This is a genomic window from Halomonas sp., assembly GCF_052095695.1.
Classification (GTDB): domain Bacteria; phylum Pseudomonadota; class Gammaproteobacteria; order Pseudomonadales; family Halomonadaceae; genus Vreelandella.
Genome location: NZ_JBQDLQ010000014.1, coordinates 1 through 56,473, shown reverse-complemented (window position 1 = coordinate 56,473; position 56,473 = coordinate 1). Strand labels below are relative to the sequence as shown.

Genomic DNA, 56,473 nt, shown 5'->3' with positions numbered 1-56,473 from the left:
ACGGTAACTATTTGCGCGCCAGTATTGAACTGGCAGGCCTTGATCCCGATACGCTGCCAGAGGGTGATAAAGCGGCAATGCGCTACGGCTCTGACGGTAGCAGTAAGGCAAAGGCATGGCGGGATATTTGGGGCGCAGGGCAGGGTGTGGGCGCGATTACGTCGCTTCGCAGCGTAGCCGAAGAAGTGGCCACGCTACGCCATGATTACCAGAAAGCGTTAGATCATTTGCGGCGGCTTTGACGAAACGCTGCCAGCCGGGCCTGAAAATCGTCAGAAGCTTTGCATTGATCCTGAAGTTCACCTTCAAGGGCCATGGTGTCATTAAGCGAGAACTGCGCCGCTTCACGGAGTGCGCGCTTAGTGGCGCTCAAGGCATTGGGGGATTGCGCCACTAGCATCTGCGCTAAGCGGCGAGCTTCTTCGAGTACCTGGTCATCGTCGCTTATCCGGTTAGCCAGACCCAGCGCCAGACAGCGCTCAGCAGAAATGGGCGTAGCAAGGGCGGCCATTTCAAACGCCTGGGCATGGCCAAGCTTGCGCACTAAATGCCAGCAGGCACCGCCGTCAGGAATCAGGCCAATATTGATAAAGGCAAGTTTCAGATAGGCGGAACGTCCCATAACAACCATGTCGCTGGCGAGAACATAGGAAACGCCAATGCCCGCCGCGGCGCCCGTGGCTGCTGCAATCACTGGTTTATCCATCGCCATCAGGCAGCGTAGGGCGGGCAGAAAGAGTGTTTCAAGCCGTTCGCTGGCTGGCTGCGAGGCTGCCTTTTCAAACTCTGCCAGGTCTGCACCGGCGCAAAATGAACTTCCTTCGCCGCGTAAAATCACGCACCGAATTTGATCATCCTTTGCTACCTCTGCCAGCGCGTTATTAAGGGCCAGAGCGGTGGGTTCATTTAACGCATTGCGCACCTCTGGGCGCGCAATGGTGACTTCTACAACGCCATTTTCGATAGCGCTGATATGAATTAAGTCGTCAGTTTGATTTGGCATCTATGCTCCTTAAGCGACCTCTAAACGTTCGCTGATCGTTTCTAGATGATAGTCGCTGTCACCCAGGTAGTGATCGAACATGACCAGATGCTTGGCGTAGTTGGAGACATAGCACTCATCCGTCATGCCCATGGCACCGTGAAGCTGAATGGCCTGCTCGGCAATAAAACGAGCTGACTCGCCGCAGTATGCCTTGGCCGCCGCGATTTTATAATCGCGCTCGTGGGGAGTTAACGTCAGGCTAGTCGCCGCCAAAATAGCCATCGAACGAGACTGCTCTAAGTGTAGGTGCATATCGACCATACGATGTTGTAATGCTTGGAAGGCTGCTAGCGGCAAGCCAAACTGCTTACGTTCTTTAATGTAGGCCAGCGTTTGATCGCAGGCTGTTTCCATAGCGCCTATGGCCTCGGCACACAGCGCCGCTCGGCCAAGCGACAGCACCTCGGAAAGCGCGTCCCTGACGTCCTCACTAAGGCAGTTATCTAGCGCTAGCGTAACGTTTTCCAGCGTTAAATCACCGGCGGGCTGATCATCCATGGTGCGATAATGGCGCATTGTCGTGCCGGCGATGTCTGCGGGGACTATGAATAGCCCTAGTTTTCCGCTCTCGACACGTGCCGTAACCAGCGTCGCCGCCGCTGCTTTAAGGTTCATGACGATATCTTTTCGGCCCGTTAGCTGCCATTGGCCGTCACGCTGGATCGCCTGAGTAGAAACGGCAAAGGCATCATAACGAGCATGATGCTCGTGCCAAGCAAGCGCCAACTGATGTTCACCTTCTAGCAGCGGTGTTAACCAGCGCTGCTGCTGCGCGCTGTTCGCGGTCAGCGCTAAGAGCTTGCCGGGGAGCAGCAGGCCAGCGAGATAAGGCTCGGGTACCAGCCCGCGACCCAGCGCCTGCATGATAATCATCAGGTCGGTGCCATCGCCGCCTAGTCCGCCAGCGTCTTCGCTAAAGGGCATGTGAAGAATGCCCAGATCAGCAAACGTACGCCATAGCGCGGATGTCTCTGTACCGGCTGCATTAAGCCGCGTGCGGCGCTGCTCGGGTGAAACCTGGTCGGCGACTAGGCGCGTGAGCGTCTCTTCCAGCATGCGCTGTTCATCGGTTAAAGCAAAATCCATGCTGCGCTCCTCACATGCCTAAAATAGTTTTAGCGACGATCGTTTTTTGTATTTCGTTGGCGCCGCCATAAATCGATAGCTTGCGGCGATTAAAATACTGAGCGCTGCCAGCTGCACGTTGAGCTAAACCTTCATCCAGGCTGGCTTCGCCATGTAGAAACTCAGGGAAAAATGGCAGGGCGGCAGGGCCAAGTGCGCGGCGGGTAAGTTCGCTTAGCTCTTGGCGAAGCTCAGACCCGCGTACTTTTAACAGCGAGCTTTCCGCCCCGGGTGCGCCACCATTGCGGGCAGCGGCAATCACGCGCAGGTTAGTAACTTCAAGCGCCATGAGTTCAAGCTCGGCTTTTACGACTCGCTGACGAAAGCTGGGTAGCGTCAGTAGCGGTTTCCCACGGTGCTCAATATGATAAGCAAGTGATTTTAAGTGGCGTAAGGCCTGCTTAGCGTGGCCAAGCCCTGCGATACCGGTGCGCTCATGAGTCAGTAGAAACTTGGCACAGGTCCACCCTTGGCCTTCTTCACCCACGCGGTTTTTAACCGGTACGCGGACATTGTCTAAAAACACTTCATTGACTTCGTGGGCACCATCGAGCGTTATAATCGGGCGTACGGATATGCCTGAGGTTTGCATATCAATCAGCAGAAAGCTGATGCCCACCTGCTTTTTAGCCGCCGAGTCAGTACGCACTAAGCAGAACAGCATGTTGGCGTGCTGGCCCAGGGTGGTCCACGTTTTTTGGCCATTAACGATGTAGTGCTCGCCGTCGCGCACTGCACGGGTCGTTAAACTCGCCAAATCAGAACCGGCGCCCGGCTCGGAATATCCTTGGCACCACCAGTCTTGATTGTTAAGAATGCGCGGCAAATAGTGCTGTTGCTGTTCGGCGGTGCCGAATTTCATGATGACTGGCGCCACCATGTTAACCCCAAAGGGCACGACGGTAGGTGCATGAGCAGCGGCGCACTCTTCATCAAAAATATGCCGCTGAACCGGACCCCAGCCGGGGCCGCCGTGTTCTGTTGGCCAGTTAGATGCCAGCCAGCCCTGTTCGCTGAGAATGTTTTGCCAGCGAAGATGATCGTCCGCACGCAGATAGCGCCCTGAGCGAACGCGTTCGCGGATATCGCCGGGTAATGAATCGCTAAGAAAGCGGCGCACCTCAGTACGAAAGACCTGTTCTGCAGGACTAAAGGTCAGATTCATTTTTGTGCGTCCTTGGCCGTGGCTGCGAGCGTTGCTTGGCGGTGTGGCCCGCCTAAGTGGCGTGGATAGCCTAGCGCTTCTACGGCCAGTAAATCGATATCGCTTTCGCGATAGCAGTAGCCCTGTTCAGCAATACTGATGCTGACTTTTTCAAGCGCTGACTGTTGGTCATTGGCTGAAACCTGCTGCATGGCATCGTGCATTGCATTAAGCAAGCTACGCTGCTGGCTTACCACCACGTTGATACGCAGTGCTTTCAAGGTAAGCGCTGCCTGCTGCTGGATCAGTGGCTCAGCGCTAATATTGGCCAGCTCAACTATGTCGCTATTTTCAACGATGATCAGACTTAGCGTTGACTCACTGCACCCTGGAGTATTGATCTCTTGCAGTGCAATAACGGGGATGTCGCCAGGTAAAGTGCTGCCGTCGCCTATATGCGCACCCGGCGCTAATAAGCACAGCTCCGTTGCATCGGTGGGTTTGCTTGTCAGGGTAATGCCGGCTCGCTGAGCGGCTTTTTTGAGTCTCTCAAACAGCGGATGCTCACCAATGAGCGCCACGTTGTTATATTTGGTTAAGCTAGCGGCGCTGTTTTTTTCAGCATCAGGCACCACGTGCGGGCTACGCGCGGCAAAAAAGAGATGGATAAGCCCCGCGCGCTGGGGGGAGTCCATGCAGGCTAAAAATAGCTCTCGCTCACGGCGAAGCCCGACTTGAAGCGACGGTGCCGTTACGCAGGCTTCAATCGCTTCAACAATGCGAAATGGCGAAAAAAGCGCTGGCGATGACTGAGTTAGGTGCTCAAGCGTGGCGGCTATGGCTTGGGCATTAGCCGCAGGCGGGGGGAGCTCGCCGGTGATACGGCATGCCTGCTCCGCGTTTAACACTTTTTTCGCCGCGGCTAATCCTGCTTCAAGTGGCGTTGGAGCATCGCTAATGGCATCAATAATACCCGCTTCAAGCGCTTCTTCAGCACCTACAAAACGCCCGCTGGTAATCATTTCTAGTGCACGCTCGACACCCACCAAGCGAGGCAAACGCTGCGTGCCACCTGCACCCGGAAGTAGGCCAAGCTTTACCTCAGGGAGCCCCACGCGGGTATCGGCTAGCGCGATCCGGTAATGGCACCCAAGCGCAACTTCCAGGCCGCCGCCAAGCGCCGTACCGTGCAGAGAGGCAATCAACGGTTTGGGGCAGGCTTCCAGCTGGGAAACAACCTCGGGCAGTAGCGGTGCCTGAGGCGGTTTACCAAACTCGCGAATGTCCGCACCGGCGATAAACGTACGGCCGTTAGCTAACAGTACCAGCGCGCTCGCGTGTGAATCGGCAATACCTTCTTCAAGCGCATTGATTAAGCCACTGCGCACCGCATGACCTAGGGCATTAACCGGAGGGCTGTCGATTTGGATAACGCCAATATCGCCGTGGCGCTGATAATGAACAGACATGGCTGGCTCCCGTACTGTATTTGATGGCATGGATAATGATCTATCTAAAAGGGGCATTTAACGAATATTGTCGATGCCAACACTATATGACTGACGCGCTATGTGACCGCTGATGGTGACGCTGGCTCAGGCGTGCCAGCAATACGCCAGGCACCAGGGCCGCTGCTGCCAGAGCGATTAGCTCCCACTGGCTAAGTGGCACCATTCCACCGCCGGGTAGCGCTAGTAGCAGGCCTGCGATTAATACCAGGCTGCGTATTATGATCTCCTGGAATGCGCCATAGCCCAGCCGACCAACGCCCATCAAATAGCCCTGCATCGCAGAGGCAAATAAAATGATGCCAATCACCGCCTGCACAAATACCACCACAATCCTGAGCGGCGCGCCCTGCATAATCAGCGCCGGGTTCAGCACGAACAAGAACGGGATAAAGTAAATCACGCTCCCCAAACGCATTGCTTGTAGGCCAGTAGCCATCGGCCGCGCGCCGGCAACGGTGGCTGCAGCAAACGCGCCCAGCGCTACCGGCGGGGTGATGAAACTCAGCATGCCCCAGTAAAGGATGAACATGTGGACGGCCATCGGATCCAGACCGCCGCCTTGGATCAAGGCAGGTGCCAGCGCTACAGCGAGGAAGATGTACGCAGCGGTCACCGTCATGCCAATACCGAGCACGAAGCTGGTCACTGCGCCCATGATTAACAGTAGTGGGACGCTGCCACCGGCAATGTTGATAAAGTCGTTAGCAATCGTGCCTGAAAGGCCAGTCATCGAAAGCGCGCCGACCAGCATGCCCACACCCGCTAAAATGGCGATTAGTTCGGCAAACAGCTTAGCGGCGGATGTCAGCGTGTCTGCTACGTCTTTCCAGCCCCAACGGTTGTGCTTAGAAAGCTGGTTGAGTGCTAATAAAAGGGCAGTAGCGTAAAACGGTGCGACGGCTTCGCGCTGCATAATCAGCAGCATCCATACCAGCAAGGCGAAGACGAAAATAAAGTACCAGCCTTCTTTCAGCGTTTGCTTAAGTGAGGGCAATTCTATGGCAGGCAGACCTTTAATATCGTGGCGTGCGGCGTAGGCGTCGATTTGAATAAACAGGCCTAAAAAATAAAGCACCGAGGGTATTACCGCGGCTAGCGCAACAGCCGAATAGGGAATATCGAGAAACATCGCCATTACAAACGCGGTGGCGCCCATCACCGGGGGCATTAATACACCGCCCGTGGAGGCACAGGCTTCGACGCCGCCTGCAAATGAGCGGCTCATACCAATGCGACGCATGGCGGGAATTGATAAAACCCCGGTGGTAAGCACGTTGCTAATAACGCTACCGCTCATAGAGCCCATCAGGCCGCTTGAGAAAATGGCGACTTTGGCAGGGCCGCCGCGCACGTGGCCGAGCAGGGCAAAGGCAAGGTTGATGAAAAACTTGCCGCCGCCGCTTTTTTGTAACACTACGCCAAACACTAAAAAGCCAATCACCAAGCCCGCAAAGGCTTGAAGCGGCACACCCATGATGCTTTCGGTGCTCATGGTGTGATACATAGCCGTTTGTTCTAGCGTCGAGGGAAAGGCTTGAATGGGGCCGGGGACGATATCGGCTACTAGGGGATAAAGCGAGAACACGCCGGCGATAATCGCGATCGGTAAACCACCCGCCCGGCGAGATGCTTCAACGATTAATAGCCAGTAAGCGTAGCTTGCATAGATGGCCATATCAGGCGCGGCGAATGCCCAGCCACGTTCCAAAATAGGCACCGCGTTATACACAAAGTAGCCGCCTACGATCAGCGTGCTTGCGCTTAAAAGATAGTCGTACCAGGGGATTGGCTGCTCTTGCTGGCTGCTGCGCAGCGGCCAAAGTAAAAAGACCAGTGGAAGTAGTAGTGCAACAACAGCGTAATAAAATTGAGTTTCAAGACCGGTGACAAAGGTAAATAAGCCTAAGTTAAAAAGATAATCCAACGTCATCAGCATTAAAATGACGGTAACAGAGGCGGGAACCCACTGCAGCGCGGTGGGGAGCTGGCGAATTTGGCTGATCTTTTCTTTAACCTGCTGAGTATTCGCAGGTGCGGTATCTGTAGTCATAGCGAGGCATCTATGGTTATGGAAAGATCCGTCGGTCAGCAAAGGGCGGCCAGTGCCGCCCCGTGGCGTTTTACTCGAAGACAGGTTCGAAGCCCGCATCAGTTAATGCACTGGCGCGAGCCTGCATCCAATCCGCCGTAAACATCTCAGCATCATCGCTGGGCGCATTTTCCATAAAATTTTCCCAGGCCTTTAATAGAACGTTTTGGCGCTCTACCAATTCGTCTTGATGGGCCTGCATTTCATCCGTCCATACATCGATTTCTTTGTAATACTCCACCACGGCATCGTGGAACGGCATTACCCATTGAAGATCTTGCGACTCTAAGGCATAGCCTAAAGCGCCAGGCGCATTGTCTTTATAGTCATCAAAATTTTCCTGCAGAGCCTTAATCAATCCATAGGCGACCTTGTCATCCAAGTCTTGCTTGGCAACCACGATTGGATAAGGGTAGCTTGCGCTGGGTAGCGGATTGTCGACGCTAATCTCTCCAGCGCCAGAGGTCACTTCATGAGGGCGAAAATAGGGTGCGACTTCTGCCATACGCTCCCAGCCTGCTGAATCGTTGGGATCTAGCACCGGCCAACTGATACCGCGGGGGCTGCTGGCAAGCTGCTGTGCTGGTGGCGTCACCGTGGTGGTAAATGAGACGTCCACATCGCCGGCGATAATGCCGTCAAATGATCGGCCGTAGCCTGGGTAGTCAACACGCTCGACGTCATCCCAAGTAAGACCACCGAAGGCCAAATAAGCTTCTGTGCCTTTATTTAAGGCGTCATCACCACGGATATAAGCGATGCGTTTGCCTGCTAAATCAGCCGGCGTTTCGACGTCTAAATCACCGGCGACTGCAAGGGAAAGCCCAAAAGACGCTGTTGAGGTAGTGATGATGCGCAGCGGCTGAGGACCCCAATCGCGATCGGCAAACATCATCACGCCTTCAGCGCCGTAATAGCTGGCGATGCCACAGGCGCAAAGGTCAACGCGCCCCTGTTTAAGAGGTGCCATGCGTGATACGTCGTTGTCACCAGGCAGGATACGTACCGAAGAGTCATATTTATTCTGCAGCATGTTGCCGATTGCGACGGCTTGCGCGTAGCCGCTGGAATTGGTGCCATAGGCGGTCCAAGCCATGGTGCTGGGAAGCTCAACTTCACTGGCATGGCTAACCGCGACACCCAGTAGTGATAAAGGCAATGCAGCGAGGAGTAGGCGATGAGCAAATGGATGCATTGGAATGCTCCTTTATTGTGTTGTGATGGCGGCAGTGGTTACGCTCTGTTACTTTTTGTTTTGCTGTGCGGTATTGTGTTTTGCTAAATGGTCGGCTGATAGTAGATAAGCCGCTAGGCCGCTGTCAATGACGTTCTCGTGAACTGATCTGGCGGCTAACAGACAGATATAAAAAAACCAGGCGATGGCCTGGTTTCTCAATGACATAGCTTTCAATGAAATAGCTTTCAGAGACGTGTTTTGAATAACGCTTTTGTTGTGAGCAAATTAGGAGAATTCACGCCAGGCAGCGTAGGTACTTAAAAAAACGCGGCCTGTAAGCGCCTCTAAAAAGTCACTTTTTTTGAGCTGGTCCATGACAGGCCCTTTCACTTCAGATAAATGCAGTTTTACGTCAGAGTCTTTTAAGCGCGCGTTAATAGCGTCCAGGCTTTCTAGCGCCGACGCATCGATCAAATTAACCGCTGAACAGATCAATACCACGTGTTCAAGCTCAGGATGGCTAGCCACTAAGTTATAAACGGTATCTTCCAAATAGCGGGCATTGGCAAAATAAAGACTCTCATCTATTCGCAGCAGGGCTGCATTGCTAGCCGTTTCTACATCATGGCGTGCGGTGTTTCTAAAGTGCTCGGTCCCTGGTACTCGCCCCACCAAAGCGCTGTGCGGGCGACTAGTACGATATAAAAACAGCGCAATTGAAAGCGTGACGCCGCTAATGATGCCTGCTTCGACGCCCTCACCCAGCGTGAGCACAATGGTGACTGCCATGGCGGCAAAGTCGCTACGTGAGTAGCGCCAAGTCTGGCGCAGCATGGGAATATCGACGAGGGTTAAAATCGAGACGGTAATCGTCGCCGCCAGGGTCGCGATAGGTAAATGATAGAGCCAGCCGGTAAACGACATCGTTACTAATGCAATGCCTAGGGCGGCAAAGGCGCCCGCTGCGGGTGTCTGCGCGCCTGCATCGTAGCTAATTACTGTCCGTGATAGGCCGCCGGTAACCGGCATGCCGCTTGTAAAACCCGCGGCAAGATTGCAGGCACCTAAGCCGACTAACTCTTGATTAGGTGAAATACGCTGGCGCCGTTTAGCCGCCAACATTTGACCCATCGACACCGATTCAACAAAGCCCACTAAGCTAATCAGCAGCGCCGGAATTAACAGCGACCGCCAAAGTGAATAGTCGCCCCAGGGGAAGCTCAGTGCGGGCAGCCCGCTGGGAATATCGCCCACCACCGCCACGCCCGCATCGGCTAATTGCCAGTGCCAGGTTATTAAGGTAGTGATCACCACTGCAAATACCGGCCCAGCTTTGGCGCAAAGATCCGCCAGGAAAAGGGGGAAACCTACTTTATGTAGCGTGGCTTTACCGCGCAGGCGCATCGTAATCAAAAAAATTAAGGTGCCACTACCAATCAGTAAGGTAGATAAATCGTAGGTGGCTAGGTTGGGTACTAACGTAACTAGGCGCTCAACCAGCGTGAAGCCGCTACTTTCAACACCTAATAAGCTACCCAGTTGGCTCACCGCAATCAAAATGCCGGAAGCGGTTAAAAAACCCGAAATGACCGGATGACTAAGAAAGTTACTGAAAAAACCCATTTTCAGCAGACCCATCACCATCAACATGCCGCCTGAGAGCAATGACAGTAGCAGCGCTGCCTGTAAATACGTTTCCGTGCCCGTTGCCGCTATTGAGGAGAGTGCCGCGCCGGTCATTAGCGCGATGATAGCAACCGGCCCAACCGCAAGCGTTTTACTAGTACCAAATAGGGTATAAATGAGTTGCGGCAGAATACTGGCGTAAAGACCAACGACGGCAGGTAGCCCTGCTAATAGCGCATAGGCGAGCGATTGAGGAATGACCATCACGGTGACGATCAACCCCGCTAACACGTCGGCCCCCAATAGTCGCTTATGATAGTGAGGGAGCCACGTCAGAATGGGCAAATAGCGCTTTAGCATGGATTCCAGGCGTTGTAGATGGGCCAGAAGATTAAGGGTAAGTGATATTTCATTTTGTTGCAGCGCTTATATTCAATGGTTTTAACTAGCCGCCATGTTGCCCGGGCGTGATTGCCATGCAGACCATGAATAAATCGCGAGCCCTATCCAGATAAGCACAAAGGTCACAAGTTGGATAACGCCTAGGGGCTCACCGAATATGGTTAAGGCAATCAGAAATTGGATGCTGGGATTGATATACATTAGAAAGCCCAGCGTCGCCAAACGAAGCCGGCGTGCGGCGCCAGCAAAGGCCATTAAGGGAAGGGCGGTCAAGGCCCCGCTGGCAATGAGTAAGCTGGTAGATGAGGCATTTTGTAAAAAATGTGAGCTGTCGTTCCAGCTAAGCCACGTTAATGCGATAAGCGCCAGAGGGAAGAGCAGCAACGTCTCGACAAACAGCCCCGATAAACCGTCCAGCGGCACTTGTTTGCGAAACAGCCCGTAGCTACCGAAACTGAGTGCCAGCATCAGGCTAATCCAAGGCAATTCGCCCAGCATCATAAACTGTGTGGCAATCGCTGCACTGGCCAAGCCCAGCGCGACCAGCTGCAGTTTAGCCATCACTTCTCGCAGCACTAAAACACCTAGCGCAACGTTAACCAGCGGTGTCAGAAAGTAGCCCAAACTTGCCTGCAGTACCTGCTTGGATTCCACTGCATAGATATAAATTCCCCAGTTAAAGGCAATCAATAGCGCGCAGGCCAACACGCGTCCCAAGCGTTTAGGCTCGCTAAGCGCGGCGACAACAGGGGACCAGCGACGTAAAACGGTGATGAGGCCGACTAAAAACAAGCACGCCCAAATGATGCGGTGAATTAATATTTCAAAGGCGGGAACACCCTCAAACAAGGCAAAAAATAATGGGAAACATCCCCACATGACGTAGGCGGAGAGCCCAAACATAACGCCTTTGACTGCTTCAGGATCGCGTGTTGATGTAGGAAGCATAGCAGCCTCATTATTTAAAGATGCTAATCTAACATAAACGTTGAAATAACACTGGCAATGGAGGTGTTGAATGAGCGAACTAAGAACCAGTTTGGTGCAGTGCGATTTGCGTTGGGAGGATCCTCAGTCAAATCATTCACATCTTGAACAGTTACTGGGTGAGTTGGACAGCCGCGATACGGATTTAATTGTCTTGCCGGAAATGTTTGCCACCGGTTTCACCATGAACTCGCGTGATATGGCCCAGCCAATGGCGGAAAGCATCAGCATTGCCTGGCTTCAAGCGCAAGCGAAAGCTCGCCAATGTGTGATGACTGGCAGCGTAGCGATTGAAGAGCAGGGGGCATTTTTTAACCGTTTAGTTTGGGCCACACCTAGCGGTGAAATCACTTACTACGATAAGCGTCATCTATTTCGTATGGCCGGTGAGCACGAGCGCTATGGCATGGGGGCCGAGCGCAATATCGTTAAGCTAAAGGGTTTTAAACTGCTGCTAAGTGTCTGCTACGATTTGCGCTTTCCGGTTTGGATGCGCCAGCAGCCAGCAGAAGGGGAGCATTTCGAGTATGATGCACTTCTCTGTGTCGCTAACTGGCCAGCACCGCGTCGCCACCCTTGGCGTACGCTGCTGCAAGCCCGGGCGGTAGAAAACTTAAGCTATGTCATTGGTGTTAATCGCGTTGGAGAAGATGCTAGGGGGCTTGCCTACAGCGGCGATTCCTTATTGGTCGACTTTAAAGGCGAACCGCTAATTGATCACCCCGCCCATACCCCGTTTATAGAAACGGGCACGTTGGATAAAACTGCCCTTGATGCTTTTCGTGAAAAATTTCCTGCTTGGCAAGATGCCGATCGTTTTGAGCTGCTGCCAGGAGTGGGTCAATGATGCGCCTTGATCGATTTTTAAGTGAAACCTCTCCGTTAACCCGTAGCCAAGCTAAGCGGGCGCTGAAAAACGGTGAAGTCACCTTAAACGGCGAGCCCATTAAACAGTCGGCGACTCAGATTGATACGGATAACGATGTCGTCGTACTCAATGGCGAACGGCTGGCGCTCGTTGGCATTCGCTATATTATGCTGCATAAGCCAGTGGACGTTGAATGTAACGCTCGCCGCGGGCTCTATCCAAGGGTGATCGACTTAATCGATCTACCCAAAGCCGAGCGCTTGCAGCCAGTAGGGCGCTTGGATGTCGATACTACCGGTTTGTTGCTGTTAACCGATGACGGTCACTGGTCGCACCGCGTTACGTCGCCACGCCACCGCTGTGGCAAAGTGTATATCGCAGAGCTAGCTGAGCCGATGGAAGGCTCAGCCGCAGATTGGGCGATTAATCAAGTTGCTGATGGCTTAATGCTTGATGGTGAGGAAACGCTGACCCAGCCTGCTGTGTTGCGACTCCTTTCGCCCACTCAGGCAGAACTTACCATTACCGAAGGGCGCTACCACCAGGTAAAGCGTATGTTTGCTGCATTAGGCAACCACGTGAAGTCGCTGCATCGTAGTTCAATCGGCGATGTGGCATTGGATGCGAATTTGGCCCCAGGCGAGTGGCGCGAATTAACCGAAGCCGAAATTGCCAGCTTCTAAGTAGGGCTTTTAACTTGCTGGTGTGACGTTTAAATTTTAAATGCCGAAATAGTTTAAGCCGCGCTCCTTGCTAGCTAGGCGCGCGGCTTTTTTATGCTTACGGCTAATACAGTGATGCTTGAGTAGTTAATTTTATACCGTTATCTCGCATAACAGAAAAATTAATACACTAACTATCAGCGTGACATTGCAGACATTACCTTCTAGCGTTAGCGCTGCCCGCTTTTCGTCGTGCGGTTGCGGATAATAAATTACTTAGCTTGTTAAGTGAGCCGCTGAAATCAGTGCCTGTGTATACGAATGCTGTGGGGATGCAAGCACATCAAGGCAATCACCTTGCTCAACCACTTCACCATCTTTAAGTACCATGATGCGATGAGCCATGGCGCGAATAACGGCTAAATCGTGACTAATAAATAGATAGCTTAACTGGCGGCGAGCCTGAAGGTCGCGCAGCAGCGTCACTAGCTGCTTTTGAACGGTTCGATCTAACGCTGAGGTTGGCTCATCAAGCACTAGAAGCTCTGGCTCTAAAATAATCGCTCTGGCCACTGCAATACGCTGGCGCTGGCCGCCGGAAAATTCATGTGGATAACGAGCAGCACAGCTTTCCGGCAAGCCCACCTCGAGCAGGGTCTGATTAACCCGCTGATTGACCTCTGCATCAGTTAGGTGAGGATAGTGAAAGCGCAGCCCCTCACTTACGATGTCAAACACCGGCATCCTCGGGGAGAGCGCGCCATAAGGATCTTGGAACACCATCTGCAGACGATGGCGATGACGCCGCAAAGCGTTGCCGGTTAGGCTGCTTAATTTATCGTTGCCAAGGATGACCTCGCCTTGGCTCGCGACCAGACGCATGACCGCTGATGCCAGGGTGGTTTTACCTGACCCCGACTCACCCACAATACCTAACGTTTCTCCTGGTGCGATATGAAAGTCAGCCGGATGAACGGCTACAAAATCAGGGCGCTGCGGTTTAAATAAGCCAGTTTTAGCGCGCTTAAAACTGACGCTTAGCTTACGGGCAGTAAGTACTGGGGCTGCGTGTTTAATGGCCTGCGGCCTACCTTCTGGCTCGGCGGCCAGTAGCGCTTTGGTGTAATCGCTTTGTGGGTGCTGAAAGACTTGCTCAACTGACCCTATTTCTTGTATACGCCCCTGATACATCACGCAGATGCGATCAGCATGGCGGCGTACCAGGTTTAGGTCATGGCTGATAAACAGCATGCCCATTCCGTGGTGATCGCGCAGTTCGCGCAGCAAAGCAAGGATCTCTTGCTGCACCGTCACATCCAGGGCGGTGGTGGGCTCGTCGGCTATCAGCAGTAATGGATTGTTAGCAATCGCCATGGCAATCATCACGCGCTGACGCTGTCCGCCTGAAAGCTGATGGGGCCAAGCATCAAGCAACTCGTCCGGGCGCGGTAGTTTGACTTGCTCAAGTAGCACTTTGCTACGCTGACGTGCCGCTTGGCCGCTGAGACCTTGATGTAGGCGCAAAGCTTCTCCGATCTGCTTGCCAACGCGATGAAGAGGGTTAAGCGAGGTCATGGGCTCTTGAAAGATAAAACCGATCTGGTTGCCGCGAATTCCGTTCCACTGCCTAGGCGTTGAGTTGGCAAGATTCGTCTCTCCCAGCCAGCGCTCGCCGTGAATAGTCGCATTGTTGGGCAGTAAATTGGCGATGCCTAGCGCAGAGACCGATTTACCCGAGCCAGATTCGCCAACGATAGCGAGGGTTTCCCCCGCGTTGAGCGTGAGCGACAGCGAGCGGACGACGTGTTGACCATCAAAGGCTATATCTACGTTTTCAAGGCGCAGGAGCGGGTTATTAGGCATGTTGATTCTCTTCGCTATGACTTGCTGCGCGTTGGGACTGCTGCACGTGACGAGGATCAAACGCATCACGCAGGCCTTCGCCAATAAATACCAACAGCGAAAGCATTATTGCTAGTGTCATAAACGCGGTAATGCCCAACCAAGGCGCATGCAGGTTATTTTTACCCTGTGCCGCCAGCTCGCCGAGTGAAGGGGCACCTGGGGGTAGGCCAAACCCAAGGAAATCCAGCGCTGTCAGGGTGCCAATGGCACCGGTGAATAAAAAGGGAATAAAGGTAAGCGTCGCGACCATCGCGTTAGGCAACACGTGGCGCCACATAATTAAGCGTGATGGGAGCCCCATTGCTTTCGCTGCGCGCACGTACTCCAGATTGCGCGCACGCAGGAATTCGGCGCGGACAATATCCACTAAGCCTAGCCATGAAAACAGCAGCATAATCCCTAGCAGCCACCAGAATCCTGGCTGAACAAAGCTGGCCAAAATAATCAGTAAGAATAATACCGGTAAGCCTGACCAAATTTCAGTTACGCGCTGGCCGATTAGATCTACTTTACCGCCAAAGTAGCCCTGCACACCGCCCGCGAAAACGCCAATAATAAGTGACCCAGCGGTGAGCACTAGCGCAAACGCAACGGAAAGTCGAAACCCATAGATCACGCGTGCTAACACATCGCGGCCTTGATCGTCGGTTCCCAGCAGATGGCGGCGATCCGGCGGTGCAGGCGAGGGCTGCGTCATGTACATATCAAGCGTTTGGTAAGAGAAGGGGTTCGCTGGCCACAGCGCCCAGCCGTTGTCATCAATTTGTTGCTGAATGAAGGGATCTAGATAGTCGGTGCGTGTAGGCAGAAAACCACCAAATTCGGTTTCTGGATAGTCCACCAGCAGGGGAAGGTACCACTGGCCTTCGTATTTCATGACAATAGGCTTGTCGTTAGCAATCAGCTCTGCAAACAGACTGACAATAAATAGCGCGCCAAATAGCCAGAGAGAAATGCGGGCGCGGCGATTGGCTTTAAATGCGGTCAGGCGGCGGCGAGTAATAGGCGATAAGCGTGACGATAGTGAGGCCATTATCACGACTCCCGGGTTGAAAAGTCGATACGCGGATCTACCCACACGTAGGTCAAATCGGAAATCAGCTTGAGAATTAGTCCGATCACGGTGTACAAAAACAAAGTGCCGAAAATAACCGGATAGTCCCGTTGCATTACCGCCTCAAAGCCAAGTAGGCCCAGGCCGTCAAGCGAGAAGATAACTTCGATCAAGAGTGCACCGGTAAAGAAGATACCGATCATCGCGGAAGGCAGGCCCGCAATAATGATGAGCATGGCATTACGAAAGACATGCCCATAAAGCACGCGACGTTCATCGGTGCCTTTTGCGCGAGCGGTAATCACATACTGTTTGTGAATCTCATCAAGGAAGCTGTTTTTGGTCAGCATGGTGAGAGTGGCAAAACTGCCAATAGCAGCAGCGATGACCGGCAGCGTGATATGCCAGAAATAGTCTTTGACTTTGCCCAATATCGATAGCTGATCAAAGTCAGGTGAGGTTAGACCACGTAACGGGAACAGGTCCCAATAGGTGCCGCCGGCAAAAAGAACGATCAACAGGATCGCAAACAAAAAGCCAGGGATGGCATAGCCGACAATCACGAGCCCCGATGACCAGACATCAAAACGTGAGCCATGGCGTAGTGCTTTCTGAATACCTAGTGGAATGGAGATCAAATACACCAGCAGTGTCGTCCAAAGCCCCAGCGATATGGAGACGGGAAGGCGCTCAATCATCAGTTCGATCACGGGTCGGTCACGAAAGAAACTAGTGCCAAAATCAAGGCTAAGATAGTCTGCCAGCATACCGATAAAGCGTTCGTGCGGGGGCTTGTCAAAACCGAACTGCTGCTCTAACTGTTCGATAAAACGTGGATCAATGCCGCGTGCACCGCGTGAATCGTCGCTAACCTGCACGTCCGCACCGCCCATATCTAAACGGGTGCTAGCCATGGCATCCGCGCCTTCAAAACGCGCTAACATTTGATCAATGGGCCCGCCTGGCGCCGCTTGAACAATCATAAAATTGAGTAGCATGATCCCTAATAGGGTCGGGATCATTAACAGCAGTCGGCGAAGGGTATAGCGGGCCACAGATCACTCCACGAATTTTTGACAATAAGCCGTTGCTATTAAGCCGGGGTCAGCGGCGGCGCTGCAGTTCTGCTTCACGCTCGGTGTCGACCCACCATGCATCCAGATCCATGCCATAGGCGGGAAAAGGTTCGCGATAGCCAAATTTATCCCACACCGCAATGCGCTTTTCGCCGGAATGATAGTGAGGAATAACGTAAAACCCCCAGCGCAAAACGCGGTCGAGCGCTCGCGTGGCGGTATCGAGTTCTGCGCGTCCGTCTGCGCGAATCAACGTTTCCACTAGCGAATCTATCGCTGGATTAGCCAGTGACATGCGGTTGCGGCTCTGCGGAGCCTCCGCGGCGGCGCTGGTCCAATAGTCGCGCTGCTCATTGCCCGGATTATTCGACTGAGGGAAGTGGCTAATCACTATGTCATAGTCATAATTGCGCTGTCGGTTTAAATACTGATTGATATCAACGATACGCAGTGATGTTTGTACACCAAGGCGGGCCATGTTGCGCAACATAGGCTGCACAACGCGTTCCAGCCCCGAGTCGTAGAGCAGCACTTCCAGACTTAAAGGTTCTCCCGTTTGTTGATTAACCAGCACGCCGTCTTCTACCGCGTAACCTGCCTCACGTAGCAGCGAAAGTGCTAAGCGAAGGCGTTCACGCAAGTCAGTGGGGGTATCAATTGGCAATGCTTCAGTGAATAAGCGGTCAGAGTGAAGTGAGGACTCAAGCTCTTCACGTAAGGGCTCTAACAATCCGAGCTCCTCTGCAGAAGGAAGGCCGGTGGCTTCCATCTCTGAATTTTGGAAAAAACTTTCGGTACGCTTATAAGCATCGTAAAAAATATTGGTGTTCAACCAGGGAAAATCGAAAGTGAGGCTAAGCGCTTCACGTACCCGGGGATCTTGAAATTTCTGTTGACGCAGGTTGAACACAAAGGCCTGCATCATTGAAGGGTTGACGTCAGGAACGGTGAGACGTTTCACCAGTCCTTCTTCATAGGCAGGGAAATCGTAGCCAATGGCCCAAGTGGCTGCCCGTGCGTCCTCACGAAAGTCGGTGAGCCCTGCCTTAAATGCTTCCCAGGCGATGTCCCGGTCGCGGTAATAGTCATAAACAATGCGATCAATGTTGTAGCGTCCAACGTTGACCGGTAAATCTTTACCCCAGTAGTTCTCATCGCGTTGAAACGTAATCCTACGACCTGGAACCACGTCACTAATGCGATAAGGGCCCGAGCCGGGGTGTGTTACCAGTGTTGGCGACGTAAACTCGTGCTGGTCCCAATAGTGGCGGGGCAATATCGGCAGTTGGGCAACGATTAATGGTAGTTCTCTAGATTCGGTGTCGTTAAAGGTAAAGCGCACCTGATGCTCGTTGAGGGCGATAACGTCTGCTACCCCTGCATAGTAGCTGGCATAAAACGGGTTACCTTTTTCACGTAGCAGGTTAAGTGTGAAAACAACGTCGTACGCGGTGACGGGCTCGCCATCCTGAAAACGTGCTTCTGGGCGCAGGTCAAACTCAATCCAGTGCCGATCAGGATCAAGGCGCACGCCTTCTGCAAGCAGGCCGTAAAGACTAAACGGCTCGCCGGGATTACTGGCCATCAGTGTGTCGTAGATTTGTGAAATGCCGCTGGCGGGGGTGCCTCGAATAATAAACGGATTAATAGAGTCGAAGCTTCCGCCTACTGCGGTATGCGTAATCGTGCCACCTTTGGGGGCATCGGGGTTTACATGCGGAAAGTAGGCAAAGTCTTCGGGGAGCTCGGGGCTATCATAGAGCGATAGCCCATGAACCGTTTCCACCGGCACTACGTTGTTTTCATCAGTATTTAGATCACCGACAACGCTATTTCTATCAACGCTGATTCTTTCAACGCTGATTCTTTCGACGTTGTCTTTATCAACGTAGGAGGACGCCTCGGTATCCGGCGTTTGCTCGATCGCGAGCGCCGATGCATTGAAAACTAAGCAACTGACGAATAACAACGTTTTCGCAAAAAATACACCACGCGGCATTGGTGATTTCCTATGTGAAAAAAGCCTACTGTTATGGCAATGCTATCAGTTCGGTACTATCAATGGCCGCTTCACAACAACGATTATTCTAAACGCCGGCGAGTTCCTACTCGGTATCGTGTCAGCGCCCAGAAAGCGTCAGTAATTGGCCGGGTTGTAAAGCGCCGGGGCGATCAATCGCATTCCAACGTATTAGGTCTTGCTGGTTAATATTATACTGAGCCGCGATCGCTGAAAGGCTGTCGCCTCGCTCAACGCGATGCGTCTCGCTGCTAGCGTTTTGCGCTAATGCTGGGCTATTGCCTTGTGCCAATTGAGCCAACACTTGAGCATCGACTTCTTCAGGGACTAGCAGCGTTTGAGCACTATGCGGATCAATGCTGCCATTAAGCAGGCCGGGGTTCAGCTCCGCCAGTGCAGTTTGGCTTACATCTAGCAGCTGAGAAGCTTCAGAAAGGCTCACTGCATGGGCTAGCTGCACTTTTGCAAACGCTGGATCAGAGTGGATCTCGGGCAAAATGACACCGTAACGGTCTGGATCATTGATGATCGTTGCGATGGCTTTTAGCTTAGGCACGTATTGCATAGTTTCATATGGCAGGGAAAGATCCCAGTAGCCGCCGTTTAAACCTTGATCCTGGGCTTGGTGCTGAGCACGATTGACAGTCCCAGCACCGGCATTGTAAGCGGCCAATGAAAGCATTAAATCACCTTCATACCACTGGTCAGCCTGCATTTCTAAGTAATCAAGTGCCGCATCGGTGGACGTTACTACGTCTAACCGACCGTCATAGTTGCCGTTGCGCACTAGGCCTAATGCGTCGCCGGTGCCGGGCATAAACTGCCAAAGGCCGGCGGCTCCACTATGGCTTTTCGCAGCGGGATCAAACGAGCTTTCTATAAAGGGAATTAGAGCAACTTCGCCCGGAAGACCACGTTCGCTTACCTGTTGGCTAATCCATGCAAGCCACGGTGTTGCGCGTTCAGTGATGGTGGCGATATTTTCTGGGCTAGACTGATAGTGCTCAATCCATGCGTCTACCCTTGCTTGGGCTTTTGCTGAGAGAGGGGAGTCTTGCCATTGGAAGCTTTTACGTAGCGTTGTCCAGGCGTCTTGAGGCTCTAGCTCCAAAGCTTCCCAAAAATGCGACTGGAAAGCTGAGAGCCTTGGTGTAGCGTCCGGCATGCCCGTACGTGCAGCATATTGCGCGGTGGCGGTAGACGATGTTGATGCTTCATATGCCGATGCTTGAGAGCTTGCCGCGGCGGCTAAAATTAGGCCCATAATGACGGAGCTGCCAGCGCACAGCATCAAGCGCTGGCGAATCGTTCGGTAGGTCATAGTTGCATTCGTTTCGATAGCGTTATTAAAAACGGTTCTTCCACTCACGTAGAGTAGTGAACGTAGCGAGATCATTATCATTAACACCCTGAGTACCTGCGGCTTGGCGCACGCTATCGGTGGCCACGCGTAGGTAGGGGTTAATTTTCAGCTCGCGTCCTATCGTGCTGGGTAAGGTCGGGCGATCCAGTGCCCTGGCCTTTTCACACTCCTGTAAGGCGTGCTTGACATCATCATTGTCAGGGTCCGCAGCACGAGCAAATGCAAGATTCGCTTGTGTGTACTCATGGCCTGCAAAGACCAGCGTATCTTCTGGGAGTTCCGCAAATTGTTTCAACGCTGTGAACATTTGTTCCGGAGTGCCTTCAAATAAACGGCCACAGCCAGCGCAGAAAAGTGTGTCACCACAAAACAGCAGGGCAGGGATGCCCGACGTGAAATAGCTGATATGGTCAAGCGTATGGCCGGGCGTCGCCATGACGTCAAATAACCGCCCCATAATGCGAATTTGATCGCCATCCTCCACAAACTCATCAATACCATGAATGGTGGGGGTGTTGGGGCCGATCACATGCGGAGAATAACGTTTGATCAATTCGGCTAGGCCGCCGGTGTGATCATGATGGTGATGGGTAATCAGAATGCTCTCTAGGCGTAGCGACTCTCGCTCAAGAAACTCGATTACTGGGGCGGCTTCACCCGGGTCCACCACGCAAACGTTTTGACTGGTATCTTGTCTTAATAGCCAAATATAGTTGTCGCTAAGGGCTGGAATCGGTGTCACGCTCATCATCGGCGAGATCCTTTAAGTGTCAAAAAATAGAGCTGTTAAAAAGAACGTATAAATGTAAAACACAGCAAAAAATGCAAAACATGGCGCTAATTTGGTGCTTAAAAGGCGCTAAAAGCCGTTACTTTGGAGGGAAGCGCTGTTCATGTCAAATTCGATGACGGCTACAACACTTGCCAAGCGCTTGATAAATAGCCAGCCGTATTGGCAAAGCGAGGCCGGTCGCTCGCTTTGGGAGTCTCAGCGGGCGTGTCTTGGACCTGTGGCTGAAACGCGAGCCGGCGGGCACAGTTTGGAAATGAGCATGGGGCCTGCAATGCTGACAATGTCAGCCATTCCGCACGCAATACGCTGGTCGCCAACTCGCCAGCTAGCGCATTCAGATGCGACCTTGGTATGCCCACCTGATCAACTGGCGCTGCCAGACCGCTGTTTAGACGTGATGGTTATTCATCACTGGCTTGAGCATCTTCCGGATGCTCATCTGACGCTCAAAGAGGCTGCTCGGGTAACGGCTGATAATGGCATTTTAGTGCTTTTTGGCTTTAATCCTGTTGGCGTCAGTGGGCTTGTCCGCCAGTGGCGTAAACGCCAGCAGCACTACCCTTGGAGTGGCGACTGGCGTTCGTCGAACCGTCTTCGTGACTGGTTGGCGTTTGTCGACTTTGACGTTCAGCGCGTAGACTATTGCTGCTTTAGAGGGCGCATGAACGCCAAGTGCGGTGAGTATTGGGAGTCTTTGGGGCGTCGGCATAACCTGCCACTCGGTGAAAGCTATATGATTCTTGCCCGGCGCAAGCAGCGCCAGGCGCCCGTCCAGCGCCTGAAATTTGGATTAAAAGCACCGGTGTCTCCGGCGTCATTAGGCGCTACCCGCTCTAGCTCATCCGCTCACGTGCAACCTTATCAAGAGCATCAGGCTCCAACGCATTCAAAGAGAGATCAAGAGATTGACTAATAAGGCTGCCGAGCACCTACCCTGTGTGACGGTGTATACCGATGGCGCTTGCCGGGGTAATCCTGGCCCCGGTGGCTGGGGCGTTGTGCTGGCGAGTGGTGAGCATAAAAAGACCTTAAAAGGCTATGAGGCAGATACGACTAATAACCGCATGGAATTGATGGCCGCGATTATGGCACTACGCACACTCAATACACGCTGCGAAGTGGCGCTGTGGACTGACTCTCAGTACGTGCGACAAGGTATCACTCAGTGGATTCATAACTGGATCAAGCGGGGTTGGAAAACTGCCGCTAAGCAGCCGGTTAAAAATGCCGAGCTATGGAAAGCCCTTCACGAAGAGACTCAGCGCCATCAAGTGGCGTGGCACTGGGTGAAAGGGCATAGCGGCCATCCCGGCAATGAGCATGCCGATACGCTGGCCAATGAGGCTATCGATGAGCACCAGAAGAGGAAAGTGTGATGCGGCAAGTCATCTTAGATACTGAAACGACGGGTATTGACCCTAAAGATGGGCATCGCTTAGTTGAGATTGGTGCCGTGGAGATGGTTAATCGTCGTTTCACTGGACGTACCTACCACCAGTATATAAATCCCGAGCGCCATATCGATGCTGAAGTAGTGGCTATTCATGGTATTGATAACGCTAAAATAGCCAATGAGCCGGTGTTTGCCAAAATAGCCGATGAGTTTTGGGCATTTATTGATGGCGCTGAGCTGGTGATCCATAACGCGCCCTTTGACGTGGGCTTTATAGATCATGAGCTCGGCATGCTTAATAAGCATCGCAGCGGTTTGTCATTAGGGCCTGTTCGTGATCACTGCGGCGTTCTTGATACGCTGACGATGGCTAGGAAAATGCATCCTGGTCAGCGCAATAGCCTTGATGCGCTGTGCAAACGCTACGATATTGATAATGGTCACCGCGTGCTGCACGGCGCGTTGTTAGACGCCGAAATCCTCGCTGACGTATATCTAGCGATGACGGGCGGGCAAACGGCGCTGACATTAGATGCTGCCTCTGCCTCCGAGCGGCAGCAGGCCGACACCTCTAGTGAAGGGCTGTCGATTCAACGTTTAACATTAACGCCCGGTCAACTGCGCGTGGTTCGCCCCACCGAGCAGGAGCAAGCAGCCCATAAAGCTAAATGTAAAGCACATCAATTGACTTGGTTTGAGGACGCAAGTAACGATGCTTAGGCGAGAAATTCCCTATGATGAGCAGGCAGGGCGCGTTATTCGTCTATCGCGCAGCTTCCTGGCGCCCGCTCCTTTAAGCGGCAGTGATCAACTCACTCCATTACAGCCTTTTCAGCCCTGGACCGAGCAGATGCAGCCGCTGTGTTATTGGGATGATGAGCCTGTAGCGCTGCTTGTGGATCCCCAGGCTGAAAGTGGTTGGATTGATGGTCGTCAGTGGATGAGCGAGCTGCCCACCGCATGGTTTAGCCTGCTATCGACAGCCTTACAGGTTGGCGCATGGTTAGAAAATCATCGTTTCTGTAGCCGCTGTGGGACTTCTGCCACCAAACTGGCTGCGGAATTTGCGATGCACTGCCACGCCTGCGGGCATCGTAATTATCCGCGCATTTCGCCGTGCATTATTACTCTGGTGACCAGTGGTGAGGCGATGCTCCTTGCTCGCAGCCCGCGTTTTCCGCCTGGCCGCTATTCGACCCTGGCTGGATTTATTGAGCCAGGTGAGTCTGCAGAAGAAGCCGTGCATCGAGAGGTGTTTGAGGAAGTGGGGGTCCATATCGATCAACTACGCTACCACCAAAGCCAGGCGTGGCCTTTTCCTCATTCGCTGATGTTTGGCTACTTTGCCGAAGCAACGACGCGACGCATACGTATTGACGGTGTCGAAATCAGCGATGCGGCGTGGTTTTCCCCTCGTCAGTTGCCGTCGTTGCCACCGCCGTATTCGATATCGCGTGAACTTATCGAGACACATTTAGCACGCTGGCGCTGAAAAATGCCGCGTGCTTAAACATGCTTACTTGCTAGGAAACAGGCTGGTCAGTTTAGTGGCCAGCATCACATTGCCGGTTGCTTTTAGCTTTCCAGTCATGAACGCTGTCATGCCGTTGATGTCGCCACTCATGATGCCTTTCAGCGTCTCGGTGCTAAGGCTTAAGCTGACGGAAGGGTCATCGTGTTCGCCTTCTTGAACATCAAGCGCGCCATCTTGAATGTTCAGATAGTGGCTGCCCGCATCTGAGAAATGAAATTGAAAAATTTCGTTCATCCCCTCGGCGGCTTCTGGATTGAAACGTGCTTTCAGCTTATCAAGGGTAGTCGTTGACATAATAAATCTCGCAAGTAAGTCGATAAATTAGCTTAAGGTTATCGATAGTAGTTCAAAGAAACAATCGGATATGGAACGAGACTATTTCATACGTACGTTTCAATCAAGCACTACAATTATGCGTCTTAGGATACATATGAGCATTGTCCCTGCTTTAGAATTCAATTATCCAGTGGAGAACGTCAATGAGTGAATGGGTTGCAGAGTTAGGTACGTTTTTAGTCCAGACAGCTATAGTGATCGCGTTGCTGGTGATTGGTTTATTGCTCATAACTCGCTCTAAGCAAGCTAAAGAGCGTGGCCTGACGCTTCGTGTTGAGCAACTTAATGATCAGCGATTAGATCGTGGCCGCCGCCTGCGTTTGGCCACTGCGCTGCCTTATGCGCGTAAAAAGCTGCTAAAAACATTTCGCCAAGATGAGAAAAAGCGCTTAAAGGTTCAAAAAAGCGATCAACAAGCGCCACCAGCATCTTGTGTATGGGTGTTGGATTTTCACGGTGATTTGAAAGCCTCGCAAACCGAGCATTTTGCTCAAGAGATTTCCGCTATTATCGACGTGGCTAGCAAAGAGGATGAAGTGGTGATCCGTCTGGAGTCAGCGGGCGGCTTAGTGCATGCCTATGGCTTGGCGGCTGCACAGATGGACCGGCTAAGTGCTGCGGGCCTTATTACGACGGTATGCATCGATAAAGTGGCGGCCAGCGGTGGCTATATGATGGCCTGTACCGCGCAGCATATTAAAGCGGCTCCTTTTGCCGTTATTGGATCGATCGGTGTAGTGGCGCAGGTGCCTAACATCCATAGGCTGCTCAAAAAGCACGATATTGATGTCGAGTTGCTAACCGCTGGAAAATATAAGCGTACGTTGACCGTACTTGGTGAGAATACCGAAGAAGGCAAAGACAAGTTCTTGGATGACTTAGAGAACACCCATCGATTATTTAAACACTATGTCGCAGAGCGTCGTCCCACCATGGATATTGACTCGCTAGCCACCGGTGAAATTTGGTACGGCAGAGAGGCATTACCCCAGCTGCTTGTCGATAGCGTAGGTACTAGCGAAGCCTATTTGACAGAGCGTATGGCGCAGGTGCAGGTTTATACCGTCAAGCTTGAGGCGCCTAAAACAATGAGCCGGAAGCTTGGCTTAGCCGTTTCAGCGGGTGTCGAAGCAGCTGCGCTCAAGGCACTGGGGCTGATCGACGCGGCGGGATGGCAGCGTCGCTAACACTCATTCTGAGTAGTGGTGCGCCAACGCAGCAAGAATGGCTTTGGCGCTTTCGCTGCTTAATGAATAATAGATGGTTTGTGATTCCCGGCGTGTACTGACCAGCTCATCACGCCTCAATATCGCTAAATGCTGTGACAATGCTGACTGGCTCAAGGCAAGCTGTTGATTTATTTGAGTAACTGATAGCTCTTTCTCAGCAAGTAAGCACAGTATTTGTAAGAGTTTTTCGTTTGCCAATGCTTTCAGTAAGCTGGTTCCCGCCTCAATAGCTCGGCAGTTGTGTTCCAGCAAACGTGTCGCGGCGCTTGTAGAAGCAGACATAGTGATCTCCTTGTCTACGCTGTTACATAAGCTTGGTTATATGCATTGTTATAATTTATCTCGGCATCGTCGCGTCGCGAAGATCAAGTTGTTTAATGATCAGTAATTTAGCGAGTTTTGTCCAAGGCTTTGTTTAACGGTTTATCAATGATAAGTCCTTTGGCTAATTGTTGACAATAAAAGAGGGTGTTGCATCCTTTATGGCACGTTAGCCGATAGTATGAGGGTGCTAAGACGATTTACTTTATACAGTGTCAACAATGCGTTTGCATAATAACGATGAGAACACTATGAGTCGCTACCACAATGCTTTCCAGCAGTCGGTTGAACACCCTGAAACATTTTGGGCCGAGGAGGCTAAACGTATCCCCTGGTACACGATGCCCCGCACGATACTCAGCTATGACGATCAGCATCACGCACGCTGGTTCAGCGATGGAGAAATGAACCTTTGCTATGCGGCTTTGGATTACCACGTTGAGCAGGGTAGAGGTGATCAAGCGGCCATTTTCTGGGATTCCCCCGCCACGCAGTCTAAGCAAACTATCAGCTATCGGGACATGCGTGATCGCGTTGCTCATTTCGCCGGTGCCTTGGCCCAGCTAGGCATTGAAAAGGGTGATCGTGTCATTATTTATATGCCTATGATTCCCGAGGCATTGATTGCGATGTATGCCTGTGCACGGTTGGGGGCAGTTCATTCGGTCGTCTTTGGGGGCTTTGCTCCCCATGAGCTGGCCGCACGTATTGAAGACGCCGAGCCCAAGGTGGTGGTCGCAGCCTCGTGTGGCATCGAACTAGGTAAAGTGCTGCCTTATAAACCGATGATTGATCAGGCGATTACTCTCAGTGCTCATAAGCCAAACGCCTGTGTCGTTTACCAGCGCGCAGCGCATCAGGCACCGCTAGGCGCTAACGACTATGACTGGGATCAGTTAGTCGCAGGAGCGCCATTTGCCGATTGTGTCCCGGTGAAGGGCATTGACCCGCTCTATATACTTTACACCTCAGGTACGACCGGTAAGCCCAAGGGTGTGGTGCGTGACACCGGTGGATACGCGGTGGCATTGGCGTATTCAATGGAGGCTATTTATGCCATGAAGCCCGGTGAAGTGTTTTTCACCGCATCCGATGTAGGCTGGGTGGTCGGCCACTCTTATATTGTTTACGCCCCCTTACTGCTGGGTTGCACGACTGTTGTATATGAAGGTAAGCCGGTTAAAACACCCGATGCAGGCAGCTTCTGGCGTTTGATTGAAGAGTATCAAGTCACCAGCTTTTTCACGGCGCCCACTGCATTCAGGGCAATGAAAAAAGAAGACCCTGACGCTGAGCTGCTGAAAAAATATGACATTAGTAGTCTGAAGCATCTTTACGTCGCCGGTGAGCGGCTTGATCCTCCGACGTTTCATTGGCTTGATGACTTGCTCGAAGTGCCGGTTATTGATCACTGGTGGCAAACTGAAACCGGCTGGCCGATCGCGGCAAATTTGCCTGGTATCGAACCTATGCTGACCAAAGCCGGTTCCGCGACGTACCCTGTGCCAGGTTTCTATGTGCAGGTGCTTAACCGCGAAGGAGACCAAACTGAGCCTATGGAGCAGGGCAGTGTCGTCATTAAACAGCCGATGCCTCCAGGCTGCTTAATTGGCGTATGGCGAGACCCTCAGCGTTTTTACTCGGCGTATATGGCGGCGTTTCCCGGTTACTATTCAACCGGTGATGGCGGCTATTTTGATGAGCAGGGCTATTTGTTCATTATGGGCCGTACCGACGATGTCATTAATGTTGCAGGGCACCGGCTTTCTACTGGAGAGATAGAAGAAGTGGTGGGTGCACATCCTGCCGTCGCAGAGTGTGCGGTAATTGGTATTCATGATGAGCTGAAAGGGCAACTGCCTATCGGGCTGGTGATTCCCAAAGATGGCTTCACAGGCGATGAGACGACTCTGGAGGCAGAGCTAATCGCTCGGGTTCGTGAGCACATTGGGCCTATTGCCTGTTTCAAACAGGTGTTAGTGGTTGATCGATTGCCTAAAACTCGATCAGGTAAGATATTGAGAAAGCTGCTGCGTACTATTGCTGATGGAAAAGAGTTTGGTATTCCTTCTACCATTGATGACCCTGCTAGCTTGGCCGATATTCATACGGCTATGCGCCAGCGTTCGGTGGGTGCATCCGATAAAGCCACGCCGCTTTGATTGATGCCGTAAGCCGCTCACGAAGTGGAGCGGCTTTCATTGCCCGGTAGAAGCCGTATAATGCTGCTCCCTTGCGCTAATGACATCGAGGGTTCCCTAACCCCTCTTCTTATGTACAAAAAGGCTTATCGACATGTTCGCATTGAGTGACGCTCAACACCGCCGCTGCTTATTAGTAATGGTGGCCTTTCATATTGGCATTATTGCCGCCAGTAATTATCTTGTTCAGTTGCCGTTTACGCTGTTTGGATTTCATACCACTTGGGGAGCCTTCAGCTTTCCGTTTATTTTTTTGGCCACTGATTTAACAGTGCGCTTATTTGGTAAAGGTCCCGCCCGCGCTATCATTCTTCGCGTTATGCTTCCTGCCTTGGTGGTATCCTACGTGGTCTCAGTTGTGTTTCCACGGGGGAGCTTTGCCGGTATTGAAGCGCTTTCTGAATGGAACCTATTTGTCGCTCGCATCGCGCTCGCTAGCTTCTTAGCCTATGTGATAGGTCAACTGCTTGATGTTCAAGTGTTTGACCGTTTACGCCAGTTATCCTGGTGGGTCGCCCCCGTGTGTTCAACGGTGTTGGGTAACCTTGCCGATACGTTCGCATTTTTCTCTACGGCGTTTTATAACAGCCCTGATCCGTTTATGGCGGCCCATTGGGTTGAAATTGCCACCGTCGACTATGCAATCAAATTAGCGATCAGCCTGTTATTCTTCTTGCCACTGTATGGCCTGCTACTCGCCTGGTTATCGCGCCGTTTAGTTGTTTGGACAGGGCAGGTAGATAGCGCGCCCCGCACTGCCTCAAAACATGGCCTGTAAAAAATATCGCTTTTAAAAATACGGCTTGTAACAACATTGCTTGAAAAAAATGTTTTTAAAAACATTGCTAAGACATAGGAGCTTGCATGACTGACGCTGCCATCGTTGATCTTCACTGTATTGATATGCCCGCTGATCAGAATACCTCCGACGCTACTCCGCTGGTGGTTATTCATGGCTTGCTAGGAAGTGCTGACAACTGGCGCTCGCATTTAAAAGCGTGGCAGCGCTCGCGTCGGGTCATTGCTGTCGACCTGCGTAACCATGGCAGGTCTCCTCATGCTGAGGGCATGCGCTACGCAATGATGGCGAACGATGTTATAGCACTGCTTGACAGCCTTTCCATTGAGCGTGCGCATGTGCTGGGCCACTCAATGGGAGGCAAAGTAGCAATGAGCTTGGCCCGCCTAGCACCTGAGCGGGTTGTTTCGCTGATCGTTGCCGACATAGCGCCAGTCGCGTATGAGCATGGCCACGATGATGTGTTTGCCGCACTCGAAAGCGTTCGTGAAGGTAAGCCTAAAACGCGCAGTGAAGCCGATGTAATGCTGGGCGAACATGTCGACTCTCGCCCCACGCGGCTTTTCTTAGCGACTAACCTGGTGCGTAACGACGATAACGTGATGGCGTTAAGAGTGGGGTTAGATCAGATCAAACAGGGTTATAGCGATATTATTGGCGAGCCGGACGGTGAACAGCCCTATGAGGGGCCAGCGCTGGTGCTGCGTGGGGCTGATTCCCCTTATGTCGCTGACACCATGCTACCCGCGCTACGTGCGGTAATGCCCATGGCACGCGTCGTAACGCTTAAGAATGCCGGTCATTGGCTGCACGCCGATCAGCCTGAGGCTTTCCAGCAGGCCGTTGAGATATTTTTAAACGCGCAATAAGCGAAATGGCGATCAAAGCTCTGTAACGGTAAGTCCATGTTGCTCTGGGTGGCGCAAAAAACGCTTTAAAATTCGATAGCTATCAACATCAAAGAGCGTAGGGGTATCGGCTAGCATTCTGGCTTGTTCAATGCTCGTCGCGCTACCGAGATAGCACCACTGGCGAACCACGTGCCAGGCAAGGGGGGAGTTGCCAGTCGGGCGCTCTTCAATAGCAATGCTGCCAGACCAAGGCCATGCATTGATTTGCAGTTGCTGTAACGCGGCCTGTGCGCGCTGTGTGTGAAAAGCTATGGATTCCTGCCCGTTACACGCCCCGCTGCACTTGCCCAGCTGGTTAGCAAAACAGCGGCCCTTTCCCTTCTCAAGCCCCATAACGCGTGGGCAAAGCTGGTGATCCTCAATGATTGAGCGAAGTGCCTTTTTAGCATCCATTGCATTGCGAAATAAACCATACAATTTTTTACTTTGTGGTTGGTTGAGGGTGCTACCGCTAATGAGCTCGGGGCAGTTTGCGCCTTCCGGCCAATGCCAGGTCGTCAGTTTTCCCTGTTTGCGCAGTTGCCGATTCATAATGGGCATTAATGTTTTCACTAGCTGCGCTTCGCGCAATTGAGCGCCTAGATCGCCGGCTGTCTCCTCCCATTCAATCTGCTGAACCTGTTGCGCCAAGCGCATCTCTTTATCGTCCTGGTGGTCACGCTGAAAGTGGCCCAGCACGCGGCTGCGCAGATTAATGCTTTTACCCACGTAGAGTGGCAGTCGATTGTGGCCATAAAATAAGTAAACACCCGGCGTGGCGGGTAATCCTTCGAGTTGAGCGCTATCAAGATGCGCAGGCAGCGTGCGGTGGCGCTGCTCTTCATTAAGAAGGTTTTGCCACGTCTCGGTACTGTGTTCCTGCTGCCAGGCTTGCCATAGCGACCACAGCGCATTGGCATCGTCGCCAGCCCGATGATGGCGAAGGGGAGTGATATTGTAACGGTTGAGTAATGCTTTGAAATTATGCTGCTGCTCTTGAGGCGCTAATCGCCGCGACATGCGTAGCGTGCAGATAATCGATGTGCGGTAATCCAGACCTGCGCGTTTAAATTCGTTGCGTAAAAAGCTGTAGTCAAAGCGTGCGTTATGAGCGACTAAATGCCCATCGCCAAGCCACTCGCGCAGCGGCTTAGCTATCTGCACAAATCGTGGTGCGTTGCTTAGCATCCGATCGTCTATACCGGTCAACTGGCTAATTTGTGCCGGGACCTTACCCTCTGGATAGATCAAGCTCGACCAACGATCAATCACCTCGCCGTTAGCAATTTTTAAGGCCGCTATTTCGGTAATACGGTCACGTATCGGGCGTGTTCCCGTTGTTTCTAAATCAATAAAAATGAGGGCAGTTTCACTCATGCGCCTCCAAAGCGATAAGTAAGCAGTTAGAGTACATGTGGGTCTACTGCCAGACGTGAGAGAGGGAGCTTGTCGTCTATAAGGCCCATTTGCAGCAAGTAAGTTTCAAATGCGGTGTAGCGGTGACTGTCAACGGCGGCAGGACTGAGAGCCATGCGCCGTAAGATATCCTCCCAGGCGGCCGCGTTGATGTCATTGTCGAGCACGGGATGGGTGGCGATTAATAGCGCCCATGCGGGGTCAGGGTTTTCAACTATCCAATTACTCGCCTCTTCAATAGCGGTTGTGAAGCGTGACCACGTATCTGCACGGCGCACGACGGAATCACTGTTCGCGAGTACCACTAGCCCATCGTGGCGAGGGATGTCCAGCTCCTCAAAGCGGATCAGATGCGTGGTAATTCCTTCGGTGGCTAGCTGCGGCGGTAGATAGTGAAAGAAACCATCAGCCACGGCGTCTGCCTGGCCCTCTCTTAATGCACGTGTCGGATCAAAGTGTAAATTTTGAGGTGCAGAAAAATCATCTGTTTGTTGTACAGAGCGCGGCACTAGTCGTGGGATACTTATATTAAGCCCTTCGCGGGTGGTGTAGCCATAATGCAACCCCGCTAAATTTTTTGCGTTATCAAGCTGCGCGGGCCCCATTACGACTACCGCTGTTAACGCTGTTTCAATCAGTGTCGCAATGCGAATAATAGGGGCGCCTTCATGGGCATAAAGGTGTAGCAAAGGCTGACGTGTTAACGCTAAATCTACCTCTCCAGCCGTTAATAGCTTGATAGCAATAGATGGATCAGCCGGTGACTGAATGTCTACCTCAAGACCTTGGGCGGCATAGTAGCCACGTTCTTTTGCCACCACGAGCGCTGCATGCTGGGGACTTAAGTACCAATCCAACATTAACGTAATGTTTTTTAGTGGCGGTGGCTCTAACGCAGGCGCCGGTGTCAGTGCCATGGTCGGCACTTCCTCTTCGCTGACATCCTCAATAGGAGGCCACAGTGAAGGTGGCACTACCACAACGGTTTCTAGCATCAGCGGAATTGCTGTCTGATCGTTTTTCTGATTGTCGCTGTCAGCGTGACAAACGGAAGTGAAGAGCAACAAAGTGACAATAACGGTGAGTAACGCAAAGTGCCACTGGCGTGATCGGCAGCGCAGCATAGTCAGTAACTCCAAATCTTGTGACGGCGAAGTGTAGCCGCCGAGTAAAGCTCCTGACCAGCCCTTTAGGCATAAGCGTAAGCCGTCAAGGCACAGTAAATTAAATGGTTACATGCAATAATAGCGCTGTATTGAAGTAGAGGCAGAGAGTCATGGATGCAATTTATATGTTCTTTTTGGTGGGCGGCGCGCTGATGGCGCTGAGCATCTTGGCAAGTCGCTTATCGTCAATGATGGGCGTACCTGTACTACTTATTTTCCTAGGGCTGGGCATGCTGGCGGGTGAAGAGGGCGTGCTTGGCGTGGTGTTTGATGATTACTCCATGGCGTTTGCTATTGGTCACCTCGCGCTTGCCATGATCTTGTTAGATGGCGGCTTGCGTACTCGCCTTAAAACCTTTCGGGTTGGTTTTAAACCGGCACTCTCTTTGGCCACGTTTGGCGTTTTTATCACCAGTGGCATCGTTGGTTTAATCGCGATGTGGATTTTTGATCTCACGCTGGTGCAGGGGTTATTAGTCGGTGCGATTGTTGGCTCGACCGATGCTGCTGCCGTATTTTCAATGCTTAGTGGCAGCGGCGTTAATCTTAATGAGCGTGTAGGGGCTACGCTTGAAATAGAGTCAGGCACCAACGACCCGATGGCGATTTTCCTGACGCTAATGTTGGTGGAGTTGCTGGTAGGTGACATTGGCGGCCCAGCGGACACGCTGCTATTTTTCATTTCGCAATTTGGAATTGGCTTAATTGTTGGGGTCGGCGGTGGCTGGCTAAGTGCCAAATTGCTGCGCTGGCTCGACTTAGCACCTGGCCTTTATGCAATGTTAGCGCTGGCGTTAGGGTTTAGCGTTTTCGGCTTCGCCAGCGTATTGGGCGGTAGCGGATTTTTGGCGATTTACCTAACCGGTCTGATGATTGGCAATCAGCCGGGGCGGCACCTCAATTTCATTTTGCCTGTACATGACGGCTTGGCATGGCTCAGTCAAATCGGCCTATTCTTGGTGCTGGGTTTATTAGTAACGCCCAGTGAGCTATGGGACGTAGCGCTGCCTGCTAGTTTGGTGGCGCTAGCGCTGATATTTGTCGCTCGCCCATTGGCCGTGCTGATTGCTATTAAGCCATTTTTCAAATTCCGCTGGCGCGAAACCTTCTTCATATCCTGGGTGGGGTTGAGAGGCGCCGTTCCGATTGTGCTGGCCATCTTCCCCGTTATAGGCGGGGTCGAAAATGCCTCTCTGTACTTTAACATCGCTTTTGCCGTTGTATTGATGTCACTGCTGGTCCAGGGCGGCTCGCTAACGCTAATGGCCCGGTACCTAAAGGTAGAGGTGCCGGTTGGCACCGTCCCCAACCGACGGGGTCCGCTGGGTATTTTACCCGAGAATGACTTTGAGCTATTTGTTTATGGCGTAGAGAACCAAGATTTAGAAGACGTGCCTATTCGCCTGCTGCGTTTTCCTTCTGGGGCATTAATTTCTGCGCTGTTTCGTAATCACGCTATGCTGCAACCGAAGGGCAGTACGCGCCTGCAACTGGGCGACGTGATTTGCGTTATTGGTCGCTCAGCGGATTTGAATACCCTTAATCGGTTGTTTAATGGTGATGCGAAACTGAAACAGGAGCGCGAGTTTTTCGGTACCTTTACGCTGGATGGCACCTCACTAATGCAAGATGTGGCACTGGCCTATGGGCTAACGTTAAGCGACGGAGAGGCGAACATCACGCTGGCCGAATTTGTTGCCATGCGCGTAGGAGGGAATCCAGTGCTAGGGGATGATGTGGACTGGCACGGCATACACTGGGTAGTCAGCGAGATGGAAGGTGGAAACATTACTCGCGTTGGTATTCGATTGTACTAAGGGCGTTGACTTACAAGGAAAAGCTGGTAGTATATGCACGCATAAGCCGGAGGGATGGCAGAGCGGTTGAATGCACCGGTCTTGAAAACCGACGTAGGTGAATAACCTACCCAGGGTTCGAATCCCTGTCCCTCCGCCACTATTAAAAAAGCCCCGTAAATCAAAAGTTTACGGGGCTTTTTGTTTTCTTATTTCACTACTCAGTTTCACTACTTTTTTCACTACTCTCCCCACCTATAGACTGAAGAACCAGAAAAGAGACTAATTAGTCCCTTTTGCATAGCGAAAGTACGTCTACAGGCAGCAGAATATCTGGCGGGTGAGCATCGGCCCTTGGCACAGCCAAGGGCTGCCTCATAGAAAGGCTCTCAGATTCCCAAATATCGAGCAGTAGCTTTAAAGAGAGGCTTGCGCCACTTGATAGGGGTAAGGCAAACTAAGTATGGCTAGGTAGCGGGTTGCCTGTAGGCAGTCTTAAATCAGCGTGCAGGCGAGAAGGGTTAAGTTGTTCGACTTGCCAAGGGTTTACGCTGTGGCAGAGTGTGACTCTTTCATTTCAGTCTGCACCGCATAAACAGTGCTGGTACTTGCTGGTGCTAGCTTGGCTACTTTCCTAACGCTGAAACCTGCTTCTAACAATTCTCGGATACGCTGGCGCTTTTCTTCATCCGCTGGGCGTCCCTTGTATTTACCCTCTTGCTTTGCCTTTGCTATGCCTTGTTGCTGGCGCTCACGTCTCTGTTCGTAGTCCTTGCGGGCGATAGCAGCCATCATATCTAGCATCATTGAGTTGATTGCATCCAGCATGCGAGCAGTAAACTCATCTCCGCTGGTGTCCTTCATGCTTTGGTGGCTGGTGGGCAGGTCTACGGCAACCACGCGCAGCCCTTTGGCATCAATCTCAGCACGTAGGCGCTTCCAGTCGTCACGTGGCAGACGGGACAAGCGGTCGATAGCTTCCACTAACAGTACATCTCCTGGCTGCGCGTCGTTCAGTAGCCGTCGCAATTCCAACCGTTCTGCTTTAGCCCCTGAAGCGTTCTCCGTGTAATAGCTGGCGATGCTGCTACCCTGACCTTTAGCGAATGCAGTCAGTTGCTCACGGGCACGGCTGGCATCTTGATCTTCTGTACTGGCGCGTAGGTAGGCACGAATAAACATCAGTTAGGCTCGCTTTGTGGTGAGGTGTATCGGTTTGGGTTGAGTTCGTTAAGTGTATCGGTTTGAGTTAATTTCCGATAATAACGATACGCTATAAGCCGCTCACTTTTTATATCGGTTGATGTATACCTTATTCGATACATTAGGCGCCTTCAAACTTGACCACTGCACTCAAGAGCTTTTGAGGGTGAGACCATCTTCTAATTTGAACTTATTGCATTCATGGAGGGGATATGTACAAGACGTTGACGTCTTGAGGGAATAGCAAGGATGCTCCATCCTGAATTCTTGCAAGGATAGGGGGGGGGGGAGTAAAGATAGGGTTTGGTAGAGATTGGGTCAGCCCGCTCTTCGCTAATAAAAAACTAGTTCTTACAACGTTCAGACCATATTTCCGGGAATATCAAAGAGTCTTCGTTGCTTAAGAGGACATTAGATGTTCCTCCAGTTCTGCCGTTATCGCTAACAACCGTATGAACAATAAACTGTGTACGCCCCGCGTAAGCGCCGAAAGCATTTTTCGAATTAAAACTACCGCATACATCCCCCGAGAGAGTTTCGCCATCTTCCGAAGCCGTTCCGTAGAAATTAGTATCCTCAAAACGCGTTGAGCCTGGATCCCTCATCATTTTCTTTATTCTACCTTCAGCGAATGATATTGCATCTGATTCACTTGGAGGTGTGACGCTGGAGATCACTACGAAAACCATAAACGCGATGACCAGGCCAGCCACCACCATTAAAAACGTCTTCATTAAACATTCCTATGGTCTATTTTGAACTCACGCACCGCCAGCACCATGACTACCAACCAAAAGAAGGCTCGCAGGCACCGCGAGGAGCTGTTTTGAATATCGAAGAATACCTAGTTCAGCCCACTATTGCTACATTGTTTCTTGTTTTATCAAGACCTATTGGAAGCATCTCTGTAGCTCGATAGCTTGCACTCAGCCTCAAGGGCTACCTTGACTCATGTAGTGTATGTCCAGGGTGGCACTCAGCTATGCCTCTAGGAGCTCCTGTGGGCGTGCTAGAGGCGTTTTAATGGGGTTTGGTAGTAGGGGTAGGGCTGGGGGTTATCGTGGTTTAGAGGGGCTTCTAACCCTAGTTAGATTAGGTTTTGATTGATGTTTGGGAGAGATGGAAGGGTGGGCTTAACACACAGCATAAACAGAAAAGGCAGAACCCCGTATAATCGAGGCTCTGGCTTCATTAGGTGACTGACTAGCCTATACTGGCCACTCTCTTGATCAGTTGTGATTGTTGCTATATTGTTACGTTATTGCATTATGCGGGAATACTTAAGGGTGTGTAGGTGTTAGCAGCTTGTTGCTTAAACTTCTCTACCAGCTTCTCTCGTTCTGCTTCTTGCTTAGTACGCTGTTTCTCCTCTTCTGCCTCGACGAGCTGCTGCACTAGCAAAGACTGATAGTGTTGGTGCTCTGCTTCCAGCTCTTCAATATAGCGTTGCTTGGTCTCACGCTTCACTGCTTCAACATCTTTAGTCAGTAAATGCTCTGGTTTATTGAGATGAACAACATATGGTGGCGTATGAAGATCCAGAGGGAAGTCTGTTGATAGGCTATAGCCTTGCTTTACTAGCTCCTCATAGTCTAGCAGGAGCTGTTGGGGCAGGTCTCTCTGTAGTCGGTGCTTAGACTGCTGACTCTTGGAGAAGAGTAGTTCTGCTGAGGCAATACGGCTATCTAGCTCTTCTTGGCTGTACTGGCGGGGAGTGCCTTTAATAGTGATCTTGTCTTTTGCTTGGTTAGTCATTTTTGTTACTCCTGTTTGTGTTTATGGTTTAGTCTTTTTGTGTGGACGCTTTAAAAGGCGGGAAAACAATCTCGCTTTCAGCTCGGCAATAGTTCACTTGCTTCGCTGCGTTCATATTGCAACCCTAACCTAATTTTAAAAAAGGTTGTGTGAAGCCGTCATACCCGTCATGAAAGCTCTACAAGGCACGGTGTATGGGCCTTAGGGGCCATGACGGCTGTATGACGGCTGTATGACGGGTGTATGTAGCCGTCATAATTAGAAGGAAATTTTAGATAAGGCAGCCTCTAACTGTCTCGGTGGGGTAGCTGTGCTATACCCATCCTCCAAACCTTTCGGTGTTATATAGTATTTCTGAGATGACCCCCTTTTCATCTTGCAACCCAAGCTAAGCAAGGCGCTGGCAATATTAATTTCAGAGATACCCTTTTCAAAATCACCATCTATCTTGGATTTTACCCACTGCACAGACAGAACAGGGTGCGTTTCGATAACTGAAGATAGAATCTCTTCCAGTCTGTCTGTTGTAGAAAACCCCATCATTTCCGTTTTTGAGGTCGTCGGTGGTGGAGCATCTGTCACTCTAAAGCTACTCAAGTTAACTTGCTCTAAATAGTCCCTTACTAACTGGAAGCCTCCATCTAGCAACCAAGGCTTTAACTTGCTATTGATGAAGTCCGAGGTTTCCGCTTGGCTCTCTTTGTGTTTAATAAACTCCGGCACCCAGAACCTTCTATCGCCTTTCTCTAGCATCAAGGGGAGGTGGTCGTTACTAGTGACAATGAAGTTAATGTAGTTATCAATGGTAATAGTCGGTTTATGTTTTCTATGCAGTGGAATTGTCGCATTGCCCTGGAAGGCTTTAAGCGCATCTGTTGTGCTCTTTTTGCTCTTATACACCTCATCAATCAACAGCAGCGTTTTACCCTCTACTACGTCGTTGAAGTCGCCTACAACATCCTTTAGGCCACACACCGCTACACTTCGTTTGCCTATCAAGTTAGCCAAAAGAGTTTCAACAAGAAAGCCTTTTCCCACTCCGTGCTCGCTCCTTAAGACAGGAGTTGCTATTACTCTCTCTTCTGGCTTTCTTACAGTATGAGCTAACCACCAACCAAAATAATTGCGTTCCATATCGTTTGGAACCCATCTTTTTAGAAACTCTAAAAACAAAGATACTTGAGAGCGGACTACTTTATTGCCAGAAGGCTGGATGGCGGGTGGCTGCCAGAGATTGAGGAGGCCCTCTGTAAGCACTCTGTGGCCATTTGGCTGGAAGCCCTCACCATATACCCAGTCTAGGCTGTTAAGGAGGTATTGGGGGTCTGGTGAAGGGCTGGCGCTTTGTTTGCTGTAATAATTGCAGAGAATGGCTGGATCAGCTTGTTCTGTGTCAGTAACAACATCTTTAAAGCGGGGAAACGTGTTGCTAGAGGGGAGTCTAATAAAGCGATCTTTTACAGCTTCAATTGCTTTGGTGTCAAATTTCTTAGTGCAGTGTGGTGTTGCGTTGGTCATTAATATTTACCTCGTTTGAGTGGGTATGTGTGTTTGTCTTCATATCAGTAAGAGCCTTAGAGATGATTACGTTCAAAGTGTGGTTAGTGCTAGCAAATCCGTAGAGGCTCATGACCTCTAATAGCTCTCTGCTGGCGCGTTCATTCAGTTTTGTGCGCATATTCCTGACTCCTGATAATAGTTGATGGAATCTTTAATTAGCTTCAACTTAGTTAGAAGCTGGTTCAGAGGGTGACTCTTAAAGGGGTGGGGGATGCCGTCTGCAATTCTCTGTTTAATCAGGTCGCGGTATTGTAAGTCAGTCATATCTGGGTGCTCTGATTGCCGAAGACGGCGTACTCTAACCTGACACGTTGTGCTACAGAATACTTTATGGCTCCGCCTGCCAGAAATAGGCTTTCCACAGCAGATACAAAGGGAGTTATAAATTTTGGGCATAGAGTCTCCTCCAATAAGGTTTGGTGATTTGAGTTATGGTCTATAAGTTTACGGCAGACACAAAAAAGGAGACGCTAAAAGCAATCTCCTTCCTTAAAGGTCTGCCTTGATGGGCAAGGCGAGGGTGTTCGTAAAACTTTACATGCTGATTCTATTATACACTAAAAATACAGCAGGTCAAGCATATTAATGCAAATGAGTCAAATATTTTTTTATCGCTACCCTGTAATGCCCATTCTTCCTACAGTTGGTACCTAAATATAAAATACTGGGGAACGATAGAAGTGAAGCATAGAGGCTCATTCATTTCCCCAATAACCTAGGGTTTTATACCCTTAAAAAAGGACTTAGAACCCTACCCTGTAGGTAGGCCTAGGGTAAGGTGCTATCGTTGTTTCAAGGGGTATAAATTGCCTAGTTTGTTTAGGTTTTGATTGATGTTTGATAGTGGAGTGGGGTGAAGTTGTAGTGAAGCAACTCGATTGCCTCTCTCTTCTGTTCCATGGAAGCTCCAGCACTGTACACGTCAAACGTTATAAGGCCAGTCTCATGCCCAACGATTGCAGGGATAACTAGAGCTGGCGCTCCTTTATGTTGCATTTGGGTTACAGCAGTCTTTCTGATTGAGTGGTATACGTGAAGGCGAGAATAGCCTAATCCTGTCTTCAACCTGCCAAACCTCTTGGACATATAATCTAGTCGATTCTGGTATTTATTGTTGCCGCCTTTGAATAGATACCCGTCTGAAGAGCTGTTCAATAGACGCTTAAGCAGTGTTGTAATCTCAGAGTGAAGGGGGATCTCACGAAGACCCGCTTTCGTCTTGGAGTCTTCTATCTTTATGCTGGTGGGAATGTGGCCTGTGAATATGACGTTATCTTTGCTTATCCTCCCTATCTCTTCTATGCGGCAACCAGTGTATGCACCAACTGCTATAAGGTTGGCAAGGTCTGTATCGCCTTTCTCTACTGCCGCCTTGTGAAGATTCTCAACCTCTTCCACAGTGAAGGGAGTATAGCTTTCCCCAGCATCTTTGCCTGTTCTAGGCAACTTGTGGCCATCAAAGGGAGAGGGGCTTGCTCCAAACTGCTCACGAAAAGGCGGGGAGTATTTGATTGCCCACTCCCAGAATCCCCGACCTGACCAAAGATAATTCCTCCTTGTCTTGCTGGCAGAAGATACGGAATCAAGGAATCTATGAACGGAGTCAAAAGTAAGCTCAATACCTTCTGTACTTAACCAGTCTGACAACCTTTGCACTCTGGAAACATGAGAATCCCTTGTCTTCTGTTTCTCTACTTGGGTATCTAGATGCTTTGACCACTGCTCGACCATGGATTTGCTGATAGGAGAGCGTGGTTTAAAAGTGTTAGGGGAACGAGTTATTTGCCTTGCTTCTTCCACTTCCGATTCAGAGAGGGAATATTCATCAGCAGTGGCAGCAATGCCCACCTCCTCAATAATTTGGAGGTACTTGTTATGGAGGTCAATTCCTTCCCCCTGAGTTAGCGGCTTGTTCTCGATGAGCTTAAAGGAGTATTCCTTAATCCTTTGGGCAAGGTCTGGTCTGCCATCATCTATCAGGTCGATATGTAGGTCATAAAGAGAGTCTAGAAACTCGCCTGTATCTGTCTGCTCTGGCTTTGGGGTATAAAACCGTTGTGCAGCATCTACCTTTTTCTGAATCAGGGTTTTGCCCTCATCTGCCTGCAATTCTCGCCACTCATCAGCAGCTAGCTTTTTACTCGAACGGGCCTCAACAATCAGAGCCTTCCACTCTGCAAGAATGGGGTAGCTTACGTCTCTGGCCTGCGCTCTGTTGGATGTGCCCGTTGTACGCGTCAACGTTCGCCTGTTTCCGAGGGCTGCTCTGACGTCAGCAGGTATTGTTAGTTTGACGTACCAAGTCGATTCACCTGCTTTCTGATACAGGTAATCGCGTTCATATTTTTTGACCATGGGCAGACTCAAAGCAAGGTGATTTTGGCGCGTATTTCACTACTCAATTTCACTACTCTAGCTTCTTAGAGGCCCGTATATCAAGAGCTTAGGGGGCTACAGGTCGATTGTCTGAAAGTCCCTGTCCCTCCGCCACCTCGATACTAAGCTCCTGATTCGTCAGGAGCTTTTTTTCGTTTCTAGGCTTTGCGCTTCCTGCCAAGTAGCCCTTTTATAGAATACTCGGGGCGATTCAAAGTAATTAAGAGGCCAGGATTTAATCTTTCCTCTCATTTACCTCTAATGTCGACTTCTAAGCCCCTACGCTTGTCGCGGTGAGGGGCTTAGAGCTTTGCTAGAAAAGGATTCTAGCTTTCTAGTGAACCCGGCTGAGCCGTATCAAAAACCAGACTTATTAATCTTTGTCCCTCGTATACAGTCACCGTAAGCCTTCGTGTCGCCCATTTTTTCTGCTACTTTACGGCAATCTGCGGTTCGTGATGAAGAAGGGCCTGAGCTACAGCCTGCCAGCAGTACGGCAATTAAACACAGTGGGATGAGCGCCTTCATGGATAACTCCTTATCAGTTAAATAATCCTGCTACATTTAACAGCATCCACGCGGTCAATGTCGATTGGCTGAAATTTTTTATACGTGTGAATTCGAAGCGTATTGCTGCGATTGATAGGCACATATTCCTCAGCGCCTTAAAATCGTAATTAACCATCGGGTCTGATCGTGACGGAACGCCAATGCAGACATTATGTCTTAGCTGAAATATTCTTTAACGAGGAGTGGCGTATGGAGCGTGTATTCGCATGGGATCATCGACGTGAGCAAGTGGTTTATCGTATTCCCGGGCATACGCATAATGATGGTAGCGAAGATAGTGACTTCTCACCTGTCTGGCTGCCGAGCAGTGAGTCAGAGCTGCCGGATGGCATCACCATTGATGACCTGCGAAAAGTAACCGTTAAGGATTGATTCTATTGATGGAAAATACCAATCCTGCCTAAGCGGATCACCTAATGCAGAAGCTAAGTATTTGAGAGATAGATAATTGCGAATAGAAATACCACCAAAACGTCTTGTTGGGTCGGCTAGCCTTATCTAATTTACGCTTGACTCCATTGTTTATCTCAAAATAAGCGTTATTATGCTGTGAGTTTGATGCTATTAATTCACTAAGGAACATCTAACATGTTGAAAGGATTGATCGTCTGCTTTGCGATGCTATTTGCTCAATTGGCAGTGTTGCATGTGATCGATGCACGTTTATACAGCTCCCCTCAAGATGCACGTCAAGCGGCAGTCACCACCGTGACCGCTCATAAAGATGATGAAGAAGAAGCACAAAGCTAAATAATTCTTCCATCAGACGATGACCTAGTGGCACGGCTCGCGTCACTAGGTGTTCGTAAGAGTTAGACTTATTTAGGTAGCTCATTTAGCCAGTCTTTAAACGTCGCCCACGAACGCTGGGCGGTCCAAACACACTAAAGGCGTGTGGTGCACCGGCATAAATACCGACTTCGTAGGCAATGCCCGCTGTTTCGAGCTCACCTGCGAAGTAGTGCAACGTTGAATTACCATTTGTGTCGAAGACAAGTACTTGCGTCTGGAACTCAGTAACGGCATGCTTGTCCGTTGGTAGAATACTATTAGGGAGCATTAACACATGGCTTACAACGACTCACGTATGGCGCACGCCCAGGCGGGCGGTGTGGCAAACAGTGTCAGTACTAACAAAGTATTGCGTAATACCTACGCACTGCTGGCGATGACACTCTTGTTTTCGGCAGTAACAGCGGGTGCCGCCGTTGCAATGGGTATTCAGCAGATGAACATTTTTGTGTTCTTCATTGGTGCTTACGGACTAATGTTCCTTGTACACAAAACGGCGAACTCAGCGGCAGGGCTGCTGGCGACGTTTGCGTTTACAGGGTTCATGGGCTTTACCCTTGGGCCGATTCTCTCCGCCTACCTAACGCTTCCTAACGGCGGCGCATTGATCATGAATGCACTTGCTATGACGGGGCTTACGTTTGTTGGTTTGTCTGCTGTAGCACTTACGACCAAAAAGGATTTTAGCTTCCTAAGCAATTTCCTGATGGCTGGTGCAATCGTGCTGATTCTTGCCATGGTCGCGGGCATCTTCTTCAATATTCCTGCGCTTTCACTAATGGTATCTGCGGGCTTCGTACTGTTTGCTTCAGCTGCTATTCTGTATCAAACCAGTGAAATCATTCACCGCGCCGGTGAGACTAACTACATACTCGCTACCGTGACGCTTTACGTCTCAATCTACAATCTGTTTGTTAGCCTGTTGTCGATTCTAGGTATTATGAGCAACGATTGATTTTAAACAGCGCTAGACGATAGGACAGGCCCTTTTGTGAGGGCCTGTCTTTTTTTTAAGCTAGCTGTGACTAGGTATTAAGATGATGCAGTACGGTTTATTGGTGATGGGGGCTCCGTATAGCAGTCCTGCACCGCATTCTGCTTTACGTTTTGCCCACGCAGCTATTGCGCGGGGGCACCGGTTGGCGGGAGTGTTCTTCTATCACGACGGTGTCCATAATGCGTCTTCACTGATGACACCTCCGCAGGATGAACTCAACCTCAATGAAGCCTGGCTCGAGCTTCATCGTCTGCATGACGTACAATTAGATGTCTGTATTGCTGCAGCGTTGCGCCGGGGGGTGATAAGCGAATCGGAAGCGCAGCGGCATGGTAAGCAAGTGTTTAATATTGAGAAACCTTTTGAATTAACCGGTCTTGGACAGTTACTTGAGCTACAGCAGCGTTCTGACCGCTTTATTACTTTTGCTTAAATGGTGAGTCAATGGCGGCGCCTGATGCACTACTGGTGATTATTCGCCATGCACCTCACGGCTCAAACTGGTTACGTGAAGGATTAGATACGGCACTGGTTGCGGCGGCGTTTGGACAGCCGGTAGAACTGTTATTTATGGGGCAGGGTATAATGGCCCTGTTAAAAGAGCAGGGTAGTGGCGCACCAGGTCAAAAAGCCACACTACCAACGATCGATATGCTGGAAATGTACGACATTGATAAGCTCTGGGTGCCACAAGAGGGATTGGAAAGCCTGAATATATCTGCAGATTCGCTTGTCGATAGCGTAACCCTAATAGCGAATGTCGATATCCCTAATTTATTGCAACAACACGCAAAAATACTCAACTTTTAGTGGGGGCATGGCGATGTTACACATCCTCACGAAGATGCCAGACAGTAGTATATATGCTCAAATGCAGCTTGCAGCAGGGGCTCAAGATACGGTGCTATTGGTTGAAGAGGCGGTGACTGCCGCTCTTAATCCGACCTGGAATGCATGGCAGTACTTTCATAAGCGCATTTATTTGCTTTCAGAAGACCTTGCTTCTAGAGGCCTAGTAACGAGAGCCGCTGATCATGGATTACCTACGATCGATGCAGACGGTTTTGTCGTACTGACAGAACAGAATGAAAAAATAGTAACCTGGTATTAAGTATGACTAACCCGAAAATATACCGCTATCTTGATTCGGAAAAAAAATGGGGTCTTGATCCTGAAGGTTATCTTGTTAATCAAACAGACTGGAGCGAGCCCGTAGCCGAGTTAATGGCAAGCGAAGAAGGATTGCCACTGACCCCTGCGCACTGGGAAATAATAGACGTTGTTCGGGCTTTTTATCAGCGCTATGAAATGGCACCGGCGATGCGGCCGCTGGTAAAAGCAACCAAAACGGCACTGGGTGAAGAGAAGGGGCGTTCCATCTACTTGATGCAGCTTTTCCCAGGCAGCCCGCCTAAAAGGATTGCTCGATTAGCTGGTTTGCCAAAGCCGACTAATTGCCTCTAACACGCATTTTTCAATCACGTTAAGCAACATCGCCGCGCGTACATACCGAAAGCACCACTGCATCGCTATGGCTGGTCGAAACGAGCGCATGGCCCATATCACTATCGAAGTAGATACTGTCGCCTTCAGCTAACATTAGCGGGGCATAAAACTCGGTGTGGAGCATGATATCGCCATGTAGCACCATTAAAAATTCTTCGCCATCATGGCGCACCCATTGTTGATACTCCTCGAAACTGCGGGCGCGTACGATAGTTTTGAAGGGGATCATGCGTTTTTGGGCTAACTGATGCCCGAGCAATTCATGCTCGTAGGTAGGCGTAGGGTGCAGCTGCCCTTTGCCTTTGCGGGTTAAATCGCGGCGGCCCATGGTGTAGCGCTCGCGCTTTGGTGGCGTCAGCAGCTGAGGCAGGTCAATGTTCAGGCCCGTCGTTAGCTTCTGCACCACGCTAAAGGTAGGTGACACTTGGTCATTCTCAATTTTAGACAGCGTTGAACGTGCAAGCCCTGTACGCTGGCTTACATCTTCCAGCGTCCATTGGTTAGCTAGACGAATTTGCTTGAGTCGTTCGCCCAGGCGCAGTGGTTCGACAAACGGCTTGCTTCCCGATGCAATACGCAGCGCGGCATGCTCTTCAGTAGTTGCGGTCATAAATCGTCACATTGGCTGCGTTAACGTGGGGCATTTAAATATAAATATGATACCACAGCTCAAACTCACGCCCATTAGCCAGCCCCAATAGAGGCGGGCCTTAAGGCACTTCGGCGAAGGGCAGACCCAGCAGCGCTTTTAGATGCGCCTCGACACCACTGGCTAACGATTTTGGGTTATAGCCACCTTCAAGCACCGAAACAATACGGTTATCGGCGTAGAGCGTGGCGATTTCCATAGCAAGATGAGTGATCCAGTAAAAGTCTTCATCCTCCAAGCAAACGTCGCCCATTGGATCATCACGATGGGCATCAAAGCCTGCAGATATCATAACTAAATCTGGCTTAAAAGCATGCAAAGCAGGCAGCCAATGGCTTTCGATAATGCACCGAAACTCGGGGCCATCGGTGCCGGCTTCCAATGGTGTATTCACAACGTTTTGCCACTCACTGCGTAAGTAGCGCCACGGATAAAACGGATATTGGAAGCTTGTGCAAATGAGAATTTCAGGATCGTTTTTGAAAATATCGATTGTGCCATTGCACTGATGCACATCAAAATCCAGTATGGCAATGCGCTGAGCACCATATTTTTCGCGTGCATGGGCTGCGCCAACGGCAATATTATTATAAAAACAGAAGCCCATCGCATCGCTGGCTTCCGCATGATGACCTGGTGGCCTAACGGCACAAAACACATTATCTGCCTGGCACTTAAAAACCTGATCAACCCCCCTAATAACAGCGCCGGCAGCCATTCTAGCGGCTTGCAGGCTGTCAGGATTCATCATGGTATCGTCATCCAATGCAATGATGCCTTCTGTGGGTAAACACTTTTCCAGCGCGCGAAGATGACGCAAGGGGTGTACCCTGGCTAATGCCTCTTCACACGCTTCTTTGGCGTCGGACTGCATGGTCTGCTGTAGTAAGCCAGCAAGCGATAGGTGAGCGCGAATAGCCTCCAGACGCTGTGGGCTTTCCGGATGCTCTGGCCCCATATGGTGCAATGAGCAATCGGGGTGGGTAAGGTAGGCGGTAATCATTCAAGCGCTCCATTATTATTGATGACACCTTAATTGCCTCCAGGCCCTACGCGACAGTCTCAATAAGTCGTACAGCCGCTATTTATGTCAGGGGAGACTTATTCGTGAGCACGCGCTTCTTACACCATTTTTTTCAGCCTCGTACACTTGCGGTATTTGGTGCCTCTGAAAAGCCGTCATCGCTGGGCGGTTTAGTGCTGAGAAACATTCAAGAGGGCGGCTTCAAAGGGTCGCTATGGGCCGTGAACTTGAAAGGCTACGCTCAGGTATTCGGAGTCCCGTGCGTTAGCCGCGTAAATGAGCTGCCCGAAGTGCCCGACCTAGCCGTGGTGTGCTCGCCTATTGAGGGTATACCCAGTTTAATTAAAAAGCTTGGTCAGGCAGGTGTCAAAGCCGCTCTGGTACTTTCTGGCGGTGCTTATCTGGATCGTGATAAGGGCAATAAAGGCTCTATTCGTGAAAGGATGCTGAGTGCGGCCCGTATTTCAGGCATCCGGGTATTGGGTCCTGAATGCATGGGGCTGATTGTACCGGGCAAAAATCTTAATGTTTCTTACGCCAGTCAGCCGGTAAAAGCGGGGCGTGTCGCTTATTTGGGCCAGTCCGGCATGCTGGCCAATGCAATGATAGATTGGGCCGCTGGGCGAGATGTAGGCTTTTCACATCTAATTACGGTTGGCGATAGCGTAGACGTTCTATTGCCGGATCTTATTGATTACGTTAATCAATACTCACCCGCTCAGGCAATATTGCTACACCTAGAGCGGATCAATGATGCCCAGCACTTTATGACGGCCGTGCGCGATGCATCGCGTAATCGCTTAGTGCTGGCGATCAAAAGTGGGCGCACGCCCGAATCTGACATTTCCGGCATGGCGCCCACGCCCGGCATTGCGAATCGCGATGCAGTATTTGATGCTGCCTTTGCTCGGGCTGGCGTTGTGCGCGTTGATGATTCTGATGAGCTGCTTGATGCGCTAGAAACGCTTTCACGCATGAAGCCCCTGAAGGGGGATCGCCTGGCCATTGTCTCGAACGGGTTGGGGCCTGCCATGCTGGCTATCGATAAGCTGATTAGCGCTGGCGGTAAGTTAGCCGAATTTAGCGCTAAAACGCAGGCGGCATTGCACCTTAGCCAGGTCGACATGAGTAAGCCGGGGGAAAACCCGGTGGATTTAGGCGGCAATGCGTCGCCCGAGCGGTTTGTTCAAGCGCTGGAAATTGTCACTGCTGATGCCAATGTCGATGCCGTACTGGTCGTTCACGCGCCCACTCGCATGGCGCCATCGTTAGTCACTGCTCAAGTGCTAATCGATAACCGTAAGAAGTTTCGTCGTAACTTACTGACCAGTTGGATGGGCCTAAAAGAGGCTTTGAATGCGCGTCATATATGTAATTTAGCCGAAATCCCTACCTACATTTCACCAGAGAAAGCCGTTAAGGCTTTCATGCACATGGTGATCTACCAGCGTGTTCAGGCGCTGTTACAAGAAATTCCGCCCAGCTTACCCTTTTCAACGAGTCCTGAAATACGCGCTCAGTGCCGCACGCTCATCAAGCAGGCAAAAGAACAGGGCCGGCAAACGTTAACTCACTCTGAAACTGCTCAAGTGCTTGAGGCATACGGTATTCCAACGGCACCCAGCGTGTACTTATCTAGTCCTGAAGAAGCGCTTGAAAAAGCCATAGGTATTTCGGGAAGCAAAGCGCTCAAGGTTGTCCATGAAGGCAATTGCCGCCCTTATCGGTACCGCAAGCATCCGCATAAAATTTCTGCAGGCTTATTGCAGGATTTAGAAACCCCAGAGCAGGTGGCTGAGGGTATTCGTCAGTTGGGCGATAAAGTCGCGGAAAAATTCCCGGAGTATGAGATCCGCGAATACTGCTTGCAGCCTATGCAACGCGGCAAGCATTCCATGCAGATCTGCGCAGGTATTACTCGTGATCCGGTGTTTGGCCCGCTTATTGTCTTTGGTATTGGCGGTTATAAGGTCAATGTCTTAGCCGATCGCCAAGTAGCGCTGCCGCCGCTGAACATGAGCCTAGCCGCCGACGTAGTGGGCAGAACGCATGCGGCCTCGTTAATTCGCGAACACTCCGCCGACCCTAAGCGGGATATACAGCATCTGTGCCAAATGCTGGTCAAATTATCGCAAATAGCGTCAGACCTTAGCGATCTGCGCGGGCTTGAGGTTAATCCGCTGATACTCAATCGCGATGGTATGATCGCCGTTGATTTCGCGATGGATCTGGGTACACCGTCGCGCTTTGCGATCATGCCTTATCCAGAAGAGCTACGTGAATGGGTGACGCTAAAAAATGGCTGGAAAGTCGAGGTAAGGCCTATTCGTGCTGAAGATGCGCATTTAATTACCTCGTTCCACCGCCAGCTTTCAGAAGAGAGCATTCGCTTTCGCTACTTCCACAATAAATCCAATTTAACGCAGCGTGATTTGTCGATTTTGTCGCATATCAACTACGACCGCCAGATGGCCTTTATTGCTGAATATTTAGGTGAGAACGGCAGCAAAGAAATGCTTGGCGTGGCGAGAGTGTGGAACGACCCTGACAATATTCGTACCGAGTTTTCAATCATCATTCGTGATGACTTGCAGGGGCTCGGCATTGGCAGCCTGTTAATGAAGAAGATGATCGACTACTGCACTAACATCGGCACCCTGGAAATGATCGGCAAAATCATGGTCGATAACCATCCGATGCGGGCCTTGATGAAGCACCTAGGTTTTAAATGCCGTTACAACATGGAAGAGCAGGTGATTGATGCCGTGCTACGCCTCAATGAACCTGACAATGAGTGGCAGCGGCATCGCCTCGAGAGCCTGCCAGACTAATCTCAAAAGGCCTGTCGCTATCCCTGCAGGCCTCTCGAATGCTTTTTATGTACTCGTCGCGTTAAGGCGCTAAGCGAAAACGGCTCCACTCATGGCTATCGCGACGTTCAAACCGCAGTCGGTCGTGCAAACGACTGGGCTGGCCTTGCCAAAACTCGATCATGTCAGGTGCTACGCGGTAGCCGCCCCAGTGAATTGGGCGCGGTATGTCTTGTCCATCGTAGGCTTGTTCAAAGCGCTTTTGGCGCTCTTCAAGCCAGTTGCGCCCTGGAATCACAACGCTTTGGGTAGCAATCCAGGCACCAAGCTGGCTCCCGCGCGGGCGGCTGGCAAAATACTCATCTGACTCTTCGGTGGGTATCCGCTCAACGAGTCCTTCGATACGGACCTGCCGGGAAAGTGATGGCCACCAAAACGTCATAGCCGCGTAGGGCACATTGCTTAACTCACTGCCCTTATGGCTATGGTAGTTGGTGAAAAACACCATTCCGCGTTCATCAAAGCCTTTTAACAGCACTACCCGTGCGTGTGGCCTGCCTTGGCTATCCACACTCGCCAGCGTCATGGCATTGCTATCCTGGCCTTCTTTTTCCAGAGCGAGAGTGAACCATTCATCAAATAGGACAAAAGGATCGTTGGGTGCCAGCGACTCATCTAGCCTGCCGCCTTCATAATCACGCCTAATATCGGCTATGTTACGTGTCATCGAATGACTCTCCCTTGAATTTCATCCATGGTCGCCGGTTTTACCTCAAAGCTCAAACCGCTACTCTCGATTTTCAATGAATATAGAGCGATCCACTAGGCTTTCGCCAGCAAGTGATTACAACGTTATTTTTGATAGAGCTATTTTTGGCGCAACTGCCGGCTACGAAAACGCGCATAGCCCATACAGCCCGCAAAAAGGGCAAGCGAAACGATGGCTTCCGAAATGCCACGAACGCTTTGCCCTGGAACGCTTGCCAGCATGACACCTTGAGTGAAATAGAGCAGGCTGACGAACGCAAGCCATGCGTGTCCACGCGCCCGCCGGCCAATAATAGAAGGCAGAAACAGTACAAGGGGAAGCACAAAAGCCACGACAGGGCGCCAGTTGAATTCATCGCCCTGTACTAAAAAACCTCGATAAATAACCAATACCAGCAAGATGGCACCACTAACTAGCACCAGTTGGCGACTTTTAAGCGTGAGCTTATCTAATCCATGCCGTGCCTCGATATCTTCCAGCCACTGTCTCATACAGCGTTCTGCCGCATGGCATTCAATGCTAGTGCGAGTCGAGCCAGCCGTTTTCCCTGTGCAACGCAAAGCTCGCGCTCATGCGCATCAACAGAGTGATCGCTGCGAGCTCCGGCTAGGTGGCTCGCACCGTAGGGCGTGCCACCCCTCTGCGTCTCTAATAGCGCTGTTTCGCTATACGGTACACCCGCGTAAACCATTCCATGATGCAGCAAAGGCACCAGCATCGTCAGCAATGTGCTTTCCTGACCGCCATGCAAACTTGAGGTTGAGGTGAATGCGCAGGCAGGCTTATCAATCAGTGCACCGTTCATCCATAGGCTGCTGGTGGAATCGATAAAATACTTAAGCGGCGCCGCCATATTGCCAAATCGCGTTGGGCTACCCAATGCCAACGCGCTGCAGTTACGCAAGTCGTCTAGATCAGCATAGATCGCGCCCTCAACAGGAATTTCGGGATCAACGGCTTCACAGGTTGTTGAAACCGGTGCCACAGTGCGCAACCGTGCCTGAATACCGGGTACGCTTTCTACGCCGGCTGCAATTTGCTGCGCCATGGTGGCGGTAGCGCCGGAGCGAGAGTAGTAGAGAACCAAAACGTATGGGGTCATATCATTCATCATCATTCCTGAATAAGATCATAAAAGCGGTCTTGATAAATACAGATAAGCCTATCTGTCCTATGGTACCAGAGCTACCGACAATGCTGGCTAGGAGGCAAGCGCCGTTCGTGTATCTGGACGACGCAAGTAAACCCAGGCACAAGTGCCGTCCTCAAGAGTTATGGTCCTACGATCGTAGCGTACGCCCAGCCGTTCATAGCGGTCTAGGCGGCGCAATTCCGCGGCGTCTATAGTGAGTAGCAACCCATTGACGTGACTCTCGGGCTCGGGCGTAAGGTCAAGACCGTTGCGCTGATAACCCACAAGCACGGCGTCTTCAGGAGAGCCGAAACTACCCATAACGGCCAAGCGCACCGGAGCATAGCGCAGCGTACCGTATACAAAGACCTGATGGATGCGCTGCTCAATGTCGTCTAGATCGTCTGGGCGATCATAAAACCATGGGCTGAGCATGGTTAGCCACAGCCATCCTGCCATGCCCACAATCCCCACACCGCTGCCGATGGCTAGGCGTTTCAACCAAACTGTTTTAGCCAAAACAGAGTGCCTCTCACTGAAGGGTAAATAAGTGCAGGCATAGCTTGGCGCTCTGAATAGATGATGACAAGCCCTATGTTATCGACTTATTTAATCTGTTTAAGCACAGTATTCGAGTTTGTTAGGATAGTCATTAGACCCTGTCAGAGGAGCCTGCAATGAATCAGCCACTTCGTGATGATATGGATTTTCGAGCTCTCGTCGGTGATGTTAGGCCGCTACCGGCAAGTAATCGCGCCGATCCTACTGCTCATCGTCAATGTCCTTCTGACGCTCAGCTGGCACGCCGTGAGTGGGCAGAAGAAGAGCGAGGAGCGCGCAATTTTTTATCCGACGACTTTGTCGACCTGCTTCCTCCTTTTGATCCTATCGAGTATCGCCGTGAGGGCATACAGCAAGGCGTTGTCGATAAATTAAAGCACGGCGGTTATAGCGTTCAGTCCCAGCTCCATCTGCTCAGGCGTCCTTTAAGCGAGTGTCGGCGGCTGCTTTTTCCTTTTATTCAGGAAGCCTATACCCACGATTTACGCTCGGTGTTGATTGTGCATGGCCGTGGGCGCGAGATTGATAGTCCGGCTAACGTTCTGCGCTCTTATCTTGCCAAGTGGCTCAGCCAATTTGAGGAAGTGCAGGCGTATGTATCAGCCCAGCCGTCTGAAGGAGGGCTGGGCGCCACGTGGGTAATGCTGCGTAAAAGCGCTCGCGCTAAAGCCAATAACCGCGAGCGCCAGCAAAAGAGACGTGGCCAGCTGTAATCGATACGGCATAAGATGCTATTATTGTAACATTAAGCCATTTTAAACCGTTAATGTCCTTATCTTAGACCTTTAAAAACTGACAGCTTATTGTAACTGATCTACTTAATAACCATGCTTCATAATGTGCTATATTTAGATCATAACCGATATTTTTTTCAACTATGTTCTCTTAAGAGCATCTTATGATTACTGAAAATAAATCACCCGCCGCGATTGCTGAAACGTTAGGGGAGCGCCTAAAGCAGGCGCGCCTCAATCATGACATGACACAAGCAGAAGTAGCAGATCTAGCGGGTTTATCCAGAAAGGTGGTACTGAATGCTGAAAAGGGAAAAATCCAATTAGAAGGTCTGGTAGCCATCATGGTGGCTCTTGATATGACGGCCCAGTTAGAGCACTTTTTACCACCACAAACTATTTCACCACTGCAGCTTTCCAAGCTTCAGAGCAAGCAGCGTCAGCGCGCCTCTGGCCAGAGAAAAACCAAGGATGAGGAGCCACTTGAATGGTAATGGAAGTTATCAACGTCAGCTATCTCGACCGCTACGTAGGGGCGGTGAGTTTCGATACTCGTACCGGCGTTGGTGCCTTTGAATACGATGGCGCCTTTATTAACGACGGCGTTGAGCTTTCTCCTATTAAAATGCCACTTGGCAAAAAAATATTCAGCTTTCCTGAGCTCAATGTTGAAACCTTCAAGGGCCTGCCAGGACTCATCGCCGACTCGCTTCCAGACGACTTTGGTAATGCCGTGCTCAATGCATGGGTGGCCAGCAAAGGCGGGCAGGCTGGCGATATTACGCCGCTGCAGAGGCTGCAATATACCGGCAAGCGGGGCATGGGAGCGCTGGAGTATTCGCCTGCCACGAAACTAAAAAGTCTCAATGCCTCCGCTCACGTTGAAATAGCCACCTTAGTCGGCATTGCGCAGGAAATACTCGATAGTCGATCAACCTTTTCCGTTGAGCTTAATAAAGAAGGCCAGGAAGACAGAGAAGCCATGATGGCACTACTATCTGTCGGAATGAGTGCTGGAGGCGCTCGTCCTAAGGCGGTTCTGGCGTTTAATCAGGATTTTACCCAAGTGCGCTCGGGACAAACACGCGTACCGGATGGGTTTGCTCACTTTCTAATGAAGTTTGATGGTGTCAGTGAGCATAATAAAAATCGTGAAACATTTGGCGACCCGCTAGGCTATGGCGCCATGGAGTACGTCTATCACCTGCTAGCGAAAGCCTGCGGCATTGAGATGATGCCTTGTAAGCTGATTAATGAAGGTCCACGGCGTCACTTTATAACGCAACGGTTTGATCGTATCGGCAATCGTAAACTGCACGTGCAAACCCTGAACGGCATAGCCCACGTTGACTATAAAAAACCAGGCTCATTCTCATACGCTGAATTATTTGGTGTGGCGAGACAGCTACAGCTTTCTGCCGCAGATGCCGAACAGCTCTTTAGGCGCATGGTTTTTAATATAGTGGCTAGAAACCACGATGATCATGCGAAGAATTTTGCATTTATGCTGAAAGGAGGAGCCTGGTCACTTGCACCGGCTTATGACCTTGCTTACAGCTACAAACCGGGGAGCCCATGGGTGAACAGCCACTGGATGAGCCTCAATGGTAAGCGTGACCATTTCTCTCGCAGTGACCTTTATACGCTAGAAAGGCTGAGCCCTTTGTTTACCCGTAAAAAAATCAACGCCATTATTGATGAAACCATTGCACACGTTGCCCAGTGGCGAAAGCTTGCCTGCGAACACGGCGTGCCGGAATCATTGATAGACGAAGTGGCGTCAAACCTTCGGCTCGCGCTTTAAAATCAAAAAAACCGGCAAAGGCGCAGGTCCTTTGCCGGCTGATACTCAATGTTACTTGCTGGCAGCTAAGCGGCGTTCAAACAATGCCTGGCGCACCTCAACATCCGTTTGATAACGAACGCTAAAAGCATTCAGCGCGCGCAAGGCATCTTCTGGATGCTGGTCGTCGCGTAGGGCCATTGACGTAAAGCCACAGCGGCGCATGTAGTCCAATTGATCAACCAAAACATCGCCAATGGCACGCACTTCACCTGCGTAGTGAAAGCGCTCACGCAGCAATCGAGCGACCGTGTAGCCGCGACCGTCGGTAAAGGCAGGAAAATCAATCGCAATGGCCGCCACACTGCCGATTTGCTCACTCAGCGCGGGGGTTAATTCGGTATCACTGGTAAGCAGCGGCGCCAGTTCAGCATCTTCTTGATTCGCTTGCCATAGCGCCAACGGTACAAACGCCGGGCGCTGTTCAGGCAGAGTATCGGTGTCATAGGAGACACACCAGGCGTTCTCGGCCGCTAACTCGCCATTCACAATTAAATGATTAGCGTGCAACGGCGTCTGCTCTAGCACCTCCGCCTCATCATTGGGCACATCTGTCGTTGGTGTGCTTGTATTTGGCATGCTCTTATTTGGCATAAACATGCTCCTTAAAGGGTTTTAGGCCAATACGGCGGTAAGTATCCAAGAAGCGTTCGTCTTCATGGCGCTGATTCACATAGACCGCCAATACTTTTTCGACCACGTCAGGTACATCTTGGCGGAAGAATGAAGGGCCCAAAATTTTTCCCAGCGAGGCATCATCAGTAGAGTTACCGCCAATCGATATCTGGTAGTACTCTTCACCCTTTTTATCGACGCCCAAAATGCCGATATGGCCGACATGATGATGCCCGCAGGCATTCATGCAGCCGGATATATTCAGATCCAGAGGGCCAAGATCATACAAGAAATCCAGGTCTTCAAAACGTTCCTGCAGCGCTTGTGCGATAGGAATAGACACTGCGTTGGCCAAGCTGCAGTAGTCGCCGCCTGGGCAGCAAATAATATCGTTGAGCGTCCCTACCGTAGGGTTCGCCATGCCAAGCGCGTCTAGCTCTTGCCAAAGCGCCTGCATTTCATCGACAGGAACATCGGATAGCACTAAGTTCTGTTCATGCGTCACGCGCACTTCACCAAAGCTGTAGCGGTCAGCCAAATCTGCGACGGCTTCCATCTGATCAGCAGTGACGTCACCCGGGGCATGCTCTTGGCGTTTAAGCGACAACGTCACCGCTTTATAACCAGCCACCTTATGATTAGTGACGTTGTTGGTCACAAAGCGCGCAAAACTACGGTTATCCGCGCGCAGGCGGTCAAAATCTTCAGTGGCTGAGGCGGCAACCGGACGACGATCAGGCTCAGGGAAGTGGCCTTTAGCGGCGTCGACAGCGGCTTGATTAAGCGTTTGGGGGCCGTCTTTTAAGTGCGCCCACTCTTCGTCTACCCGGCGGCGGAATTCATCAATACCAAGCGCTTTAACAAGAATTTTGATCCGCGCTTTGAACTTGTTGTCGCGCCGGCCGAACTGATTGTAAACCCGGACACAGGCTTCAAGATACGTCAGCAAGTGCTGCCAAGGTAGATCTTCACGAACCACGTCAGCAATCATGGGCGTACGTCCTAAACCACCACCGGCCAATACTTTAATGCGCAGCTCACCCTCGGCGTTGTACCAAAGGCGCAGACCAATATCATGCACTTGAATCGCTGCGCGATCTTGCGCTGCACCGCTAACCGCGATTTTAAACTTACGCGGCAAATAAGCGAATTCCGGGTGCAGGGTAGACCACTGGCGGATTAGTTCGCACCAGGCGCGCGGATCTTCCACTTCATCATTGGCGATACCCGCGAACTGATCGCTGGTCGTATTGCGAATGCAGTTGCCGCTTGTTTGAATTGCGTGCATCTGAACCTTAGCTAGATCGGCCAAGATATCCGGCACATCTTCGAGGGCCGGCCAGTTCAGCTGTAAATTTTGACGCGTGGTAAAATGGCCGTAGCCACGGTCATAGCGGCGAGTAATCTCAGCCAGGGCACGTAGCTGATGACCATCCAGCATGCCATAGGGGATTGCAATGCGCAGCATTGGCGCATGCCGTTGAATATAAAGGCCGTTTTGCAACCGTAACGGGCGGAACTCTTCTTCGCCCAAACGCCCAGCGCGATAGCGTTCCATTTGGTCGCGAAACTGAGCGACACGCTCATCAACCAGTGTTTGGTCGTGAATATCATAACGGTACATGTGGCACGATCCTGCTAAAAAGCGA

General features: G+C 51.1%; 55 protein-coding genes and 1 tRNA gene (1 of these 56 cut by a window edge). 24 read left to right on the top strand and 32 right to left on the bottom strand.

Annotated elements, in window-relative coordinates:
- Nucleotides 1-242: part of an NAD(P)H-dependent flavin oxidoreductase coding region (locus ACTH5D_RS04715; protein WP_441668841.1), annotated on the top strand (this coding region is incomplete at its 5' end). 164 nt of the annotated region lie to the left of the window's left edge; the window shows 242 of its 406 annotated nt.
- Here ACTH5D_RS04715 and ACTH5D_RS04710 read toward each other — a convergent pair.
- The 8 genes from ACTH5D_RS04710 to rarD form a co-directional block, all read right to left on the bottom strand.
- The gene (locus ACTH5D_RS04710; RefSeq protein ID WP_441668839.1) at nt 224-1,003 is read right to left on the bottom strand and encodes an enoyl-CoA hydratase/isomerase family protein; all 780 of its coding nucleotides are present in this window, start codon (nt 1,001-1,003) and stop codon (nt 224-226) included. The genes ACTH5D_RS04715 and ACTH5D_RS04710 overlap by 19 nt on opposite strands.
- A gap of 9 nt (nt 1,004-1,012) precedes the next feature.
- Nucleotides 1,013-2,131 carry an acyl-CoA dehydrogenase family protein gene (locus ACTH5D_RS04705; protein ID WP_441668837.1) on the bottom strand — a complete coding sequence of 373 codons (1,119 nt, stop codon included), beginning with the start codon at nt 2,129-2,131 and terminating at the stop codon, nt 1,013-1,015.
- Nucleotides 2,132-2,141: 10 nt separating this feature from the next.
- Nucleotides 2,142-3,335: an acyl-CoA dehydrogenase family protein gene (locus tag ACTH5D_RS04700; protein ID WP_441668835.1), complete on the bottom strand. Its 1,194-nt coding sequence runs from the start codon at nt 3,333-3,335 to the stop codon at nt 2,142-2,144.
- On the bottom strand, nt 3,332-4,783 hold the full coding sequence (locus tag ACTH5D_RS04695) for an enoyl-CoA hydratase/isomerase family protein (protein ID WP_441668833.1): 1,452 nt from the start codon (nt 4,781-4,783) through the stop codon (nt 3,332-3,334). Before ACTH5D_RS04695 ends, ACTH5D_RS04700 begins: the two co-directional genes overlap by 4 nt.
- A gap of 82 nt (nt 4,784-4,865) precedes the next feature.
- Nucleotides 4,866-6,875 (bottom strand): TRAP transporter permease, encoded by a 2,010-nt coding sequence (locus tag ACTH5D_RS04690; protein ID WP_441668831.1) that lies wholly within the window; start codon nt 6,873-6,875, stop codon nt 4,866-4,868.
- A gap of 70 nt (nt 6,876-6,945) precedes the next feature.
- Nucleotides 6,946-8,109: a TAXI family TRAP transporter solute-binding subunit gene (locus ACTH5D_RS04685; RefSeq protein WP_441668829.1), complete on the bottom strand. Its 1,164-nt coding sequence runs from the start codon at nt 8,107-8,109 to the stop codon at nt 6,946-6,948.
- A 267-nt stretch (nt 8,110-8,376) separates the two neighbouring features.
- Nucleotides 8,377-10,077: a SulP family inorganic anion transporter gene (locus ACTH5D_RS04680; protein WP_441668827.1), complete on the bottom strand. Its 1,701-nt coding sequence runs from the start codon at nt 10,075-10,077 to the stop codon at nt 8,377-8,379.
- Nucleotides 10,078-10,158: 81 nt separating this feature from the next.
- Nucleotides 10,159-11,067, bottom strand: a complete 909-nt coding sequence (gene rarD / locus ACTH5D_RS04675; protein ID WP_441668825.1) for an EamA family transporter RarD — start codon at nt 11,065-11,067, stop codon at nt 10,159-10,161.
- Nucleotides 11,068-11,137: 70 nt separating this feature from the next.
- Here rarD and ACTH5D_RS04670 point away from each other — a divergent pair, with 70 nt between their 5' ends.
- Nucleotides 11,138-11,953 (top strand): amidohydrolase, encoded by an 816-nt coding sequence (locus ACTH5D_RS04670; protein ID WP_441668823.1) that lies wholly within the window; start codon nt 11,138-11,140, stop codon nt 11,951-11,953.
- A complete protein-coding gene (locus ACTH5D_RS04665; protein ID WP_441668847.1) occupies nt 11,953-12,657 on the top strand; it encodes a pseudouridine synthase in 705 nt (234 codons plus the stop codon). Before ACTH5D_RS04670 ends, ACTH5D_RS04665 begins: the two co-directional genes overlap by 1 nt.
- 255 nt (nt 12,658-12,912) lie before the next feature.
- Here the strand turns inward: ACTH5D_RS04665 and ACTH5D_RS04660 are convergent, their stop codons facing one another.
- The 6 genes from ACTH5D_RS04660 to gloB all read right to left on the bottom strand — a co-directional run bounded on the left by ACTH5D_RS04660 (nt 12,913) and on the right by gloB (nt 20,805).
- Nucleotides 12,913-14,499, bottom strand: coding sequence for an ABC transporter ATP-binding protein (locus tag ACTH5D_RS04660; protein WP_441668821.1), 1,587 nt, complete (start codon nt 14,497-14,499; stop codon nt 12,913-12,915).
- On the bottom strand, nt 14,492-15,574 hold the full coding sequence (locus ACTH5D_RS04655) for an ABC transporter permease (protein WP_441668819.1): 1,083 nt from the start codon (nt 15,572-15,574) through the stop codon (nt 14,492-14,494). The genes ACTH5D_RS04660 and ACTH5D_RS04655 overlap by 8 nt, the downstream gene beginning before the upstream one ends.
- Nucleotides 15,575-15,576: 2 nt before the next feature.
- Nucleotides 15,577-16,650, bottom strand: coding sequence for a microcin C ABC transporter permease YejB (locus tag ACTH5D_RS04650; protein WP_441668817.1), 1,074 nt, complete (start codon nt 16,648-16,650; stop codon nt 15,577-15,579).
- A 49-nt stretch (nt 16,651-16,699) separates the two neighbouring features.
- Nucleotides 16,700-18,670 (bottom strand): extracellular solute-binding protein, encoded by a 1,971-nt coding sequence (locus tag ACTH5D_RS04645; protein WP_441668815.1) that lies wholly within the window; start codon nt 18,668-18,670, stop codon nt 16,700-16,702.
- 121 nt (nt 18,671-18,791) lie between these two features.
- Nucleotides 18,792-20,012: a transglycosylase SLT domain-containing protein gene (locus ACTH5D_RS04640; RefSeq protein WP_441668813.1), complete on the bottom strand. Its 1,221-nt coding sequence runs from the start codon at nt 20,010-20,012 to the stop codon at nt 18,792-18,794.
- 25 nt (nt 20,013-20,037) lie between these two features.
- Complete coding sequence (gene gloB, locus ACTH5D_RS04635) at nt 20,038-20,805, bottom strand: hydroxyacylglutathione hydrolase (RefSeq protein WP_441668811.1); 768 nt, start codon at nt 20,803-20,805, stop codon at nt 20,038-20,040.
- A 142-nt stretch (nt 20,806-20,947) separates the two neighbouring features.
- Here gloB and ACTH5D_RS04630 point away from each other — a divergent pair, with 142 nt between their 5' ends.
- From ACTH5D_RS04630 to nudC, 4 genes are read left to right on the top strand one after another with little or no spacing between them, the layout of a single operon-like run.
- Nucleotides 20,948-21,760 (top strand): class I SAM-dependent methyltransferase, encoded by an 813-nt coding sequence (locus tag ACTH5D_RS04630; protein ID WP_441668809.1) that lies wholly within the window; start codon nt 20,948-20,950, stop codon nt 21,758-21,760.
- Nucleotides 21,753-22,223, top strand: coding sequence for a ribonuclease HI (gene rnhA, locus ACTH5D_RS04625; protein ID WP_441668807.1), 471 nt, complete (start codon nt 21,753-21,755; stop codon nt 22,221-22,223). The genes ACTH5D_RS04630 and rnhA overlap by 8 nt, the downstream gene beginning before the upstream one ends.
- A complete protein-coding gene (gene dnaQ / locus ACTH5D_RS04620) occupies nt 22,223-22,960 on the top strand; it encodes a DNA polymerase III subunit epsilon (protein WP_441668805.1) in 738 nt (245 codons plus the stop codon). The genes rnhA and dnaQ overlap by 1 nt, the downstream gene beginning before the upstream one ends.
- Nucleotides 22,953-23,732, top strand: coding sequence for an NAD(+) diphosphatase (gene nudC, locus ACTH5D_RS04615; RefSeq protein ID WP_441668803.1), 780 nt, complete (start codon nt 22,953-22,955; stop codon nt 23,730-23,732). Before dnaQ ends, nudC begins: the two co-directional genes overlap by 8 nt.
- Before the next feature lie 24 nt (nt 23,733-23,756).
- On the opposite strand, the gene ACTH5D_RS04610 is transcribed toward nudC, so the two are convergent.
- The gene (locus ACTH5D_RS04610) at nt 23,757-24,068 is read right to left on the bottom strand and encodes an SCP2 sterol-binding domain-containing protein (protein WP_441668801.1); all 312 of its coding nucleotides are present in this window, start codon (nt 24,066-24,068) and stop codon (nt 23,757-23,759) included.
- Between the two features lie 185 nt (nt 24,069-24,253).
- On the opposite strand from ACTH5D_RS04610, the gene sohB reads away from it, so the two are divergent.
- Complete coding sequence (gene sohB / locus ACTH5D_RS04605; RefSeq protein WP_441668799.1) at nt 24,254-25,297, top strand: protease SohB; 1,044 nt, start codon at nt 24,254-24,256, stop codon at nt 25,295-25,297.
- Between the two features lie 3 nt (nt 25,298-25,300).
- On the opposite strand, the gene ACTH5D_RS04600 is transcribed toward sohB, so the two are convergent.
- On the bottom strand, nt 25,301-25,621 hold the full coding sequence (locus ACTH5D_RS04600) for an ArsR/SmtB family transcription factor (RefSeq protein WP_441668797.1): 321 nt from the start codon (nt 25,619-25,621) through the stop codon (nt 25,301-25,303).
- Nucleotides 25,622-25,881: 260 nt separating this feature from the next.
- Between ACTH5D_RS04600 and ACTH5D_RS04595 the strand changes: the two genes are divergently transcribed.
- The 3 genes from ACTH5D_RS04595 to ACTH5D_RS04585 all read left to right on the top strand — a co-directional run bounded on the left by ACTH5D_RS04595 (nt 25,882) and on the right by ACTH5D_RS04585 (nt 29,529).
- A complete protein-coding gene (locus ACTH5D_RS04595) occupies nt 25,882-27,822 on the top strand; it encodes a propionyl-CoA synthetase (RefSeq protein ID WP_441668795.1) in 1,941 nt (646 codons plus the stop codon).
- 133 nt (nt 27,823-27,955) lie between these two features.
- On the top strand, nt 27,956-28,639 hold the full coding sequence (locus ACTH5D_RS04590) for a 7-cyano-7-deazaguanine/7-aminomethyl-7-deazaguanine transporter (protein WP_441668793.1): 684 nt from the start codon (nt 27,956-27,958) through the stop codon (nt 28,637-28,639).
- Nucleotides 28,640-28,725: 86 nt separating this feature from the next.
- On the top strand, nt 28,726-29,529 hold the full coding sequence (locus ACTH5D_RS04585) for an alpha/beta fold hydrolase (protein ID WP_441668791.1): 804 nt from the start codon (nt 28,726-28,728) through the stop codon (nt 29,527-29,529).
- A 12-nt stretch (nt 29,530-29,541) separates the two neighbouring features.
- Here ACTH5D_RS04585 and ACTH5D_RS04580 read toward each other — a convergent pair whose 3' ends face one another.
- A complete protein-coding gene (locus ACTH5D_RS04580) occupies nt 29,542-30,927 on the bottom strand; it encodes an exonuclease domain-containing protein (RefSeq protein WP_441668789.1) in 1,386 nt (461 codons plus the stop codon).
- Nucleotides 30,928-30,953: 26 nt separating this feature from the next.
- Nucleotides 30,954-32,090: an ABC transporter substrate-binding protein gene (locus ACTH5D_RS04575; RefSeq protein WP_441668787.1), complete on the bottom strand. Its 1,137-nt coding sequence runs from the start codon at nt 32,088-32,090 to the stop codon at nt 30,954-30,956.
- A 152-nt stretch (nt 32,091-32,242) separates the two neighbouring features.
- On the opposite strand from ACTH5D_RS04575, the gene ACTH5D_RS04570 reads away from it, so the two are divergent.
- Complete coding sequence (locus ACTH5D_RS04570; RefSeq protein ID WP_441668785.1) at nt 32,243-33,949, top strand: potassium/proton antiporter; 1,707 nt, start codon at nt 32,243-32,245, stop codon at nt 33,947-33,949.
- Between the two features lie 48 nt (nt 33,950-33,997).
- Nucleotides 33,998-34,088: transfer RNA gene (locus ACTH5D_RS04565), tRNA-Ser, on the top strand.
- Nucleotides 34,089-34,474: 386 nt separating this feature from the next.
- Here ACTH5D_RS04565 and ACTH5D_RS04560 read toward each other — a convergent pair.
- From ACTH5D_RS04560 to ACTH5D_RS04540, 5 genes are all read right to left on the bottom strand, one after another.
- Complete coding sequence (locus tag ACTH5D_RS04560; protein ID WP_441668783.1) at nt 34,475-35,110, bottom strand: recombinase family protein; 636 nt, start codon at nt 35,108-35,110, stop codon at nt 34,475-34,477.
- A 365-nt stretch (nt 35,111-35,475) separates the two neighbouring features.
- Nucleotides 35,476-35,865 (bottom strand): hypothetical protein, encoded by a 390-nt coding sequence (locus tag ACTH5D_RS04555; RefSeq protein ID WP_441668781.1) that lies wholly within the window; start codon nt 35,863-35,865, stop codon nt 35,476-35,478.
- A 532-nt stretch (nt 35,866-36,397) separates the two neighbouring features.
- Nucleotides 36,398-36,886 carry a hypothetical protein gene (locus tag ACTH5D_RS04550; RefSeq protein WP_441668779.1) on the bottom strand — a complete coding sequence of 163 codons (489 nt, stop codon included), beginning with the start codon at nt 36,884-36,886 and terminating at the stop codon, nt 36,398-36,400.
- 258 nt (nt 36,887-37,144) lie between these two features.
- Nucleotides 37,145-38,404: a primase-helicase family protein gene (locus ACTH5D_RS04545; protein WP_441668777.1), complete on the bottom strand. Its 1,260-nt coding sequence runs from the start codon at nt 38,402-38,404 to the stop codon at nt 37,145-37,147.
- Nucleotides 38,405-39,265: 861 nt separating this feature from the next.
- Entirely contained in the window at nt 39,266-40,801 is a 1,536-nt protein-coding gene (locus tag ACTH5D_RS04540; protein WP_441668775.1) for a tyrosine-type recombinase/integrase, read from the bottom strand.
- Nucleotides 40,802-41,581: 780 nt separating this feature from the next.
- Between ACTH5D_RS04540 and ACTH5D_RS04535 the strand changes: the two genes are divergently transcribed.
- Nucleotides 41,582-41,764, top strand: coding sequence for a hypothetical protein (locus ACTH5D_RS04535; protein ID WP_441668773.1), 183 nt, complete (start codon nt 41,582-41,584; stop codon nt 41,762-41,764).
- A gap of 216 nt (nt 41,765-41,980) precedes the next feature.
- Nucleotides 41,981-42,142: a hypothetical protein gene (locus ACTH5D_RS04530; RefSeq protein WP_441668771.1), complete on the top strand. Its 162-nt coding sequence runs from the start codon at nt 41,981-41,983 to the stop codon at nt 42,140-42,142.
- Nucleotides 42,143-42,227: 85 nt separating this feature from the next.
- Here ACTH5D_RS04530 and ACTH5D_RS04525 read toward each other — a convergent pair whose 3' ends face one another.
- Entirely contained in the window at nt 42,228-42,452 is a 225-nt protein-coding gene (locus tag ACTH5D_RS04525) for a hypothetical protein (protein WP_441668769.1), read from the bottom strand.
- A gap of 6 nt (nt 42,453-42,458) precedes the next feature.
- Between ACTH5D_RS04525 and ACTH5D_RS04520 the strand changes: the two genes are divergently transcribed.
- The 5 genes from ACTH5D_RS04520 to ACTH5D_RS04500 all read left to right on the top strand — a co-directional run bounded on the left by ACTH5D_RS04520 (nt 42,459) and on the right by ACTH5D_RS04500 (nt 44,645).
- Complete coding sequence (locus ACTH5D_RS04520; RefSeq protein WP_441668767.1) at nt 42,459-43,139, top strand: Bax inhibitor-1/YccA family protein; 681 nt, start codon at nt 42,459-42,461, stop codon at nt 43,137-43,139.
- Between the two features lie 85 nt (nt 43,140-43,224).
- A complete protein-coding gene (gene tusD / locus ACTH5D_RS04515; protein WP_441668845.1) occupies nt 43,225-43,614 on the top strand; it encodes a sulfurtransferase complex subunit TusD in 390 nt (129 codons plus the stop codon).
- 11 nt (nt 43,615-43,625) lie between these two features.
- Nucleotides 43,626-43,991, top strand: a complete 366-nt coding sequence (tusC, locus tag ACTH5D_RS04510; protein WP_441668765.1) for a sulfurtransferase complex subunit TusC — start codon at nt 43,626-43,628, stop codon at nt 43,989-43,991.
- 7 nt (nt 43,992-43,998) lie between these two features.
- Complete coding sequence (gene tusB / locus ACTH5D_RS04505) at nt 43,999-44,292, top strand: sulfurtransferase complex subunit TusB (RefSeq protein WP_441668763.1); 294 nt, start codon at nt 43,999-44,001, stop codon at nt 44,290-44,292.
- A 2-nt stretch (nt 44,293-44,294) separates the two neighbouring features.
- A complete protein-coding gene (locus ACTH5D_RS04500) occupies nt 44,295-44,645 on the top strand; it encodes a TusE/DsrC/DsvC family sulfur relay protein (RefSeq protein WP_441668761.1) in 351 nt (116 codons plus the stop codon).
- Between the two features lie 19 nt (nt 44,646-44,664).
- Here the strand turns inward: ACTH5D_RS04500 and ACTH5D_RS04495 are convergent, their stop codons facing one another.
- Both ACTH5D_RS04495 and ACTH5D_RS04490 read right to left on the bottom strand, forming a co-directional pair.
- Nucleotides 44,665-45,297: a helix-turn-helix domain-containing protein gene (locus ACTH5D_RS04495; protein ID WP_441668759.1), complete on the bottom strand. Its 633-nt coding sequence runs from the start codon at nt 45,295-45,297 to the stop codon at nt 44,665-44,667.
- 100 nt (nt 45,298-45,397) lie between these two features.
- Nucleotides 45,398-46,339, bottom strand: coding sequence for a histone deacetylase family protein (locus ACTH5D_RS04490; protein WP_441668757.1), 942 nt, complete (start codon nt 46,337-46,339; stop codon nt 45,398-45,400).
- A 104-nt stretch (nt 46,340-46,443) separates the two neighbouring features.
- Between ACTH5D_RS04490 and ACTH5D_RS04485 the strand changes: the two genes are divergently transcribed.
- Nucleotides 46,444-49,191 carry a bifunctional acetate--CoA ligase family protein/GNAT family N-acetyltransferase gene (locus ACTH5D_RS04485; RefSeq protein WP_441668755.1) on the top strand — a complete coding sequence of 916 codons (2,748 nt, stop codon included), beginning with the start codon at nt 46,444-46,446 and terminating at the stop codon, nt 49,189-49,191.
- Between the two features lie 61 nt (nt 49,192-49,252).
- On the opposite strand, the gene pdxH is transcribed toward ACTH5D_RS04485, so the two are convergent.
- The 4 genes from pdxH to ACTH5D_RS04465 all read right to left on the bottom strand — a co-directional run bounded on the left by pdxH (nt 49,253) and on the right by ACTH5D_RS04465 (nt 51,590).
- Nucleotides 49,253-49,897, bottom strand: coding sequence for a pyridoxamine 5'-phosphate oxidase (gene pdxH / locus ACTH5D_RS04480; protein ID WP_441668753.1), 645 nt, complete (start codon nt 49,895-49,897; stop codon nt 49,253-49,255).
- Nucleotides 49,898-50,037: 140 nt separating this feature from the next.
- Nucleotides 50,038-50,430: a DUF2069 domain-containing protein gene (locus ACTH5D_RS04475; protein ID WP_441668751.1), complete on the bottom strand. Its 393-nt coding sequence runs from the start codon at nt 50,428-50,430 to the stop codon at nt 50,038-50,040.
- On the bottom strand, nt 50,427-51,050 hold the full coding sequence (gene wrbA, locus ACTH5D_RS04470; RefSeq protein WP_441668749.1) for an NAD(P)H:quinone oxidoreductase: 624 nt from the start codon (nt 51,048-51,050) through the stop codon (nt 50,427-50,429). The genes ACTH5D_RS04475 and wrbA overlap by 4 nt, the downstream gene beginning before the upstream one ends.
- A 90-nt stretch (nt 51,051-51,140) precedes the next feature.
- Nucleotides 51,141-51,590: a gamma-glutamylcyclotransferase family protein gene (locus ACTH5D_RS04465; RefSeq protein WP_441668746.1), complete on the bottom strand. Its 450-nt coding sequence runs from the start codon at nt 51,588-51,590 to the stop codon at nt 51,141-51,143.
- 158 nt (nt 51,591-51,748) lie between these two features.
- On the opposite strand from ACTH5D_RS04465, the gene smrA reads away from it, so the two are divergent.
- From smrA to ACTH5D_RS04450, 3 genes are all read left to right on the top strand, one after another.
- Nucleotides 51,749-52,345: a DNA endonuclease SmrA gene (gene smrA / locus ACTH5D_RS04460; protein WP_441668744.1), complete on the top strand. Its 597-nt coding sequence runs from the start codon at nt 51,749-51,751 to the stop codon at nt 52,343-52,345.
- Between the two features lie 185 nt (nt 52,346-52,530).
- Entirely contained in the window at nt 52,531-52,860 is a 330-nt protein-coding gene (locus ACTH5D_RS04455) for a helix-turn-helix transcriptional regulator (protein WP_441668742.1), read from the top strand.
- Nucleotides 52,854-54,170, top strand: a complete 1,317-nt coding sequence (locus ACTH5D_RS04450; protein ID WP_441668740.1) for a type II toxin-antitoxin system HipA family toxin — start codon at nt 52,854-52,856, stop codon at nt 54,168-54,170. Before ACTH5D_RS04455 ends, ACTH5D_RS04450 begins: the two co-directional genes overlap by 7 nt.
- Nucleotides 54,171-54,221: 51 nt before the next feature.
- Here the strand turns inward: ACTH5D_RS04450 and ACTH5D_RS04445 are convergent, their stop codons facing one another.
- Together ACTH5D_RS04445 and ACTH5D_RS04440 are read right to left on the bottom strand one after the other, a co-directional pair.
- Nucleotides 54,222-54,803, bottom strand: a complete 582-nt coding sequence (locus ACTH5D_RS04445) for a DUF934 domain-containing protein (protein WP_441668738.1) — start codon at nt 54,801-54,803, stop codon at nt 54,222-54,224.
- Entirely contained in the window at nt 54,793-56,448 is a 1,656-nt protein-coding gene (locus ACTH5D_RS04440) for a nitrite/sulfite reductase (protein ID WP_441668843.1), read from the bottom strand. The genes ACTH5D_RS04445 and ACTH5D_RS04440 overlap by 11 nt, the downstream gene beginning before the upstream one ends.
- Nucleotides 56,449-56,473 lie beyond the last annotated feature (25 nt).

Bases quoted from the DNA above. Each gene is read 5' to 3' on its own strand.
- ACTH5D_RS04710 (WP_441668839.1), bottom strand. From the start codon at position 1,003: ATGCCAAATCAAACTGACGACTTAATTCATATCAGCGCTATCGAAAAT.
- ACTH5D_RS04705 (WP_441668837.1), bottom strand. From the start codon at position 2,131: ATGGATTTTGCTTTAACCGATGAACAGCGCATGCTGGAAGAGACGCTC.
- ACTH5D_RS04700 (WP_441668835.1), bottom strand. From the start codon at position 3,335: ATGAATCTGACCTTTAGTCCTGCAGAACAGGTCTTTCGTACTGAGGTG.
- ACTH5D_RS04695 (WP_441668833.1), bottom strand. From the start codon at position 4,783: ATGTCTGTTCATTATCAGCGCCACGGCGATATTGGCGTTATCCAAATC.
- ACTH5D_RS04690 (WP_441668831.1), bottom strand. From the start codon at position 6,875: ATGACTACAGATACCGCACCTGCGAATACTCAGCAGGTTAAAGAAAAG.
- ACTH5D_RS04685 (WP_441668829.1), bottom strand. From the start codon at position 8,109: ATGCATCCATTTGCTCATCGCCTACTCCTCGCTGCATTGCCTTTATCA.
- ACTH5D_RS04680 (WP_441668827.1), bottom strand. From the start codon at position 10,077: ATGCTAAAGCGCTATTTGCCCATTCTGACGTGGCTCCCTCACTATCAT.
- rarD (WP_441668825.1), bottom strand. From the start codon at position 11,067: ATGCTTCCTACATCAACACGCGATCCTGAAGCAGTCAAAGGCGTTATG.
- ACTH5D_RS04670 (WP_441668823.1), top strand. From the start codon at position 11,138: ATGAGCGAACTAAGAACCAGTTTGGTGCAGTGCGATTTGCGTTGGGAG.
- ACTH5D_RS04665 (WP_441668847.1), top strand. From the start codon at position 11,953: ATGCGCCTTGATCGATTTTTAAGTGAAACCTCTCCGTTAACCCGTAGC.
- ACTH5D_RS04660 (WP_441668821.1), bottom strand. From the start codon at position 14,499: ATGCCTAATAACCCGCTCCTGCGCCTTGAAAACGTAGATATAGCCTTT.
- ACTH5D_RS04655 (WP_441668819.1), bottom strand. From the start codon at position 15,574: ATGGCCTCACTATCGTCACGCTTATCGCCTATTACTCGCCGCCGCCTG.
- ACTH5D_RS04645 (WP_441668815.1), bottom strand. From the start codon at position 18,670: ATGCCGCGTGGTGTATTTTTTGCGAAAACGTTGTTATTCGTCAGTTGC.
- ACTH5D_RS04640 (WP_441668813.1), bottom strand. From the start codon at position 20,012: ATGACCTACCGAACGATTCGCCAGCGCTTGATGCTGTGCGCTGGCAGC.
- gloB (WP_441668811.1), bottom strand. From the start codon at position 20,805: ATGATGAGCGTGACACCGATTCCAGCCCTTAGCGACAACTATATTTGG.
- ACTH5D_RS04630 (WP_441668809.1), top strand. From the start codon at position 20,948: ATGTCAAATTCGATGACGGCTACAACACTTGCCAAGCGCTTGATAAAT.
- dnaQ (WP_441668805.1), top strand. From the start codon at position 22,223: ATGCGGCAAGTCATCTTAGATACTGAAACGACGGGTATTGACCCTAAA.
- nudC (WP_441668803.1), top strand. From the start codon at position 22,953: ATGCTTAGGCGAGAAATTCCCTATGATGAGCAGGCAGGGCGCGTTATT.
- ACTH5D_RS04610 (WP_441668801.1), bottom strand. From the start codon at position 24,068: ATGTCAACGACTACCCTTGATAAGCTGAAAGCACGTTTCAATCCAGAA.
- sohB (WP_441668799.1), top strand. From the start codon at position 24,254: ATGAGTGAATGGGTTGCAGAGTTAGGTACGTTTTTAGTCCAGACAGCT.
- ACTH5D_RS04600 (WP_441668797.1), bottom strand. From the start codon at position 25,621: ATGTCTGCTTCTACAAGCGCCGCGACACGTTTGCTGGAACACAACTGC.
- ACTH5D_RS04595 (WP_441668795.1), top strand. From the start codon at position 25,882: ATGCGTTTGCATAATAACGATGAGAACACTATGAGTCGCTACCACAAT.
- ACTH5D_RS04590 (WP_441668793.1), top strand. From the start codon at position 27,956: ATGTTCGCATTGAGTGACGCTCAACACCGCCGCTGCTTATTAGTAATG.
- ACTH5D_RS04585 (WP_441668791.1), top strand. From the start codon at position 28,726: ATGACTGACGCTGCCATCGTTGATCTTCACTGTATTGATATGCCCGCT.
- ACTH5D_RS04580 (WP_441668789.1), bottom strand. From the start codon at position 30,927: ATGAGTGAAACTGCCCTCATTTTTATTGATTTAGAAACAACGGGAACA.
- ACTH5D_RS04575 (WP_441668787.1), bottom strand. From the start codon at position 32,090: ATGCTGCGCTGCCGATCACGCCAGTGGCACTTTGCGTTACTCACCGTT.
- ACTH5D_RS04570 (WP_441668785.1), top strand. From the start codon at position 32,243: ATGGATGCAATTTATATGTTCTTTTTGGTGGGCGGCGCGCTGATGGCG.
- ACTH5D_RS04560 (WP_441668783.1), bottom strand. From the start codon at position 35,110: ATGTTTATTCGTGCCTACCTACGCGCCAGTACAGAAGATCAAGATGCC.
- ACTH5D_RS04555 (WP_441668781.1), bottom strand. From the start codon at position 35,865: ATGAAGACGTTTTTAATGGTGGTGGCTGGCCTGGTCATCGCGTTTATG.
- ACTH5D_RS04550 (WP_441668779.1), bottom strand. From the start codon at position 36,886: ATGACTAACCAAGCAAAAGACAAGATCACTATTAAAGGCACTCCCCGC.
- ACTH5D_RS04545 (WP_441668777.1), bottom strand. From the start codon at position 38,404: ATGACCAACGCAACACCACACTGCACTAAGAAATTTGACACCAAAGCA.
- ACTH5D_RS04540 (WP_441668775.1), bottom strand. From the start codon at position 40,801: ATGGTCAAAAAATATGAACGCGATTACCTGTATCAGAAAGCAGGTGAA.
- ACTH5D_RS04535 (WP_441668773.1), top strand. From the start codon at position 41,582: ATGGAGCGTGTATTCGCATGGGATCATCGACGTGAGCAAGTGGTTTAT.
- ACTH5D_RS04530 (WP_441668771.1), top strand. From the start codon at position 41,981: ATGTTGAAAGGATTGATCGTCTGCTTTGCGATGCTATTTGCTCAATTG.
- ACTH5D_RS04525 (WP_441668769.1), bottom strand. From the start codon at position 42,452: ATGCTCCCTAATAGTATTCTACCAACGGACAAGCATGCCGTTACTGAG.
- ACTH5D_RS04520 (WP_441668767.1), top strand. From the start codon at position 42,459: ATGGCTTACAACGACTCACGTATGGCGCACGCCCAGGCGGGCGGTGTG.
- tusD (WP_441668845.1), top strand. From the start codon at position 43,225: ATGCAGTACGGTTTATTGGTGATGGGGGCTCCGTATAGCAGTCCTGCA.
- tusC (WP_441668765.1), top strand. From the start codon at position 43,626: ATGGCGGCGCCTGATGCACTACTGGTGATTATTCGCCATGCACCTCAC.
- tusB (WP_441668763.1), top strand. From the start codon at position 43,999: ATGGCGATGTTACACATCCTCACGAAGATGCCAGACAGTAGTATATAT.
- ACTH5D_RS04500 (WP_441668761.1), top strand. From the start codon at position 44,295: ATGACTAACCCGAAAATATACCGCTATCTTGATTCGGAAAAAAAATGG.
- ACTH5D_RS04495 (WP_441668759.1), bottom strand. From the start codon at position 45,297: ATGACCGCAACTACTGAAGAGCATGCCGCGCTGCGTATTGCATCGGGA.
- ACTH5D_RS04490 (WP_441668757.1), bottom strand. From the start codon at position 46,339: ATGATTACCGCCTACCTTACCCACCCCGATTGCTCATTGCACCATATG.
- pdxH (WP_441668753.1), bottom strand. From the start codon at position 49,897: ATGACACGTAACATAGCCGATATTAGGCGTGATTATGAAGGCGGCAGG.
- ACTH5D_RS04475 (WP_441668751.1), bottom strand. From the start codon at position 50,430: ATGAGACAGTGGCTGGAAGATATCGAGGCACGGCATGGATTAGATAAG.
- wrbA (WP_441668749.1), bottom strand. From the start codon at position 51,050: ATGAATGATATGACCCCATACGTTTTGGTTCTCTACTACTCTCGCTCC.
- smrA (WP_441668744.1), top strand. From the start codon at position 51,749: ATGAATCAGCCACTTCGTGATGATATGGATTTTCGAGCTCTCGTCGGT.
- ACTH5D_RS04455 (WP_441668742.1), top strand. From the start codon at position 52,531: ATGATTACTGAAAATAAATCACCCGCCGCGATTGCTGAAACGTTAGGG.
- ACTH5D_RS04450 (WP_441668740.1), top strand. From the start codon at position 52,854: ATGGTAATGGAAGTTATCAACGTCAGCTATCTCGACCGCTACGTAGGG.
- ACTH5D_RS04445 (WP_441668738.1), bottom strand. From the start codon at position 54,803: ATGCCAAATAAGAGCATGCCAAATACAAGCACACCAACGACAGATGTG.
- ACTH5D_RS04440 (WP_441668843.1), bottom strand. From the start codon at position 56,448: ATGTACCGTTATGATATTCACGACCAAACACTGGTTGATGAGCGTGTC.